Origin of the sequence: Marinobacter alexandrii (assembly GCA_039984955.1) — a bacterium.
GTDB lineage: Bacteria > Bacteroidota > Bacteroidia > Cytophagales > Cyclobacteriaceae > Ekhidna.
In genome coordinates, this window is sequence record JBDWTN010000007.1 from 2,734,974 (window position 1) to 2,792,644 (window position 57,671).

Genomic DNA, 57,671 nt, shown 5'->3' on the forward strand with positions numbered 1-57,671 from the left:
CTTGTAGGAAGTCAATGGAGGAAATTTGATAAAGCTCTCAATGAGCCTGGTTTGGATGAAATCCCTAATATTGAGACCTCTGATTTTGATGTTTCAGTTGTGAATATTGAAGAAAATAGCACAAGGTCGGATGGTAGTGTTGGATATGTTCTTCCACCTGGTTTTGATAGAGATGTGGATAATACAACAGCCCAAAACCCTAGAATCAATGAACAATCGCTTCAAATCTGTATTGAAGATTTGAATGATAAAGACGCTCGAGCAGTGTTTAAAACTAATCTAAACTATGACTTAATCAATTACGGACGTGCGAAGATGTTCTTTCACGCAGAAGCTTTTAATGATGACATGGTTTTAGATGATGAAATAACTGCTTTTCTGAGATTTGGAACCGACAGTGAAGGACAATATTATGAAGTAGAAGTTCCTCTAAAAATAACTCCAGAAACCTTAAATGGCACTGTGGAAGATATAAGACGCCAGGTTTGGCCATTAGAAAACGAACTTGATTTCAGTATAAAAGAATTGATTGGAATAAAGGCAGAAAGAAATAGAGCAAGTCTTCCGGATAATATACCATATTCAGTACCATCAAATGATGGAAAATACACGTTCACTGTTTTAGGGAACCCTGACTTAAGTAGGATCATACAATTGATGATCGGAGTTAGAAATCCTGGCGACCAGTCAAGCTCTCCAAAATCGGTCTGTGTATGGGCAAACGAACTTAGAGTGACAGATTTTGACAGCAACGCCGGTTGGGCTGCTAATGCTAGGATTAGTACAAAACTTGCTGACCTGGGTACTGTTTCAGCATCTACTCGATATACCTCTATTGGTTTTGGAAATATTCAGCAGCGAATTTCTGAAAGGACAAGAGCTGAAACTAGACAGTTTGATGTTTCTGCTAATTTGAATCTGGAGAAATTTATGAGACCAGATAAGACAGGTTTAGTGATTCCAATGTTTGTTAGCTACGAAAAGACCACAGTTACTCCCCAGTTTGATCCCTTAGACCCTGATGTTCCACTTGAAGCTTCATTGGAAACTTTTGATACCAACGAAGAGAGAGAAAGGTATAGGAGGATAGTGGAAGATCGAACGACCAGGAGAAGTATAAATTTCACAAACGTACGAAAGGAAAAGGTAAATCCAGATGCTAAAAATAGAGTCTATGGTATTGAAAACTTCTCTTTCAGCTATGCCTATAGCGACCGAATTTCGAGTAATGTATCTACTGAGACGTTACTAAATAAGTCAGTCAGTGGAGGCATCAACTATAATTACACACCCGTGACGTGGAATATTGCGCCATTTAGTGAATCTGAAAAATTGAGTTCGCCATATTTGGCTCTTCTTAAGGATATAAATTTTTCGCCAGTTCCTTCCAATTTTTCATTTTCTACCACACTTAGAAGAGATTTTAGATTGACTCAATACTATAACAATGATCTGACAACAGTAGGTGTAGATCCTTTATTTGAGAAGACATTCACTTTCGTTAGAAATTATGGTTTTAGGTGGGACTTCACTAAGAGCTTGGGACTTACCTACAGTGCTACGGCTAATGCTATTATTGATGAGCCAGAAGGGATTGTGGAAGGAGATATTGATACACCTTTTGAAAGGCAATATGTCTGGGATGAAATACTGAATCTAGGTAGAATGAAAAACTTTAATCAAAGCATTGCATTGAATTATGCCTTGCCTCTAGATAAAATTCCATTTGTTGATTGGCTTTCTTCCGATGCACGATACTCAGTAGGCTATGGATGGATAGCAGGAGCTATTGACCAAGGTGTTGATACACCTGATTCCCTTTTCTTCGGAAACTTTATAAATAATCAACGAACCATTGGCCTGACAGCAAGGGTTGACATGAATAAACTTTACGATAAAGTTACGTTCCTGAAAAATGCAAATACGCCACCTGCTCAAGGAGAGTCTATAAGTCCAGGCAACAAAGCTCTTCGCTTTTTAATGATGCTCAAATCGATCAATGGTACTTACTCAATCAATGAAAGCACTTCTTTGTCGGGATTTACGCCATCAGCATTCTTGTTTGGTCTGGATAGCAGTTTTAATGCTCCAGGATTAGGGTTTATTTTGGGTAGTCAAGATCAGGGAATTAAGCAAAAAGCAGCTAATAACGGATGGATCGTAAGAAATGAAAATTTAAATTCACCGTTTCAGCAGACATTTGGAACTGATATTGATGTTCAAGCCGATTTAGAGCCCGCTAAAGACTTAAGAGTTCAACTCAGTTGGAGTAGAGGCTTAAATAATCAATATCAAGAATTTTTTAGGTTTGATGGAGAAGATAGTTTTGAGACTCTTACACCTACAAGATCAGGTAGTTATTCTACATCTTTTCTAACAATTCAAACAGCTTTTGAAGGAAGTGGTACGGATAACTCTTCCGATGCATTTACACAGTTTGAAAGAAATCTGAATATCATTCAAGGACGCTTAAATCGAGAAAATCCTAATGATACTGTAGGCTATGAAAATATTTCTCAAGATGTCCTCATTCCGTCATTTATAGCAGCATATTCAGGTAAAGATGCAAACAGTGTTGAGCTTACGCCTTTCCCTAAAACACCTTTGCCTAATTGGAGACTGGATTATGCTGGTTTAATTAATATTCCAGCTCTTTCTGAGATATTTTCTTCATTTACCATTTCACATGGATATAATTCGTCTTACAGTGTGTCTAGCTTCACTAACTCATTAAATTTTGGAGAAGATATTGTTGGATTGCAAAATGATATTTTAGATTATCCTCTCGCGGTTGAAGATACTGACAGTACGGGAACTGGAACAGGTCGTTTAGTTCCTGTTTATATCATAAATCAGGTAATGATATCTGAGCAATTTGTCCCTTTGATCGGGTTTAATATCAGGACAAAAAACAATATTTCTACAAGGCTAGAATTCAGGAAAAGTAGAAACCTTTCGCTGAATATGTCCAACGCGCAAGTCACAGAAACCACGAATAATGATGTGACATTAGATTTTGGATACTCGAAAATAGGATTCAAGCTACCATGGAGATGGCAGGGTAGAACTATGACTCTCCAAAATGATTTAACTATGCGAGTAGCTGCCTCGGTGAGAGATAGCAAAACGGTACAAAGGAAAATCAATGACAAAAGCACCATTACCAATGGTAATTTCAGTTGGCAGATAAGACCGACAATTACGTACAAAATTAATAGTCAACTTGACTTTACATTTTACATGGAACGAAACGTGACAGAGCCTAAAGTTGGCGTTTCATTTAAGCGAGCAACAACTGCATTTGGAGTTCAATTAAGATTTGGGCTTGCACAGTAGTTCAGTTCAATTCTAAGTCTTATTTTTGACGCCTGTTAAAACCTATTAAGAAATGAATATTCCTTCAGAACTACATTATACAAAAGATCACGAGTGGGTGAAAATAGATGGTGACATTGCAACTGTTGGTGTGACTGACTTTGCCCAGGGTGAGCTAGGTGATATTGTCTATGTTGAAATTGAAACCGAAGGCGAGTCACTCTCTACAGGAGAGGTCTTTGGTACTGTTGAAGCTGTGAAAACAGTTTCAGACTTGTTTATGCCCGTTTCAGGAGAAGTAATTGAAATCAATGAATCACTAGAGTCTAATCCGGAGGTAGTTAATTCTGATCCTTACGGAGATGGATGGATGATCAAGATTAAGATTTCAGACAAAGGAGATCAATTGATTTCTTCCGAAGAATATACCGCCGAAGTTGGAGGTTAGAAAATTTTGGAATGTTTTTTGCTTTAATTGACTAAATACCTTGGCCCTTTTGGTATATAAAAAATGAAGGGCATATATTTGATGTTCAACTTCATAAAAGAAGGAATATGGAACCTAAAAAAAATCCGAAAATAGACCTTTCCAGACAGTCAGGAATGTTCCTGAATGTTGGAATGGCAGCTAGTTTATTACTGATAATCTTGGCTTTCGAGTGGAGAACCTATGATGATTCAGGTCTGATGGATCTTGGTAATGTCGATGATGACTTTGAAGATATCATTGATATACCACCAACGGAGCAACCACCTCCCCCACCTCCAAAAGTACAAATCCCAGAAATTGTCGAAATTCCTGATGAGGAAGAGATAGAAGAAGAAATTGAGGTTGAACTTGATGTTGAGGTGACAGAAGAGACGGTCGTTGAAGAGATTGTATTTGAAGAAGCACCAGAAGAAGAGAATGTTGATGAGATTTTCACGATTGTTGAAGAATCAGCATCATTCCCAGGTGGTATCACAGCATTTTATGGATATCTAAAGAAAGAACTTAAGTATCCAAGACAAGCTCAGAGAATGGGAATCGAAGGACGTGTATTTGTGCAATTCGTTGTGGAAAGAGACGGAACACTTACTGATATTCATGTGGTGAAAGGTATTGGAGCAGGATGTGATGAAGAAGCCGTTAGAGTATTAAAAGAATCTCCGAAGTGGAAGCCGGGTAAGCAAAGAGGCAAACCAGTTCGTCAAAAAATGATTCAAAATATTCTTTTCAAGTTTGCTAACTAAGAAAAGTCGATAGATTTTAACAAGCTCCTTGATTATCAAGGAGCTTTTTTTATGTCATTTTATTCCCAGTCAGACTGCTCAATCTCTTCTTTTAATTGAACGTATTGTTGTTCAAAATTTGAGTATTCATTTTCAGAAAGCAGTTCTTTAAGCCTTCCCAAAGCCTGATCAGCATAAGATATTAAATTCCAATCAAGTGCTTTTAAGATGTATTTTTTAAGTATTTTAATTCCATATGGATTTATCTCCAATGCATCTACCAGTAGTTCGTAACCTCCCGAGGATTCTCTTTTCTTCAATTCATTCACTACTAGAATCACTTGATCCTCATGAAAGGCGTTTAACCTTCCTACTTCAATAAGTTGCTCATCTGATAAGCTATCCAATGAAAGAGAAATTCTTTTTTTTGATGATGGATTGAAAGTTTGAAGATTAGTTAAGAAACCATTTGATTTCTGAGTGAACTCAGGATTTTTTTTCAAAATTCTGAGAAGCTCGTTAGGAATTTCATCTTTGCGACCAAGTCGCGCCAAAACTTCGAGTCGACTAAAAATTGATTCTGTATTACGTAACTCAATCGCTTTATTGAAAAATTCCAATGCCAGCCGATAAGATTGTTGATCCATCGCTAGTTTTCCGAGTGCATCGAGGTACTGACCTTTATAGTACTGATGAGCATTGGCTTGCAAGTAATCTAGCATCATGAATGATTCATTGACTTCACCTTTATCATAAAGGTGTATTGCTAAGGCTTTTCTAAGTCTATTATTAAATGTTCCGTCAGAAGATTTTTCAACTTCTCCTCTTGTTAAGCTTTCAACTGAATCATGAGAAAATAGATATAGGCTGTTGAGAAGATATGCGTGTCTATGCAATTGACGTGCTTCATCAACTCCCTCAAACTGAAATTCCAAATTATGATTACGAGTTTGAGTGGTCAAAGTATTTGCTTTGACTCCAAAGTTCCCTAGTTGAAAATCAATCTCAATAGAAGAAGAATCAACTACTTCCAATTTCTTGAGCACGTTCCACTTATTTATTAGTGGTGCATCATTCCATGAATCTGATGGAGTGGCACCTTCCAAATAGCTCAACGACTTATCGAGTTCACCTTTATGGAGATGAAGGACACCTAAGTTGTTTTCCATTTCACCACTAGACCTACTTCGAAGCGCTTCTTCATAGATAGCTTGTACTTTGTTAGGATTAATTTCAGCGTCTAGGTTTCCATAGTTTACCCAAGCATAAGTGGAAGGGAACCTTTGTGCGGCACTATGGAAGTAAGTTTTAGAGGGATAATCGGCTTGTTTCTTCTTCTCATCCCAGCCAAGATTATAGTTAGCCATGTGTGTATTATATCCCAAATAGCTTGCTTGCAATGTGTATTCCTTGGCAAGTAGCAAATTGCCTTCTGTTTTAGCCTCTTGAGCTAAGTAATTGTAATACCCAGACTTCAATAGATTATAAGGCTCCTGGCCAGCTAGAAAATAAAAGGCAAGAACTGCAAAGAAACCTCCTAGACGTGCGCTTACGTATGGGAAATTTCGTTCCTTAAAGGCAATCTTATGAACCTCAAAACCTTTGATAAGTGGATCAATGAAATTCCCGATGATATATAAGAAAAACAAAGCACCAAAACCGAGATGAAAATACAGGATGAAATAATGAAATGCCTGATATACAGCGTCATTTCCACGAATCAGATTATGAGTCAAGAAGCAAAAAGTGATTATCCCGAGACTGTATATCAGCAACTGAGCGGTGTATGAATGTACGTATTTGGAAAGAAAGCTTATTTTAAATTTTAAGCTCCACAGACTCACAATGCACGAAATGAAAAACAGAATGAATGGATCGAAAAAGAAGAAGCTGTTTTCATAAAGCCCCGATTTGTTAAGGTAGTATAATGCTAGATTTCCTAAGTAAATCAAGGATAGAATAAGAAAATGTATGTGATTGCTTTTTCCTCCTTTCCCCGCCGTAATGACATAGAGAATTCCAAAAACGAGTTCTTCGGAAATAATGAATAAGAAGATTAACCCACAAATGGTGAACCCAAAAAGAGAGTGTGCAATAAAATGATCAGTAAATAATGTTACGTTTCCTATTCCCAGAAAAAGAATAACACTTAAAAAGACAAGTGATACAAAACGGATGAAAAAGCTTGTAGTCTTCTTATACTCATGAAAAATAACAAGTGGAGAAATCAATAAGATAAAAGGAAGTAAGATGACTAGCTTCGATTCAATTCCGAAGATCCCAATTTCATAGAGGTTTAGCCTATTTAGAAATAGAGCAAATAGCGCTACAACAACGAAAAACGCATACCTCTTGAGATAAGTAGAAGCAGCAAGGGTTACACACAAGCCTACCCACATGAGAATCAATAAGGCTTTATCTACTTGAATAGATCTTTTTATTTCACTTCCGGAATAGCGCTCACTTAGTAAATACTTTTCTCCTTTTATTTCATGAGTCATTAGATCTGTGGGAAGAGACCATGCCGGAAATTCAATAACCTCTCCTGTTGTCGTTACCTCCCAATCAATGGCATTATCATATCCAGTATGATATGACCACAACATGAGTATGAGACACGAAATAAATAATCCAATTAGAAATTTTCTTAATGATTCACTCACGTTACTTAATCACTTTGGGAACACGAAAATATTCAGAATCATGTTTTGGAGCATTTTTTAGTGCTTTTTCTCTTGTTAGGTGCTCTTCCTTCTTGTCTACTCTGAAGGAATTTATCTCTAGAGACATATTAGTAAGAGGCTCTACATTATCAGTATCTATTTCTTTTAGTTGATCAACCCAGTTTACCATTTTCTGTAGATCGCTAATCATCTGCTCTTCTTGAGATTCATTGAAGTCTAATCTTGCCAGATGAGCTGTTTTTCTTACTATTTCTTTTGTGATTTTCATTGAATGAAAGTTAATGCTAGGAGGATTGAACCTCAATTAGTTCTGCTTGAATGACACGAAAAACATCATCTTTAAGTTTTCTCGCCGCGTCATCACAATCTCTATCTGGCCAAATGGGTGTATGATAAATAATACGACATTTTTTTCTTCGAATGTTCAGAAGGTCATCGTCATTTAAAATGAAGAAGTTATCTGGTAATGTAACAGGAATGATTGGAACGTTATTTTCAGCAGACAGTTTGAAAGCGCCATCTTTGAAATCGGCCATCTCTGGATATTCCTTTAATCTAATTCCTCCTTCTGGAAAAAAGCCAAGATTAAATCCATGGTTTAGTTCTTCCCGTGCTTTTTGCAAACTAAGCGCTCTACTTCTATAACTTGACCTGTTTACTGTTATGTGAAGTCTGTTATACATGAAACCAAACAGAGGAATCTTTCCTAGACTACTTTTTCCCACAAATTTGAATGGTACAGGGGTAAGACCCATTGCGGGAATGTCTAGATAGGAAAAGTGATTAGCACAAAAAATATACTGTTGTTTCTTGTCTATCTTAAACTTCCACTCTTTTTTGATAGGTAGAAAAATCAGCGTAGTTGAACAAATAGCCCATAAATAGTTCATCTTCAATGCAATTCTATGCATTGATCTGAAAGGAACACAGATGATCAAAGGAATGATGAAAACACAGAAAAAAATGGCGATAGATACTATTGCCCAGCAAGAATACAAACGTCTTAAAATCATGTTGCCGGTTAGGTATACAATTAAGCCACTAAATTAGTCGCAAAATCCAGTCAGGAGAAAAAAATGATTGACTGTGTAATATTTTAATAGTTTCGTGAACCAATGTAATAAAAAACAGAATCACTGTGAGCCTTTTAAAAGTAGAAAACATAAGTAAATCCTATAGCGAACACAAGGCATTGTCCAATGTGAGTATGGAGATTCCTGAGAAGACAATTTTTGGACTTCTCGGACCAAATGGAGCTGGTAAAACAACTCTCATTCGAATAATTAATCAAATCATTGAAGGAGATGAGGGATCCATTCTTTTTGATGGGGTACCACTAAACCTGGAACATATCCGGAATATAGGTTACTTGCCAGAAGAGCGGGGACTTTATAAAAAGATGAAAGTTGGTGAGCAACTTGTTTATCTAGGGCAACTCAGAGGTCTTTCTATGAAAGAATCCTCTCAAAGAGGAAAAGCCTGGTGTCAAAAGCTGAATATCATCGATTGGTGGAGTAAGAAAGTTGAGGATCTATCAAAAGGGATGGCTCAAAAAATCCAATTTATAGCTACAGTAATGCACGAACCCAAGTTGATTATTTTAGATGAACCATTTTCTGGATTTGATCCGGTAAATGCGAACCTCATCAAAGATGAAATTCTGGAGTTACGTGAAAAGGGCTCAACAATTATTTTTTCTACCCACAGGATGGAATCTGTAGAGCAGTTGTGTGACCATGTAGCTATGATTCATAATTCGGAAAAAATTCTAGATGGATCAAAGGTTGATATAAAAGAAAAATTCAGAGATGGTACTTACTATGTTGAGTACAGAGAAGGTGAAGTGAAGTCCGGAACTGGTTTTGAGCTGGTAAGTACTGAAGAGCTGGGTAGAGGCTTGAAAAAATCACTGGTTCAATATTCGTCTGGTAGCAATCCAAATGATTTACTGAAGCAGCTAATAGGGCAGGTAGAAATACATTCATTCGTCGAGCGAATTCCAAGCATGAATGACATCTTTATTTCTCTTGTCAAAGGAGAAGATCCAGAACTAGTACAAGCCTAATTCACCAAAAAAGATAATAAGATGAATAAGATATTTTTAGTAATACAGCGAGAATTTATGAGTCGAGTAAAGAAGAAATCTTTCTTGCTTGTAACCATTCTCGTGCCATTGATATTCCCTGCGATCATTATAGGCATGGTTTATCTCAAGGAAGAAAGTGAGAAGAATAAAGAACAAGAAGTCATTCAGCTTTTGAATGAAAGTGACATTGTAAAATTCGAAGATTCTGAACGATATAAATATGTCGCGGTAGATGGGCCTATTGATTCTGCCAAACAGCGATTTACTAAATCGAATGATTTTGCGTTGATCTATGTCCCTGATGTAACAATAGAAGACCCAAGTGGGGTAGTTTTTTATGCGAAGACCACCCCGGGAGTGACTTTGGTAAGAGGATTTGAAAGGCAGATTGAATCTCAAATCAGGGAATTGAAACTAACTAAGGCGGGACTAACAAATGATCAATTGGATCAGCTCAAGACGGATGTCACAATTGCTTCATTTAATTTAACAGAGACAGGTGACGAGTCAAAGAGTAGTGCGAAATCTACTTTTTGGATCAGCTATGTCATGGGATTTTTGATCTACATCTTCTTGTTTGCCTATGGTTCACAAGTAATGCAAGGTGTAATTGAAGAAAAGAGTAGTAAGATCGTTGAAGTTATTATTTCAACTGTGAGGCCTTTTCACATGATGATTGGAAAAGTTGTAGGCGTTGCTTCTGTCGGAATTGTGCAATTCGTGATTTGGATGGTCTTGATGGGAGTTGTCTGGACTGCAGCTAGCTCGTTTTTAGGGCTTGATCCGGCGCAGGCACAAGCTCAGACATCAGGTATTTCTGCTGAGGCGCAAGCAGCTCAGTCCAATGAAATTCTTGAGATGTTGACTGAAGTAAATTGGACAAAGATTGTATTACTTTTTCTTTTCTATTTTCTAGGAGGATATTTATTGTACGGAGCACTTTTCGCAGCAGTAGGTTCTGCGGTTGATACTCCTGCAGATGCACAGCAGTTTATGATGCCAATAATGCTACCTATAATCATAAGCTTGATGGGGCTATTCATGTTTGTATTTGAAGAACCAGATGGAGCTGTGAGTTTTTGGCTTTCCATTATTCCATTTACATCACCCATTGTTATGATGGGACGGATAGGATTCGGAGTACCGGCTTGGGAGATAGCATTAAGCATGGTTCTACTTATCGGTGGATTTATTTTCACGCTATGGTTAGCAGGAAGAATCTATCGAATTGGTATCCTTATGCACGGTACTAAGGTTAATTATAAAGTACTAGCTAAGTGGTTAATGCAGAAGAATTAAAGTGATCGTGGTTATTTTTAACCCTGACGAATATTCACATTGTCAGGATAAACCAAACGATCACTTTTGAAAAAGAATTTTAGAAAAGCTACTGGCAATACGTTAGCCCCACTACGTCCCCATTTAAAATGGGTAGTAGTGGGGTTTGCTATTTTAATAAGTGCAGGATCAATTTTTTACACGAATAATCTTGTAGAACAACTCCGTGATCGCGAACAACGACAAATTGAGATCTATGCTAGTTCATTGGAATTTTTAGCGAATGAAAGCGAGAATGTAAATTTCTTTTTGATACTTGATGAAATTGTAGCTGCTAACTATTCAATACCGGTGGTTCTAACAGATGAAGAAGAGAATCCTGAAGATTTTAGAAACTTAGATCTTGCTACAAATATTTCTGATGGAAAGAAGAGATCAGAATTTTTGCGATCCGAGATTGAAATTATGAAGGAAGCTCATCCGCCAATTAAGGTTACACTGAAAGATGATGAGGATAATATCTACGGATATAAGTTTATCTTTTATAAAAATTCTTTCCTTCTAAGTCAACTTCGATTCTATCCTTATGTACAGCTTTCAGTAATTGGGCTGTTTGGAGTTATAACGTTCCTGATTTTGAGTTATATCAAAAGAGTAGAACAAGATCGAGTTTGGGTTGGACTAGCGAAGGAAACAGCTCACCAGTTAGGAACTCCTCTTTCATCTTTAATGGCTTGGTCAGAGTACTTTAAAGACTTATATCCTGACCAGATGGATACACTCCTAGAATTTGATAAAGATGTTGATAGGCTGAAGGTAATTACAGATCGCTTTTCAAGTATAGGGAGCGAGCCCCAGCTATCTAATCAGAACATTGCTGATACAGTGGATGAAATTGTAACTTATCTCCAGAAGAGGTTATCTACAAAAATTAGTATGACGGTCTCTACCTTCCCTAACAGAAATATTGAAGCAAAAATCAACCAATCCTTATTCGCATGGGTCATTGAAAATTTGTGTAAGAATGCGGCCGATGCAATGGAAGGAAAGGGCTCTATAACCATCAATATACTTCGTGCCAATGAAGGCCGAGTGGCAATTGATATTCAGGATACAGGAAAGGGAATTCCGAAATCTAAGGTTAAAAACGTGTTTCGCCCTGGATACACTACTAAAAAGCGAGGTTGGGGACTAGGGTTAACATTAGCTAAACGAATTATAGAGCAATATCATCAAGGCAAGATTTTTGTAAAAGAATCTGAGATTAATAGGGGAACTACCTTTCGAGTTTATCTATCTAACTAGGCACGAATAAGATTGTGCAGCACTTCCCAAAAAACTTAATCAACTGATTTGCTTGATGAATAGATACTTTGCATGGATTTACATATTTCTTTTTATTAGTCCCTTGCTCTTAATTGGACAGAGAGGATATATACCAAGCTATATACAAATTATTGATAGTATGAAAATAGAGCTCCCAAAGGCTCAAACAGATTCAGCAAGAATTCGAATTTTGTTGGACCTTGTCAATAAGTGCTACACGCTAAACAGACAAACAGAAAGTACTGATTATTTGAATAAGGTTGAGAAACTGCTAAAAAGTACTGATTACTCAGATGGTATGGTTAGATTCTGTTCAAGTAAATTCAGATACGAGTTTACCATTGCGAATCAATGGGACTCTGCCTTATTTTTTGCTCATAAAGGGCTTGCTACTTTAGAAAAGTATCCAGAAAAATCGCATCCTTCATGGTATCCTACTTTTTGGGTAGGAATAGGATTAATACACAAAAACTTGCAAGAACATGATTCCGCTTTCAAGTATTACAATAAGGTAGTAGAATGGCCCAATAAGGATATCTATAGCATGTATCGTATTAATAATGCTCTTGTTAATCTCAAAAACTTGCATATTAAACTAGGTAACAAAAGAGCTGCTCTTAAATATGCGAATAAATGCTTGGAGAGCGCAAAAAATATTGATGATCCCACAACTATTTTAGGAGCTTATGATGGCTTGGCCAAAGCATATTATTCTGCAGGTATGTATGAAAAATCGATGAACCTCATTGATCAAGTCATGAATGAATATAGACTGGATAGCCTAGCTTATGCTTCTAAAATTCATTCATTATATGGCGATAGAGGAAATTGTTTGGTGATGATGCAAGATTATGCGAATGCTATTGAGAATTTTAAAGTAGAACTGCGGTACATTAAAAATGTATTTGGAGAATTACACCCTCAATCCTACCGTCCCTTAAACTCATTGGCTGGAGCATATAGAAGGGCTAATGTTCTGGATAGCGCATCAAACTATTTCAAGAAAATATTAAGCATTCGTTTTGATCCGAATGATAAAAGGAAATTAAGTGCAATTGTAAATTTGGGACGAATTGCTGTAGCAAAAAAAGATTATAAGACGGCAGAAAAATATTTCAAAAAAGCTAAAGAATTTGAATCCAAAGACCCTTCAGCCCTATCGTCTATCCAATCTGCATTGGCACAGATGTATACTCAAACGGGTGCCATTGACAAGGCAATCCATCATGGAAAGTTATCAATCATTCAAAATAGGGAAGATTCAGTTCGCATGGGTTTCAATAAATTGGCTAAGGCATGGTCCAATATTTCACAATTAGATAAACTAGCGTCTCTTTATGAGATTAAGTATGAAAGAGATAGTCAGACAGAAAGCCTAAGTGATGCAATGAACTACTATTCATTGGCGGATAGCTTATTGACTGATCTAAGATCTACAATAACATCTCAGGATGATGAAATTGATTTCAACACCCTTTTCGAAAGTACCTACACAGGAGGAATAAGAGTAGCTCATAGACTATATCAAAAAACAAGAGAACCCTATTACATTGAACAAGCCTTCTTCTTTGCTGAAAAATCAAAATCTTCAGTGCTTTTCAACTCATTGTTGAGAAGAGAAAAAATGAGTTTTTCTGGAATTCCAGATAGCTTAATTGCTCTAGAACAAAGCTTAAAGAGCAGTATACTATTTTATAAGAATAAACTAATAAATAAGGCCATTCTCACTTCAGAAAAAATTCAAAAGTATGAGTCCAAGTTATTGAATCATCAGACTAAACTAGAGGAGCTAATATTGAATTTCAGAGAAAAATATCCGGAATATTATAATACTTTTCATCATGATGAATTTTTGTCGATTACAGGTGTTCAAGGAAAGTTAGGAAAGAATGAGACTGCTTTAGAGTTTAGTATAGATGGTGATTCACTTTTTACTTTTATTGTTTCGAGCAAAGATTTTAAGGTATTAAAGACTGGAATTCCATCAGAACTGGACTCCATAGTTTCACTTCATAAAAATTCACTTTCTTCTTTGAAAGAAACCTTTAATCACTCAATCTATGGAGGTAAGCTCTATGAAATACTTATAGCACCACTAAAGGGACATTTGAATACTGAAGAGTTAGTAATAATCCCGGACGGTATTTTATGGCATGTCAACTTCGAACTACTCCAATCCAATTTTGGTGAAGGTAGTCAAGCTAAGTATATGCTATATGATCATGCAATTAGTTATGCTAATTCTTTGAATCAGTTATTTCTGCATAATGATAAAGATGATTATTATGTAAAAGAAGGTGTGCTAGCTTTTTCATATTCAAACGGAGACTTGACAAGAGGTCAAGCAATAGATTTAGAAAGACTTAGGGATGCTGATTCTGAGTTGCCAGGTACTTCCAAGGAGATACGAGAAATTGCCAATTTGATGCCTGGTTCTTACTATTATGGAGAAGCTGCAGATGAAAAGAATTTCAAGGAACAAAGTGCTGACTATGCTATTCTACATCTTGCATTGCATGGCGAAATCGATAATGAAGATCCTAATAAGTCCAGGCTTAGGTTTTTTGAATCAAAAACAGACACATTAGAAGATAATTATTTGCATGTATATGAGCTATACGAAATGGATTTGGATGCAAAACTTGCAGTATTAAGTGCTTGCAATACCGGAATAGGACAGTTAGAAAAAGGAGAGGGGATCATGAGTCTTGGGAGAGCCTTTCAATATGCTGGTGCAGAAAGCTTGCTAATTAGCAATTGGCCGTTAGTTGATGAGATGGCTCCTGGACTTGTGAAGGAATTTTACAAAAACCTGAAGGAAGGCATGTCAAAAAGTGAAGCTTTAAGACAGGCAAAGATCACCTACCTTGAGTTCAGCAACTCTAGCTTTTCTCATCCATACTTTTGGGGTGCTTTTGTTGTGATTGGGGATAACTCTCCTATGTTTAAGGGAAGGTCATACAGTGGGATTTTTGTTTTGGTCTTGGTCACTTTTTCCCTGTTTGTATTTCTCTTCTTGATATATAAACTTAAAAAAACAAGGAAGTTAAATTAAGAAGGAACATTTAAGGTACTTGTGCAATAAAGGGTAGTTAAATACAACTCTTTAGACTTATGCATTATTCATTTTGCTTTGGAATTTCATCACGTATTATTCTTCGTTTTTCCCTTCTGTTTAGTTCGTTCCTTACATTTGGTCAAGGCCCAGAAGATCAACAAGGAATAGAAAGCATTGATAATACGGTAAATATTGTTCCTCCCTCTCCGACTGCAGCATCACTGGGTAAATACGGAGAATACAAGGTTGGAGGAAGCACCGGAGTCCCTTCCATTTCAATTCCACTATTTGATGTCAAGGGAACCTCAATGTCAATCCCCATTTCGTTGAGCTACCATGGTTCCGGCGTGCGTGTCGATGATATCGCATCATGGGTTGGCATGGGCTGGTCGTTGAATGCGGGAGGAGTGATTACCCGTAACATTGTCGGATATCCGGATGAGAGTAGTAAGGGACTGTTCACTCTTTACAAGAGCTTTGAGTTTAACCCACCAATCTATGATGACACACACTATAACCTAGGTTGGGACATGTTGTATCGACTGTCTTCTGGTCTGTTCAAAGGAGAACCCGATACGTACTCATATAATTTCCTTGGTTATTCGGGCCAGTTCTATATAGATCACAATGAGGTAATCCACCATTTCAGTGATACAGATTTAGCTTTTTCAAGAGTCATTAATTCAAACGGTGAAATACCTCAGTTTAAAGTAGTGGTCGGTGATGGAACTACCTTGGTTTTCTCCGCCGTAGAGTATGCTAGTTACGACACAGGAGAGCAATCATCATACTCTGATGAATCTGCATGGTATGTTACTAGTATCACAAAAGGTGATGATACGTTCAGTTTTAACTACAGAGATGAAGGAATTAATGAAGGCTATAGCTGTAGTGAGGTTGGAGTGGCAAGAACACTACCTGCGGTTTGTATTCAAGGTTTTGAGAGAAAGATTGTAGAAGGAGGTATTGCATCAAAACAATCAAAGAAACTCACCTCTATTGAAGGTCCGTTCGGTACAGCAGTTTTCCATGCGACAGAAGCAAGGCTTGATTTACCAGGAGGTAAGAGATTAGAAACAATCACTTATCAGGACCAAGAGATCAACCTTCGGGCTCACTATACAGAAGGCTCATATGCAAGATCTATTAACTGTATTAATCTTGTCCCCGGGGCAGCAGGCTTAGGAATACGAGAGCGACTTTTCTTGGATGAAGTAGAGATTTCAGCAGGAACTAATAAGAAAAAATATTTTCTAGAATATGATAATCCTGATGGATTACCTCCCACAAAAGCATTTGATAAAGATCATTGGGGATATTTCAATGAGGCAAAGAATTATACATTGCTGCCCAAATCAGAATACTTTGAAAGTGGAGGAAATAGAGATGCCAATCCAGAAACAATGGGCTATGGCATGCTCAATAAAATTACCTACCCAACAGGCGGATTTACTAAATTTGATTGGGAGCCAAATAGAAAAACAGAAAGCATCACAGGGGAAGTGGAAACTTGCTCAAACCTCGTATCTGAAATTTTCAGTCATGACGATCCTAATCCATTTAGAGCCTACGAAGTAAGATCTTGGGAAATAGATATAGAAAATATTACCAAGCTAAAGTTTTGGTTAAATGTGGGGTTTGCATACGAAGTTGAAAGTGAACCGGGAGATATACTGTTGGAAATCAGGCAAGGTGATAACCCTTCGATTTATAAAAGGAATTTTGAACCAGATGACACAGAACCTGATTCGGTTATGAATGTCGCTCCTGGAGTCTACACTATTAGTCTAAAGAACAGATCTCCGCTTTTGGATCAGGTAAGGTTTGTTCTGGATAAATGTCATTCGGAAGTCAGAACTTATCCAGAGCATACATACTATGGAGGTCTGAGAGTTGATAAAGTAACAAACTATTCTTCCGAAACAGATGAATTTAACTCTATATCCTATGATTATGGTCGAGTCACATCATCTAGATCAATTAATGATGCCAGTTATCTAAGAACGATTAGGAAAATATGCGAGTCTGCGCCAGGAGTGCCGCCAGTGGAAGCCATTTCAAGAAAACGGCACTCAAATACTGTTAATCAATTTTCAACTAGTGTGACCTACGATTTAATACATGAAATTTTCCTAGATGGAAGCCAAAACCTATATAGATATGATCAGACACAAGATGTTTTTGCAGGAAACGGGTACACTAGGACGCTTATTCAAGATCAATCATGGAAAAGAAATCTCCTACTTGAATTTAGGAGTATTAACAGTGATGGAGTGACGGTATCTAGTAAGCAAAGTCAATACAGTTTCATTAGAAAAAATATTTATCACGGAATCAAAGTGGATATTATTTCTTGGTACCCCTTAAATCTCGGAAATTCTGATCATGAATATGGTATTGGTCTTATTGATATTTATTCGGATTGGGCTCGACTAGATTACACGATAGAGACAACTAACTACCCATCAGGCAGTGTGTCATCTAGGACAGATTATGAATATTTTCATCCAGATTTTCATTTAAAGCCAAATAAGATCTCATTAAAGAGAAGTGATGGCGGTAGCGCATCAACTGTTATTCTATATCCTAGAAATTATTCAAATGACGATGATGAGTGGAATTCTTTGAAGCAATTTTATTTTGAAAAACCTATCGAATCTGTCTCATACTTGTCCAATGAAAATGACATCATTGGAGGTGTACTTCTTGACTACAACCCAAATGGAACGCTAAAAAGCCAATCAAAAATTGATTTAAATGAGTCCATTGAAAAATCATCTTTCCTGTTTTCGAATGGCAATACTGATCCTAGCGAAATAGGCCTCTTTTCTAAAAAAACTCACTATGTAGGAACTGAAGCTAACATAGCATACGATGGGTATAGACTGAAAAACGTTTTGGATCGCTCTGGCGTACCCATTACTTATCTATGGGGGTATGGAAACAGGTATCCAATAGCAAAAATTGAAAATATTACTTCTGACGATTTAAATACACTTGTTGGAAACTGGAGAGTAGAGCAACTAAAAAACTCCTCAGATAACAATTTTATCCGATCACAGCTTTCCACAGTAAGAAACCTTTTACCTCTAAAATCGCAAATGACTTCATACATATACAAGTATGGCATTGGAGTAGCTGAGATATCAGACCCAAATGGGAGAACGGCAACATTTAGTTATGATGATTTTGGGAGGCTTACTGCTGTAACAGATCATGAAGGCAATCTCATCACTGAGTACGAGTATTTGTACGCATTAGAAACAGAATAATCACCACTTTCTAAAGAAATTAATTATGAAAATGTTCAAACTCGTATTGAAAGTATTGACTATTGGTCTGCTTTTTTTGATAAGCTCGTATTCCCATGCCCAGCAATGTCAGGGTGTAAGTTCCTGTCCTCCAGGAGATGATTGTGGCCTAATTACTTCCTATAGAGATGCTGATGGTGACGGAAAAGGCGATCCAAATGTGTCATTAACATGCATTAATATTCCTGGCGGTTATGTATCCAATGATGATGATTGCGATGATTCTAACGCATCTGTATGGAATACTTGTTGTACTAAAAAGAAGTGGTATCGGGATGCAGATAATGACAACTATGGACATGCGAGTATACATGTTTGGAATTGCACAAGACCCAGTGGCTATGTTGCCAATAATCTAGATTGCAATGATGGAAACTCGTCTATAACATTGGCTAGGAATTGGTATATAGATTCTGATGGTGATGGTAAAGGGGCAGATGCTTCGTCATCCTTTCATCAAAATCTGCCTCCGGGTGAATTAGGGACAATCAGAATAGTGGATTGTTCACAACCTTCTGGTTATGTTGCTAATAATAGTGATTGCAATGATCTTGATGGGAATGTTCAAGGATATGAATGGGCATATGATAGTGATGGTGATGGATTCGGAGATCCTAACAATACCTATTTTGGATGCGACGGTGGATCTAGTTATGTATTGAATAAAACAGATTGTAACGATAATTCGGCAGTAATTAATCCAAATACGAAATGGTATAAAGATGCTGATGGCGATGGCTATTCAGATGGAACTGTAGTCACTCAATGCAATAGACCAACTAACTATTTTCTGGCCAGTGAATTAACACAAACGTCTGGCGATTGCAATGATGATCCTCAAAATAGTGGATCCGACATTAACTTGGCGGTGAAATGGTATAAAGATCAAGATGGTGATGGTTATTCGGATGGAACTACAGTTACTCAATGCAATAGACCTAATCATTACTTTAAAGAAAGCGAGCTGACTCAAATATCCGGAGATTGTGCAGATAACGATGAAACTCGGAACCCTGAAACTATTTGGTATGAGGATGATGATAAGGATAGCTTTGGAAATCCGAATAGAACTCGAGTACAATGCGCTAACCCTACCACTCTTGAAGATCATTGGGTAAGGAATGCAAATGACTGTAATGATACAGATGGGCATGGACCCCCCACATGGTATTTGGATAATGATGGAGATGGCTATGCGGGATATAGTACAATAACTCAATGCAATCGACCTTCCAATGGATTTACTTCTCCTTCAGATTGTGACGATGAAAATACCTCTATCACTACAGAGAGAATCTGGTTCATTGACAATGATGGTGACGGACAAGGTGCAGACTTAAGTTCCCCTTTCCATCAGGGACTACCTTCAAGTGAGTTGGGGACGGTCACGAAGACTGATTGTGACCAACCTAATGGATATGTAGCAAATAATACAGATTGCAACGATTTCGATCAAAACGTTCAACAAACACTTTGGGCATATGATGGCGATGGCGATACATTTGGAGACCCTAACAATACGTATGTAGGTTGCGGTTCTGATGGGTATGTAGCTAATACAGATGATTGTGATGATTCTTCTACGGCTATTAATCCCAATACTCGCTGGTACAAAGATGGTGATGGTGATGGGTATTCAAACGGGACTTCAATTACTCAATGTGGTCGACCGAATAACTATTATCTAGCAAGTGAGCTTACTGCAACCTCTGGAGATTGTAACGATAATAATTCCAATATAATATCATCGACTACTTGGTATAGGGATGGAGATGGAGATGGATTGGGAAATTCTAACAATACAACAACAAGCTGTACTCAACCATCCGGATTTGTGCTGACAGGAGGTGATTGTGATGATCATGATGCTTCTATTAGAGGAAGAGTAAGATGGTATGAAGATGCGGATGAAGATGGATTTGGAAACCCAAATGGTCAAACGTTAGTGCGATGTACAGCACCACAATCTCCAGAAGGGGATACGCAATGGGTAAGAAACAATCAAGACTGTGATGATACAGATGGACAAGGGCCTCCAGAGTGGTATGTGGATATAGATGGAGATGGAGCAGCGGGAAATTCCTCTATGAGAGCATGTACTCAACCGCCAAATACTTACTCATCATCAACAGATTGTGATGACAGAGACCCAAATGTGATTGGACCAAGAACATGGTATGTAGATAATGACGGAGATGGATTAGGAGCTAATATGAACTCAGAAAGAAATCTGAATCTACCTCCAAGCGAAATTGGTGAACCAACGAAGATTAGTTGTGATAAACCCCTCGGCTATGTAGATAATAATCTGGATTGTTATGATATCGACCCAAATATTCAAGCTTCGCTAGCAGGGACTTATTACCATGATGCGGATGGTGATGGATTTGGTGATGCTTCAACTGCCATGAATTCTTGCGAACCACTCGAAGGCTATGTGACGAATGGAGATGATTGTGATGACAATGAGATTTCAGGTTTTGAGATCAATCCAAGGACGAAATGGTATAAGGATAGAGATGGGGATGGGTTCTCAGATGGGATTTATGACATGGGCTGTAATCGCTCCGCTAATTTTTTCTACCTGCCATCAGAACTGGAAGCAACGCAAGGAGATTGCGATGATGACAATCCGAATATCAATCGCATCATTTGGTATAAAGATCAAGACAATGATAACCTTGGAGACCCCAGCACATTCACATATAATTGTAATCAACCTGAAGGATATGTATCCAATAAACATGATGAATGCCCAAACTATGCAGGGGAAGGGAATGGCTGTCCAGATTTTGGAATCAATTACATCAAAACACGTACAGCAAGAGTAGCTGGAGTAGCTATTAATGATATTAAAAGCAGACCTATTGATGAGGTGACTTTATCAACGATATACTTTGATGGCTTGGGCAATAACCTTCAGCAGGTGACCAGGGCAGCCTCACCACTTGCTCATGATATCGTGATTCCTTTTGCATACGACGATCTAGGGAGAATGGAAAAAGAGTATTTGCCATATGTAGCCTCGTCTGCTACAGGAGCCTATCAAATCAATGCCTTAAATGAGTCCTATCTAGAGAGCGACCAGTATCAATTTTATCAAACCACTCCAGGTATAGCGCATGATCCTATGCCTTATGCTCAAAAACGATTCGAAAACTCGCCTCTAAGTAGGGTGCAAGAACAAGCCGCCCCTGGGCAGGCATGGCAGGTGGGAGGAAAATCAGTAAAGATGGGGTATGATACCAATACCGGTTTAGAAGTCATTCTTTGGAATAATGATGATTTCGAAAATCTCACTGGGTCTTTTTACAAACCAGGTGAGCTAATGAAGATCAGTATTACAGATGAAGATGGCAATGAAACGATCACTTTTACTGATAAAAAAGGACAGGTAATCCTTAATAGATCTGCAGTAGAAGAAGGAGTATGGGCAGATACCTATTATATATATGACAACTATGGTCGTCTGCGAGTGGTACTTCAGCCAGAGGCAATAAAAATGATCAATGAAAATCTGAATGATTTTCAGACGGAAGGCTATGAAGTGATTACTGATGATTATTACATCACTTCGGATGATGTAAATAAGAAGTTTCTCTATGTTGACGGTGTTACGGTAAAAATTACACCTAGAATTCGTATTACTCCAGAATTTAGATTAAAAGAAATTGATGTAACTCTTTCTCAAGATGCACTGGAATTATGGGCCTTCCAATATCACTATGATGGTCGTCATCGCATGATTGAGAAAAAAGTGCCAGGTGCAGATTGGGTCTATATGGTTTATGACCGTTGGGATCGTTTGGTTTTGACGCAAGATGGAAATCAGCGCGAAAATAGTGAGTGGCTTTTTACTAAGTACGATGAGTTGAATAGGCCAGTTATCGCAGGAATAGCTAGTATGGGTGGCTCTTTAGACCAAATCAGAAATGATGTGAAAAATGGAGAGAACAGGTATGAGGAGAAAGGGATCGCACTTCATGGATATACGAATAACGCACTTCCCACTAACTCTGCTATCCAGCAGGTTCATACGGTAACATATTATGATGAATATCCGGAAGGAATGCCTGTTGAGCTCAATGCGAGCTACCCTGCGGATTTCGATGGTGCCATCACGAGTCAATCCTTAAAAGGCCAGTTGACATCATCTAAAACCAACGTACTCGGAGGTGAAGAATTTCTATGGTCATCAACGTACTATGATGAAAAATATCGCCCGCTAAAAGAAGTTACGCAAAACCAATGGGGAGATCCTGAAGTGATCTATTCGGAGTATGATTTTATCGGACAAGTCAAGAAAACAAGGCAGGTACATGACAGTGAAGAATATGCGGAGATCAACGAACGATATGAACACGATCATACAGGTAGACTGCTGAGTCATTTTCATAAACTAAACGAGGAATCAGAAATCCTTTTGGTAGCAAACGAATACAATGAACTAGGGCAGGTATTAGAGAAAAACATTCACAAGAAAGGTGAAGACTTCCAGCAATCTCAAGATTATGCTTACAACATTCGAGGCTGGCTTAAGTCCATCAATGATCCTGGATTAACAGATTTCACTGAGAGTCATAAAGACCTTTTTGGGATGGAGTTGCTATACAATGTTGAAGATGGACCGCTCGGTAATAAATCTCTATTCAATGGAAATATCAGTGCGATGCGTTGGAGCGACTGGTCAGCATTCGGAAGTAATCAATCACGTGCATACAGGTATAAATATGATCAACTCAACCGACTGAAATCGGCAGATCATTTCATAAACAACAATGATGTAAATAAGTATGACGTCTCAGGTTTAAGCTACGATTTGAATGGAAATATTGAAATGCTGAAACGAAGGAATGAATCTACAACAACCTACATGGATGACTTAAGCTACACTTATTCGGGCAATAGGTTGATGATGGTTTCTGATGAAGCAGGAGAGGCTGGTTTCGAAGATGGTAATACTTCTGGAGAGGATTATCAATACGACGCAAATGGAAATATGATTACGGATTTAAATAAAGAAATTTCTTCCATTTCATATAATCATTTGAATCTAGCCGAGCGCATAGATTTTCAAAATGGTGACTATGTTCTCTATAGCTACGATGCAGCTGGGATAAAGATGAGTAAAGAAGCTGTGATCAATGGAGAAAGCTCATTAACAGATTATATAGGCAATTTTATTTATGAAAACGACACCTTGCAATTCATTCAACATGTAGAAGGACGCATTATGCCCTTGAGCGCGGGTCATCCCGGACTTGATTCAGGATCTTCAGAGGGCTGGGACTACCAATACCACCTCACCGATCACTTAGGCAACACGAGACTTACATTCTCCACCACACCAGAGAACTATACCATGGTGGAGACTTTCGAGAGTGGAGAAGAAAATGGGTTTCAAGCTCTTAATCGACTGGTGAATAGCAATGCCAATACTACATCCGGAGGGAATGAGGTGCAGGTTCTTTCGCATTACGGTGAAATTGGGGGAATGATTTTGTTAAATCTTAATAAGGGTGATACGATTCATTTAAAAGTTAATGCTAATTATGAAAATTCAGCATCTGGCAACACCTATTGGGGCATAGATCCATTGGATTTATTTGACTTGGTCGAAGGGACGTATATGGGATTAGAAGGAGCGGTTGATCATTTGGTTGATGAAGATGAGTTTATGTCGGCAATCGGAGGAATGGCAGATAAAAGTGAATCTAGTGATGCTCCAAGAGCATATCTTAACTATATCCTATGGGATGAGGGAATGAACTATGTTTCCTCAGGGTTTCAGCAAATCAATACAGTTGCACAAGGAATCGGCACGACTGAAACGATTGGAATAAGTGATATCATAGCGGATCGGGAAGGGTACATTCTGGCCTACTTGAGTAACGAGAATCAACAACCAATAAATATCCATTTCGACGACTTCACGGTCTATCATGGAAAAACGAACGTCGTGCAAAGTGATGATTACTATCCATTTGGTTTGACGTACAATTCTACAAGTCGAATGGCAAGTGAGCCGCAACATTTTTTGTATAATGGCAAAGAACTTCAGCCAGAAACTGGGTGGGTCGACTATGGTGCCAGGATGCACGATCCAGCTCTGGGGAGATGGTTTAATGTGGATCCATTGGCTGAGGCAATGAGGAGACATTCTCCATACAACTATGCATTCGATAACCCCATCCGGTACATTGATCCCGATGGGATGATGGGAACAGATCCCAATGATGAAAAAGAGCAAGATCCTAATTCTAGGAAAGCTAAGGGTGCTATAGAGATAAGTCTATTTAAGTACTTGGTTGATTATTTAAAAAAACCAGAAGGAGTTCCAGATGAAGTGCCTCTTTTTATTAAAATAACTTTTGATATAACTGAAGAAACAGATGAATCTGGTAATAAGAAAACTGACACCGAAGTGACAGATACAAATGTGGTAGAGACGAAAAATTACAAAATAGGGAGTGTTGTTGTAGAACCAAACAACGATGGCTCTGGAACAGGTAAGATTACTGTTACCGTATTGAATGGCGGAGGCTCAAATGAAGATGGGTCTGGAATTGATTTTAAAGGAGGTTCTTCGGGGCGAAAAGAAATTGAGACCCTGACTCCAGCAAAAGCAGAATTTGTATTGTTCTATCGATTAGGCATTAACAAAGAAGGGAAGGCTCAAGGAGCAGTTTCACAAGATAATCAGCTAAACTTTAGGTTTGAGCAGAGCAAAAATACAGATCATCAATTTACCCCTGGGGATAAGGTGTTGAGACTCGTTTTAGATAAAAGGAAAACATCACATTTTATAATGACTAGATTTAAAAGTGATATTAATAACTATCCAGCACCATTTGAAAATTAGACCCCTATACCCAAATAGCGCTCGTTCAATGTCGTTAAGTTAAGGATTAAAACAGTTATTTATTATTTTTAAGTCATAATAAGAAGCAAGAATTGGGAGCCTGTTTTTTGGATGGGCTTTTTAAAAACACCTAACTAGCGCGGAAGTTACTTCCGTACTTTTCTGTAAAATCTGAAGTACTTGAGAATCAAGAAGCCCCTGCCTTGGTTCGTGTCTTCACGAAACAATATAGGCAGGTTTTTAGTCAGGTTTGTGGAGACACCATAGTCGTTAACTTAGTGAGTATAAACACCTGATTATCAGTTAATTTAGTAAACAACGCATACCCTTCACGGGTAGATTTCAGTTAGTTTTCTCCCAATTTTAGTTGTTTTTAAGAGCGGTTTGTTTGTCCTGCTTCGATTATCAATATCGTCAAAATAGAGGAGAAACAGACTTCCTTAGCCTTGGTTCGTGTCCTCACGAAATTCTAGCTAGCGCTCGTTTGTAACGAGTGCTTATTTATGATTTCTTATTTTGTTTTACTTTGAGTGAGCTATGTCAGAGAAGTATAAATTTCATGAACCATCAGGTATCTATTTTACGACGACCACAGTAGCTTTTTGGGTTGATCTATTTACAAAGCCAGCGTACAAGCATTTGATAGTAGAATCTTTAAGGTATTGTCAAAAAGAGAAAGGGCTGAAAATTCATGCTTGGTGCTTAATGTCATCACATCTACACATGATTATCAGTTCAGAAGACAATGAATTGAGTTCAATTATGGCAGACTTTAAGAAGCATACATCTAAGCAAGTCATAAAAATACTTGATCAAATAAATGAAAGCCGAAAAGAGTGGTTGCTTAGATCATTTTCAAGTGCAGCTCAGAAACTGACTAAAGTGAAAAATTATAAGGTATGGCACGAAGGGAATCATCCTATTTTACTTGATAGCACTCAATTATTAACAGAAAAGCTTGATTATATTCATATGAATCCTGTGGAAGATGAAAGTCTAGATGAGCCTAGCTACTATTGGTACAGTTCTGCAAGGAATTATGAAGGAAAGGTTGGACTAATAAAAGTGGATTTGTTATAATAATGATCAAGCACTCGTTACAAACGAGCGCTATGCCATGCTCCTGAATTGCAAATTCGTCAGGAAATCTTTTTCCTTAGATGTTATGAAGTCTACAAATAGAAATACAATGTAAAGTTTCATATTAATTCATTTCGCATTTTCGAAAATAGGTTAATTAAGATACTCAAACTTTTCAGGAACATTTATCCCCTCTCTGCAATAGATATAGAGTGGTTGGAATGGATGTCTTTCTCATCACTAATACTTATATAATCAACTTACAAAAAGCTTCATAATGAAAAAATCATTGTTTACTCTCATTTTGATTACAATTGTCTTTACAGAATGCTTTTCTCAAACCATCCACCCTGGGAACACAGAAATCCAAGGAGATCTAACCGTAAAGGGGAGATTTTCGACTATCGGTAGTCTGTCAGTACCTATTGATGATTCAGGTTTTGGAACCAGCCCATTATTTGGGTTATTCTATTTCAAATCGTTAGATAATAATCCGCTAAGAACTCGTATGGGTATTAATTACTCCATTAACACATCTAATGGGACTACACAATATGCAGTTAAAGGATCTCTAAAAGCTCCTTTAATTGAGTTAGATGCTCAAGCAGGTTCAATTAGTTTATATGGAGAAAATGGAGCGGGAGCTGATTTTAGAAACCCAGACAACACGTTAAACCTAGGTTTGCATGTAGCGAGTAATGGAAATATAGGAATAGGAACTGCTGATGTAAAATCAAACATACATGTAAGTGGAGGGAATGGTGGTGCCGAATTATTGATTGAAGCGGACAAAGACAATTCTAATGAAATGGATAATCCTTTTATTACACTTTCTCAGGATGGTGGATTTGTGAATGGATATATTGGTATGGTTGGGCTTAAGAATACGGCTCCTCAAATGGAGAAATATGGTAGAGCTATCCGAGATGATCAAGGAGAATGGCACGATAGATCAGACTATGTAGGAACTGAAGATAATTATTTATTGGTAGGTACGAATCAAAAATTTGGGGTTCAACTGGGTACTTACGGGGAAGTGAGAATGACCGTTCATGAAAATGGTAACGTTGGAATTGGAACAAATGAGCCCAACGAAAAACTGGAAGTAAATGGCAGCATTAGAACGAAGGAAATTACCGTAGAGGCATCACCATGGCCAGATTATGTTTTTGAAGATGATTATGACTTGACATCACTGGATGAACTTGCTCAGTTTATTCGAGAAAAAAGCCACTTACCCAATATACCATCAGCAAAAGAAGTAGAAGAGAAAGGAGTTAAGCTTGGCAAAATGAACGCCTTGTTTTTAGAAAAGATTGAAGAACTAACGCTTCATCTTATCTCACAGAACGAAGAAATTAAAAAGCTTAAATCGAGGCTTGAGCAAATCGAAGAAAGGTAGCTTCGTGCCCTTAATTTTTTGGAACAAATACCCATTCTCCGTCTTGGTTCGTTTCCCCTCCGCCTTGGTTCGTGTCCTCACGAAACAAGATAATTGACATTGTTTGAAGGCTTGTGGAGACACAAATCTTGGATTAAGAGAGGCCTGCGATAATGTTGGGTCAAGCATTGGACATCTTTATTCACAAGATAGAGTTCAAGATTATTCCATATTGCAAGTTGAGCAATCTTTAAAAGGGGCAAGCTCATGGCGTGAATGGCGCGATAAATTAAAGAGTGAACATTTCAACCCTTCTGAAGGATATGTTGATGAATTATTTGCGAACTGGCACTAGAATTTTAAGTTCAAACACCTTATTACTCAAGCCTCAATTAGGGAGTTTTTTTCTATCCTTCGGAACACATCTTTCTCTTCTGCAATAAATAAATGTTACGTCGCTTTTGACAGATTTCAACATCAATGTTATGAACAAAAAAACACTTATTATTTTATTATGCTCTATTTCGTTATCCCAAGTTTATGGTCAGCAATGGTCAGGCTCAAATAACACAAGTGATCTTATAAGTAGAACGGGTGAAGTTGAGACCGGTATTTTCACAGCTAAAAGATCAAGTTCACCTAATTTTAATTTTGTCAGGGATGACAATAGTATTACCAATGGGTCAGTTATTGGTCAGATTAATTTTAGAGGACCAAATCAATTTGGTGGTTTTATTGTGGCAAGGTCTGTTGGATCCTGGGGAAGCAATGTCAATCAAGCAGGAACTCAGCTAGAGTTTTGGACACAGGATAAAACTACCAATGCTAATCTCGAAAGTAGAATGCTAATTGATCATAATGGGAATGTAGGGATTGGTACAACCGATCCATTTGAAGGAACTACTAATTCAGGATTACAAATAAATAGCGGCAATCACAGTTCATTACTATTAGGAAATCCTGTTGATGGTAATTATGGAGGAATCGTACAGACTTCTGACTCTCGCCATCGGATATTTATTGGAGCTAATTTATATGACGATGAATCCAATAGTTGGAAAAGTTTTAAAGCAGGTAAGGGTAGTGCAGGGATTAGCATTATGGCAGATGAAGACAATTGGGGTACCTCAATCTCATTTTATGCCTCCGAAAGTGATAATGACCTTGAAAATAGATTAATAATAAAAGGAGATGGAAGTATAGGTATTGGTACAATAACCCCAACCGAAAAATTAGAAGTAAATGGAAATATTCGCACGCGAGAAATTACTGTCGAAGCATCTCCATGGCCGGATTATGTTTTTGAAGCTGGTTATGAGCTGAAATCGTTAAAAGAAGTTGCTTCTTTTATTAAAGAAAATGGCCACCTTCCTAATATACCCTCATCGAAAGAAGTAGAAGAAAATGGAGTAAAACTTGGTAAGATGAATGCTCTTTTGTTAGAAAAAATAGAAGAACTGATGCTGCATACAATCAAGCAACAGGAGCAAATAGATCAGCAAAATTCCATAATAAAGGAGCTTATTAAAAAAGATGAGCTGTAGGATGGTAAACTGATTTTTGTGCACTACGAGAAAGCAGAAAATTGGATGATGAATGTAGATGACTGAATCGAAAGACTGCCTATTTTAATAAAATTAATTTTTCATAAAACTGTTTTAGTTAGGAACAATAACTCCTTTACTGTAATCAACTAAAAAACAAACAGATACTATATGAAAAAGACACAAGTTTTTAAATCTCTAACCATCGTACTTTTAATAAGTTTTGCGGTGGCATGTAATCAGGATAGTGAGATAGTTCAAGTTGATTTTGAGGAATCAGAATCTAGCCTGAAACCCAAAGAACCTGAAATCCAGTTCTCGATAGATATTCCATATTTTCCCTGGGAGGTGCTACATGTCTTACAGCGTGAGTATTACCATAAAGGAAATAAGAATGTAAAAGAGGTCGAATACCTGGAAAACAGATTAATTCAACTATACCCAGAAAAGGCCTATAAAGGCATGTACACCTCTTTTCAAGATGAACTAGCAGCATATAAGGAAGAATATGCCCAATATCAGATACAGCTCTGCAAGTATCAGGAAAAAATGGGGATTAATTCTCATATAGAAGAATACCCTCCTGCTTCATTTGAATCAGTAGAGCAGTTCCGATCCATTGTAGAATTAAGTGATCATGAATTTGAAAAGCTTAAATCTTTGGAAGAACTAGCCACTGCCGAAACCTTGATGGAAAGAAAAGCGCTACCGTCTATAAAGCAACGAGTAGAGTCATCCGTTGTTTTTGCCGGTTTATCGGGAATAGGTACTGCTCTTGGATATGCGGGACACTTTGCTGGCCTTTCTCAAGATAGAGCGAATCAAAAAGCAGAAGAGTTTTATCGCAATTGGAACCAAGGTGAGAGAGGAGATGCCTTTAGACATGTTTTTGTAAGTATGCATCTGAGGAGATATTTAACTAAACTAGGCGCAAAGTTGATAATGGAGGAATATGAACGTCAAAATCCAAATTTGTATCCAGGAGATACAGAGATGGATCTACATAATAACATCGTTGGAAGAGATACACAATACAATACATTTAGAGGTTCCTACTTTAGCAGTTGGGAAACATGGGCGAGTAATGTGAGAAATTATATTAATGGAATACCTGAGAATGGATTACCTATGGATCAACTTGAAAATTGGAATGGGAGTACCACTCCCTCGAGTAAGGCAATCGCTGAGTCAGATATAACTGCGCAATTCCAAAGCGCATATCGATATGTATATTATGAAAAAACACGAAGCGTCAGTCTTTGTTATGGAGTTAATTGTATCCAAGGCTATAATTGCAATAACATAACTGGTCAGTGTGAATATGATCCGGGTTATAATAATTGCGTCAACTGTGGGCCTACAGAAGAGTGTATAAACAATATTTGTCGACCGTTTTAGATATTGTTCATCAATTGTGCTATGAATATTAGCACTTTGTGAAAAGTGAATTTTGCATTCATTGAGGTGTGATGGGACTTTACGTCGCATCACATTGTATATAACAGGGCAATTGCGCGCTAATGTTTAAACACCTTTTTTGAGCTTAATTTTTGACTTTCAAAAAATTAGTTAAATTATTAGACCTACCTCTACCCCTTCCAAAAGACGAATAAAGGCATTTTTTGAAAGTCAAAAATTTACATGCAATTGCCCTGTTGTTTATACTTGAAAGTTGTTTGGTAAAAATGTAGTTGTATTTTAACTAAATCTCCTATAAACAATAATGGAGATAAATAGTAGCATTAGGAAGCCAGTTGTAAATAACCATAATCTTTTCTTATTTGAAGTTAATGGATCAGGGTCTCCTACCAATACAAATCCACCCCAATAGTAGGGATGTGCTAGTGCTTCGTTTGCTTCTTTCAAGTAGTCTAGTTTTGCTTTTCTTAACGCTTCACTTTTGCTGAAGTCACTGCTTAGGTATTTGTAAAAAGCCTCCATCAATTTTGAAGTACTTAAGTCATTGACAGGCCATTGACTCATCAATACTGATTTCGCTCCTGCATAAAAAAAACTTAAAGCTAGACTGAGTGCTCCTTCACCTTTATTGATTTTTCCAACTCCGGTATTACAAGCACTTAAAACAACTACTTCTGAGTTCAAATCAAGCTGAATAACTTCATACGCATGTAGCAACCCATCGGATACAGGGTTTGCTTCACTTTTCGTAAGAAGAATTTTTGAGTTAAGAGGTTCTTTCGTGTTCACTAGACTGTGCGAAGCAATATGAATGATTCCGTATTCATCAGCATCTGATACCACCGACTCTTCAGTTGCCAGGGCACCAATAAATAGTTTTGTTGGAAAATATTTCTCAATGCTTCTCACTTCTTCCTGAGCATAGGGAAGCACGCTTAGCTCAGATCTTTCAGTTGCATTGAGACCAGCAATTTCTTCTTGATTGTTTGTGAATGTTGGGGCTAAAGCAAAAACTTTTTGATTGGTATTTACTGTTCTGCTTTTTAAGAAGTCAAGAAGTGTAAAAGAGTGAGCATATGTTACTTCATAGCTTTTGATTACATAAGAAAGGGATTTAAACGAATTTCCCTGCTTGTTGCTTACTAATGCTTCAAATGGGATTTTTGATAATTCGCCACTCGGAATAATAATCAGCTTTTCATAAGCTTTTTTTCTGAGGACGGGTTCAAGCAACTGATCGAATAGCGTATAAGCATCACTTTTATAGTCCAGAATAGCAGAATCAGTGTCAAGGCTTGCCGGGCTCATTTTTTGTAGGAAAGAATTTATCGAGGTGTATATTTCTTTTTTAGATACAAGTTTCTTAAAGGAATACTCGTTCCGATCCATTATGAGCGCATATATATATTCACTTCCTACTGAATAAGAAATGATAAGCTCTTTTTCATCAAGACCTTTTTGGATTTTGCTCGGATCCGATGGTCGCATATATCGATGTATTCCTAGAGATCCATCTTTTTTTAGTTGTTGCCTAAGCACATCTATTTTTGATTGAATTGCTAAAGCTTTTTTTCTTGAATTATCGGATTTTCCACTTTTGCTGGAATAAACCTTGCTGACATGATACCCTAAGTCATTTTCTAAATCATGGAGCTTTGAGATTTCCTGCAACTCATTCTTAACATTCCTTTTATTTTGTAAATGCTGATAAAGCGTAATGGCTTTATTTCTTTCTAGAAAATGATAGATATGACGAGCTTCAATAGAGTCATTTTTAGAATTTTTCTCACAATAAGTAATAGCGAAATTGTAAAAATTGCTAACCGAGTCGTTTAAACTCATTCTGTCATGATAGTTATTGTATGTGTAGCGTAAGTGATCTACTAGCGAGTCTCCCTCGAAAAGCAGTTTAAGCCCTTTCTCGATATTCAACCTTCCCCCTTTAAGAGCGTGAATTTCAGCAAGTTTCTTTAGGGATAGCATTTGATACCAGGGGTCTGATAATATTTGAAATCCCTGAACCCCAGCATGTCTGTTTAGATCAATAATGCCTTGTAAAGTTGATTCAGCAGAGTCCAGATTACCATTTTCTATCAATAAGTCGGCTCGTATCATCTCCAGCCCAAACCAATTACTACTACTTTTTCCGTGAGTGCTTTCTACAAATTCTTTTGATTCTTTCAGCAAAGACAAGGCTTTCGAATCATTTCCGTTTTTAAAGAGTATCTCAACCATTCTCTTAAATGACAATGGTATCATCACAGAATTAGGAACCTTTTCAGTTAAAAGATTCCTTGTTTTATCAAAATATTTAAGACTCTTGTCTAATTGGTTATTTCGATAAAGTACCTCAGCCTTGATGTAAGTGCCAGTAGCATTGAGGAATGGATTGAAAATGTCAGAGGAGTAATTGATAAATTGATCTATTGCCACTTCTGCTCCTATAAGCTGTCCGTCTTTCATGAGAACTTCGGCAAGCAATGCCAGTGACATAATATTATTCGGATGGGTAAGTGTTTTTGAACTTGCCATTTTTTTCACTTCTCCCTGAATAATATCTAACCCCTCTTGGACAGCCCCTATATATGCGAGTGAACTACCATACAATGCTCTCGGGTATCCAGATAGATGGTTTAGTTCATGGTCTTCACACAAATCAATCGCTTGCTTGAAACAGTTTTTTGCTTCATAATAATTGCCTCGTTCAATGTGGAGGTTTCCAATACTTACTCTCATTTCTAAGAGAGTAGCTGCTGTTACGTCTTTCTTCTGTTTGAATAATCTTTTTTCCTGTAAATCATAAAATATTTCAGCAGATTCAATGGCTGAATCCAGATGACCTTCGTCATATAAACTTATGGTCAGCAATTGCCTGATTCTAGCTTCCCATTCTTCAGGCTCAAGACTATTTCGTTTCAATAAGGATATAGCTTCCTGGAAATTAGCAATGGCAATCGCATAGTTTTTTCGTAAGTGTTCGATAGCTCCATCGTTGTAAAGAACCTGGTATTCAAACTGGTCTTTGAATTCAACTCCCGTTTCTATTAGTTCCCTGACTACCTTATTAGCCTTGATTGCTTGCTCAAGATCGTAAATCATCCAGTAACACTCAGATTCTCGAATTTTTGCCTCTAACGCAGGGATATGTTTGTTTTCATCTAGCGAAACTTGATAGATACTGCGATACATTAATGCAGCATCACGAAAATTTTTAGTTTGTTTCAGTTTTAGAGCTTGATCAAATTTCGTGTCAATTGGGGATTGAGAATAGACACCATTAATAATTGAAAAGGTGATTAATAGGAGGATTGTGATACGATATCGATTAATGATAGATGTGTTCAAAATATTTTGTGTGTTGAAAGAACAAGTCTAAATCTTAAATCCTTTACCTCAGTGCTCTACGATATAGATATTTCTATACTTTTTCGTAAGAAATGATTATAAATGCAGGAACATTATGCTGCTAAACTCAATAAATAGGAAAAGTCTATTTAGTTACGAAAAAAAATTAGGAAAGTGGCACGGGTATTGGTTTATTTGAACGGTTATAATCTCGAACCAAGCTATATAAAACCATTGACTGACTTAGTAAGAATTAGGAAGGGGGACCGTGGAATCATTGAGTCTATTTATGATGAGTGTTTTCCATCCATAGCTAACTGGATCAGGAAAAACTCGGGCACTGAAAAAGAGGCTGAGGATACTTTTCAAGACGCATTAGTTGTGCTTTTTCAGAAATCAAAAGACCCTGAGTTTGAAATTCATTGCAAACTTTCTACCTATGTCTTTGGAGTCGCTAAGAAGATGTGGTTACATAAGTTGAGAACCAGAAATCGCCATGTTTTTACAGATTTTACAGCAGAAGAAGAAATATCTCCTAAAGATGATGTTGAAGTAGATAAACTGGTTATAGACGCAGAAATTGACCAAGTTTACAAAAGAAACTTTGCAAAGCTGACAGAGGAGTGTCGAAAAATTCTAACTCATTTTTTTAATGGCCTCTCGATGAAAGAGATCGTCAACTTGATGGAGTTTAAATCTGATGGATTGGCCAGGAAAAGGAAATTTAATTGCAAGAATGAATTGATTAAATTAGTGAAGGCTGATCCTCTCTATGATGAACTGATAGAAAAGGAAATATGAAGGAAGAAGAAAACATATTGAGATTTCTTGAGGGTAAGATGGATGCAGCTGAGCAGGAAGCATTTGCACAGAGAATAACTCTTGAGGAAGAACTTAGAGAGTCAGTAGAGCATAGTCGAAAAATCAAAAATATATTGGATGAAGACACAATTGAGTTTTCAAACAACGTTCGATCAGTAATTGAGTCAAAAAGAAAGCCACAGTCTTTCAAGCCTTTATTAATAGCGGCTTCTATATCTGCGATTTTAGCTGTTTCAATCTATCTTCTATTTTTTGATACACTTTCAGTGGAAGAGAGAGCAGTGTCATATCTGGAGCCATACCCTGATGTAATTACAAGTCGAGCGGAAACGAATCCTCTTGACCTATCCTCATACAATTCAGGAAACTATGAGGTTGCTATAGAATCATTGGAAAATATATTTAATAAGGAAAAAGAGCCTGTTATTGCACTTTACCTGGGGGTTTCATATCTCATGATCAATGATGCAGAAAAGGCACTATCTATACTTCAATCAATGTCTTATCAAAATACGATATACAAATCTGATTTTGTTTGGTACCAATCACTTGCACTGATTAATCTTGGTCGCTATTCTGATGCAGAAAAGGCACTCAAAAATCTTCGAGGAGAATCTCAGTTTTATTCTGGGCGGGCAAGTAAGTTATTGGACGATTTAGAATAAGAAATCTCATTACTTTTCTAATTTTTCCTTTAATTTCGCACCAAATTTCAAACAACCCCATTTATATAACCACAAGAAATAATGGCAAATAAAGGTAAGGTAACCCAGATTATTGGCCCGGTAGTAGACGTGAGCTTTAGTGCTGAGGGATCAAAACTTCCAAACATCATGGACGCACTAAAAGTGACTCGTCCAGACGGGATAGAAGTTGTATTGGAAGTACAGCAGCATTTGGGTGAGGAATCAGTGAGAACCATCGCGATGGAAAGTACCGATGGTGTAAGCAGAGGAACAGAAGTGACTGACTTAGGATCTCCAATCAAGATGCCAATAGGTGAAGCAATCAAAGGTCGCCTTTTCAACGTAGTTGGAGAAGCTATCGATGGTATGGAGCAGCTAGACAATTCGAATGGCCTGCCAATCCACAGAGATGCACCTAAATTTGAAGATTTATCTACTGCAACTGAAGTACTTTTTACAGGTATCAAAGTGATTGATTTGATCGAGCCTTATGCTAAAGGAGGTAAGATTGGATTGTTCGGTGGTGCGGGTGTGGGTAAAACCGTATTAATTCAGGAATTGATTAACAACATCGCCAAAGGTCACGGAGGTCTATCTGTATTTGCAGGTGTTGGAGAAAGAACAAGAGAAGGAAATGATCTTCTTCGTGAGATGATTGAAGCTGGAATTGTTGATTACGGGGATGAATTCAAAGAATCAATGGAAGCAGGTGGATGGGACCTGTCCAAAGTAGATAGAGAAAAACTTAAGGGTTCTAAAGCAACATTTGTGTTCGGTCAGATGAACGAACCTCCAGGGGCCAGAGCTCGAGTAGCACTCTCTGGTTTGACTGTGGCAGAACACTATAGAGATGGAGATGGAGATGGAAAAGGTAAGGATATCCTTTTCTTCGTTGATAACATCTTCCGTTTTACTCAGGCGGGTTCTGAGGTGTCTGCACTCCTTGGTCGTATGCCATCAGCGGTAGGATATCAGCCAACATTAGCAACTGAGATGGGGTTAATGCAAGAACGTATTACCTCAACTAAACGAGGATCAATTACTTCCGTACAGGCGGTGTATGTACCTGCGGATGATTTAACAGATCCGGCTCCAGCAACAACGTTTTCCCACCTAGATGCAACAACCGTACTTTCAAGGAAAATTGCTGAGTTAGGAATTTATCCTGCAGTAGATCCATTGGATTCAACTTCTCGAATCTTGAGTGCAGATATTCTTGGTGATGAACACTATGATACAGCTCAAAGAGTAAAAGAAATCCTCCAACGATATAAGGAGCTTCAAGATATCATTGCAATCCTTGGAATGGATGAACTTTCTGATGAGGATAAAGAAGTAGTACACAGAGCAAGAAGAGTACAAAGATTCCTTTCTCAGCCTTTCCATGTGGCAGAGCAGTTCACAGGACTTCAAGGAGTTTTGGTAGACATCAAAGACACGATCAAAGGGTTTAATATGATTATGGATGGGGAATTAGATCACCTACCAGAAGCAGCGTTTAACCTTGTTGGTACGATCGAACAAGCAATTGAAAAAGGAGAGAAATTAATGGCTGAAGCTAACGCCTAAGTCAAACCATAAAATAGTATGTTTCTAGAAATAGTAACGCCAGACGAGAAGGTATTCGAAGGAGAAGTGACAAGCGCTTCTTTTCCTGGAAGTGATGGATCTTTTCAGATTCTAAACAATCATGCTCCAATGGTTTCAACGTTAGGCAAAGGCGACATTAGCTATCACCCCGAAAAGAAAGAAGAAGTTCGAATCTTAGTAGAAGGTGGAGTTGTTGAAGTAATGAATAACAAGGTGAATGTTCTCGTGGAGAAGATATTTAGCGAATAGTTATTCAATCTAAAATTTTGTAAAGCCATCCATTGAAAAGTGGATGGCTTTTTTGTTTAACAAGCTTTAACTCAAAGGACAATTCTATACTTCTTATCCTTAGTAGCTTGCTTTCTATTAAGTTGGCTCTTTTTAGAATTCAGACAACCATCTCAAGACGTTCTGCATTCTACTACCAAATGCTTCTTTTGAATACCAAAGATCTAATAGAAAAAAGTATATCCGGAGATCGGAAAGCACAGCAGCAACTCTACAAGAGATTGAGTGCCCCGATGATGGGCATTTGCCTTAGATACATGAAGGGCAAAGAAGATGCTGAAGATGTTCTGTTAGAGGGGTTTTATAAAGTGTTCAAGAATCTCAAAAAATTCACATATGAGAATGAGAAAGCATTTTTTGGATGGGTTAAAAGAATTATGGTTAATGAATCATTGATGAAGCTTCGGAAAAACAAGGATATCCAGATGCTTGCCATCAATGAAGATATAGACAAAGAAGTAGATATTTCACCATTGTCTACAATGCAAACTGCTGATTTGTTGAAAATGATACGATCCATTCCTTTGGGATATCGAACAGTATTTAATCTCTATGAAGTAGAGGGATATTCGCATCAGGAAATAAGCGAGCAATTGGGGGTATCTACTGGGACATCCAAATCCCAATTATTTAAAGCGAAGAAGCTCCTTCGCGAGATGTTGGACGGAAAAAATGAAGGTTATGGCTCTTAATCAATTATCTGAAAAATTAGATGCTATTTCTGAGGAAGACCTTGGATTTGAGTTGGGTAATGAAACATGGTTACGCATAGAAAACCGACTTGATGCCAAAAGTGGATATTCAAGATTTTGGATGGTAGCTGCATGCCTTTTATTATGTCTCACATTTATTCCAATTAAACTCCTTAAACAAACTAATGGGATAGATTATAATCAAACACTTGTTGAGGTTGTTGAAAGCCAACACATCGATATTGAGGTGCAAAATCAACATGCGTTTAGCAGCGATATTCAAGCAGAATCTCGGACAAAAGAATTTGAATCACTGGAAACGAGGAAAACTGAATTGGTCACATTGGCAGGCGTAAGTCAACCGAGACTAAATCTGAAACCAGTCGTCACGTTAAAAGAAACGAAACATAAGCCGAAGTTCTCGGTAAAAGATATTTCAATCATTCAGGCCAGTCTCGAGAGGCCATCGATTGAATCTGGTAGAACAGTATCCATACGAGCTCAATTGGAGGCCTCTACTTCTGAAGTAAAAGTCAATTATCAAGCTTTAAAAATTAAGCTCTATGAAAAAAATGAATAAAATTTCAATATCATTTATACTCCTTTTTAGCGGGCTCTATGCCACTGCACAACCTCAAGGAAATAGGTCATATCCCGATACACTTATTTTGAAAACAGATTCGCAAATAGAAATGACATTTGCTTTCTTCGAAATGAGGAATCATAAGGAGTATATGAAAAACGACCTTTGGAAATCTATTCTTGGGGCGATGGAATCGGCAGTACAGTCATCAACAAGAGATGAAGGTATTGAAGTCTCATACATGAAGGTAAAGCAGCAAGAAGAAGAGGTAGCAAAGATTGAAATAACCCCTTTGTTGAATACGGCGGATGTTTTCATCATAGAAAACAATGGAATGAAAGAATTGCTGTCAGATAGAATTCAATTCACAATTTATCAACGCGAAATATCCATCTCGTTTTCGGTCAATGATCTTAGCGAGTTGGAACAGATAAAGGAAATAAATATTGAAACAGTATGGGATCAGGTTGAACAAAAGTATAAAAATCAAGGTAGACGTAACCTGTACACTGGAAAAGGTATTATCAAATATGGCAATGCTAATATCGATCAGATAGCATCCAGATCGGAGGGCAATGATGCAATAGAATTATCCATGGGTATAGGTATGGGTTATTACAGAGATCGCTTTATTCCAGATCTAGGCTTCAAATTAGGATTTAATTTTCCAGATAGATTTGGAAATATTAAGGTTCAAACTGGGCTACTTTATACGCAACAGTACTTATTCTTTGGGAGTGAAGAAATAGCAACTTCAGAACCGGATGTCAATGGTTTTCTTACTGGTTTTTTCACATTACAATATGGTAGTGGAGGTAAGTTTGGAGGAGGCAATAAGGTAGGTGTCGGTTTAGGATATCTCATTCACTCGGAAGGTGATTTTTATGAAGGACATACATTTAAGATGTCTTTGTTTACGCAAAAAAGTGATTCAAGAATAAATTTCACACCGGAGCTAATTTTCACGAACAGTTTCAAACAAGCGTTCCCAGCTCTGAGGTTTGGCCTTAGTTTTTAGGTATATACAATTGGTAGACAGGGGATGATTTTTTGAAAGTTTTGACACAAGTTTTTCTTTCCTTTAAGGGATGAAAAGATTTATCCGAGACACCATCCTCTGTTCTCTATTCATATTTAGTATCATGGGCGTCTTCGCTTCTGTTACATTTTTCAAAGTTTTTGATCTGTTTGACCCAATAGGAGATATGTTCTCTGATTTTGAATTGACAGATATTGTATTCTCACAGCTAAGTGAAGATCCTATTGCTGACGAAAGAATAGTCATGGTCAATATTGGAACACTCAGCCGTGAAGGGATTGCGAGACAGATTGAGATCATTAAAAAATACAATCCACGTGTCATCGGCCTGGATGTAATGTTAGACCTTCAATTACCATTTGAAGAGGATAGTGCTCTTACCAGAGTATTAAGTGAAACTGAAAACATAATAGTAGGTGAAAAACTCATAGACTTCAACGATGAGCTTGATCATTTTGAACAAACGATTAAGCCAGAAAGCCACATCTCCGATCAAGCTTATTTAGGTTATGTGAATCTTATAACGAATGCTCGTACACAGGAAGACTTAAAAGTGTGTCGAGAATTTACACCATCCGAAGTAGTAGACGGTGAAACAAGGTATGCTTTTCCGGTAAGACTTGCATATGCGTACGACTCAATGAAAACTGAGCGATTTGTTACAAGAGATAATGATATAGAAGTGGTTAACTACAAGGGAAATATCATAAGCTTTTCATCAAGTAATTATGGGATGAAATACTTTGCTCTAGATGTGTACGATGTATTTGATGAGAATTTCACAGAAGACCTCTTTGCTGACAAGATTGTCATCATGTGTTTTATGGGTAAATATTTAGGAGATACTGAAACAACGGAAGATTTCTACTTTACTCCCATGAATGAAAATTATGTGGGTAAAGCCAAAAATGACATGTTTGGAGGTGTAATACATGCAAATATCATTTCGCAAATTTTGGATGATGACTACATCGATCAGATGTCACAGCATGCTGAAATTATTCTTGCAATTCTTTTCTGCTTAGTTAATGTATTCCTTTTCAAGATCATTTACGGTGCTATGCCCAAATGGTACGATGGTATAACTAAAATTTTTCAGCTTGTTGAAGTAATGGGCTTAGCTACTTTGATGATATTCCTACTGCTAAGTTTCAATTATAAAGCTGATTTTACATTAGCAATCATTGTTATAGCGTTATCTGGAGATTCGTTGGAAGTATATCATGGAGTAGTGAAAAACCTTTTTTCCAAAGAACGGAGAAAAGAGATATTCAAGGTCAATCGTCGTTTTTGGGAAAATGAATAGACGACACTGGTACCGTTAGCTCTTGAAGATCTAGCATCGCGTTGATTAAGCTAACCTTCTCAAAAGCAAAAAGATCTTCAATCCGGATAGAGACTTCCTTGATTCTTTTTTCTTGCAGAAGCTGAGTTCTTCTTACACCTTTCAAGAGCGGAGTGTTGGGGGTAAGCCAATCCGAACCATCCCAAAAAACCAAATTAAAGTAGGACCCATCAGTGATCATGTTATTGAAAGAAATAATGATGTCATCAGCCTTAGACCTTTTTTCTAACTCATTAATTTTACCTCGATCTTCATATTTCATGTTATAATCAAAAGGCCTTGACAGGACTACCTCTAATGTTTCAATTCTTTTAGGTAAATATTCTGCAAACTCAATGTCATATTCTGCATCTTCAGTATCCATATCATAGACGACACGGACTTTATATGACCCAGGCAGCTTTAGCTTAGGAAGTATTTGAGAAAGATTATGTGAATTGTTTTCAGGTGTACACACTTCAAATACCTGATTCATCCTTTTTTGATGAAAATCAAGATTGATGTATTGTCCATCTCTCAAAAGGATGCTCTCAATGAATCTCATAGTTTTCTGTCTCCTCGTAAAATTCTAACTTTATATCAAAATATTTCTAATCTCTATGAATCGATTCTTAATCGCAACCATTCTCATGACGCTATCAATAGCATCTTTTTCTCAAAACTTCTTTAAAAAACTAAAAGAAGCTGTCGAAGAGCAAGTCGAAGATGTTGATACTGAATCCTTGATCAACAAAGATGATCGAATGGCTGATTTTAGGCAAAAACAGCTCGTAAAAGATACATCAAACTATAACTATATTTTCTCGCAAGGCAATCGTGCTTCGTTCTTTGCAAATAGGGAGGGAAAGGAAAGCCTACTGCTAACATTTGCGAAAAATTATGAAGATGAGGAAGAAGGAGTAGAAGCGGTAGATCTTGAAATCTATGAGCAAGCCTTTGATTCCAACAGAGGGGGGGAGATGTCTATCTATGTGAATCAATCATTTGCGTATACAAGTTTTCTTGAGGCCTTAGGTCTTCTGACAAATGAACTAAGTTTCTCCGAGGTATTGCTGGATTCTGCATTTGTGATTACGGATTTAGTAGACATGGATACGTTGAACGTGCCAGAAAAATACGCTTTAGGCAAAACCGTGGCAAATATTTCAATACTTACCCACGCAGAAGGGAAGTACAATTTATCAGAAGAGTTAATCAAACAGACAACCAACTATTTTAGCGAAGAAATTGGGCTAAAAAGTATTGCACTTGCTTCGTTAAATAATAATCATGCAGTAATAGCCCAATCTCAAGGAAGGTACACAGAAGCAGAGAAGTATTTTGAAGAAGCAGAGAAGATCATTGGTAATAATGATCGAATAGGTTCTCTATCTCATGCAATTATCACAAGTAACAAAGCCCTGTTATATAACGAAATAGGACAATTTGAGGAAGCTAAATCTGCCATACAAAAAGCGATAGATATGGCTTCTGGGGAAATCAGGTCGAAAGGGAGAGATAATGTAAGCTTTCAAATCAATCAAGGATTGATTCATTATAGTGCTGGAGAATACGCAGTAGCTGAGAATATTTTCAGAAAAATCATTGAGTTGAAGGAAAAGAGGTTTGCTAAGAATCAAACAGATGTAGGAAATACAAAAAATTACTTAGCGGCTACATTGATGGAATCAGGAAATACAGATGAGGTAGAGCAACTTTTAAAAGACGCTCTTAGCATCTTCGAAAAAAAATATAATAGAGATCATCCGGCATACGTAAAGACAGAGCATAACCTTGCGAGATATCAATTGTTTGTGGGTAATCTAAGTGAAGCTGCGAGATTACTAGAAAGCGTAAATGCCAAATATGAAGACTTTTTTGGTGTCAAACATCCAGACTATCTGAGCTCGTTAGAAGACATGGCTGTAGTCTCATGGAAATCAGGAGACATCAGTCAAGCAACAAATAGATTCAACAGAGTAATATCTTCCAACCTACAACTAGTAGAGGACTACTTCGGGGCGATGAGTGAGTATGAGAAAGGACAGTACTGGGCGAAGGTGAGACCTTCTATCTTGAAGTACTATGCTTTTGCTGTAGAGAATGGAAAAAGCAACCCAGAATTACTTACCGAGATGTACAATATTCACCTAAAGACAAAAGGGATTTTATTGAGTGCATCTACCAAGGTTAGGGAGCAAATCTTAAATAGCAATGATGAAAAGTTAAAGTTGACTTACAATCAATGGGTTGAGTCAAAAGAGAATTTGATTCATTACTATTCCTTTTCTAAGGCACAGCTTACAGAGCTAGAAATTGATTTGCCAGCTCTTGAAGCCGAAGCAAATAGCTTAGAGAAAAAACTCAACCAACTTTCATCTTCGTTTGCTCAGTCAAATAAACTTCCATCTATTTCACTTACCGAGGTTAAGTCTAAACTTGGGTCTGCAGATGCGGCCATAGAGATAGTAGGATATCCTGTTTTTGATAGAAGCTTTACTGGTGGAAGGAAATACGCTTTTCTTATAGCGACTCTTGATTCAGTAAATCCAGAGGTAGTCGTAATTGATAATGGCCAGGATCTTGAAACTAAGTATGCCAAAGCATATTTAAACATGGTCAAGCTAAAGGCCCAGGATCGAATCACTTATGATAAGTTCTGGAGACCAGTTGATGAACAATTAAAGGGAAAAAAGAATATTCATCTTTCTCTAGATGGAGTCTATTTTCAGGTAAACATTGGAGCACTTCAGAGGCCAGACGGTTCTTTTGTGTCAGATGCATTGAATCTGAATTTGTATTCTAGCACGAGAGACCTAGTGAAATCTAAGAATACTGAATTTGCATCAAAAAAAGCTGACTTTTTTGGGTATCCTGATTTTGGTACCAAAGGATTGCTTGCTGCCTTACCGGGAACAAAGACTGAAATTGAAGCGGTAAGTCAAATCACTCGAACAAAAGGCTTTGCAACAAACACATATATGCAGAATCAAGCTACGGAAGAGAATTTTAAAAGAATTAGCTCTCCTTCTTTACTCCATATTGCAACTCATGGGTTCTTTTTGCCAGAGAGCAAAGCTTCAGGTGACAAGGTGTTTGGCGTAGAAGTAAATCAAGCCAAGGACAATCCGCTCTTACGTTCTGGTTTAATGCTTGCAAATGCTGAACAAACGATGGGAGAAGCAACGCAAGGAACAGAGGTTAACACATCTGATAATGGTGTACTTACGGCTTATGAGGTTATTACACTAGATTTAAAAGATACAGACTTAGTGGTATTAAGTGCATGTGAAACGGGACTCGGAGAAATCAAATCAGGGGAAGGCGTATACGGATTACAGCGTGCTTTTCAGGTAGCAGGGGCAGAATCTGTTATCATGAGTTTATGGAAAGTAAGTGACGAGGCTACCATGCAATTGATGACAAGCTTCTATAAAGAATGGATGGGAGGAAAGAGAAGGGAAGAAGCCTTCTTTGCTGCGCAGAAAACGTTGCGCGAATCATTTCCTGAACCGTACTATTGGGGAGCTTTTGTGATGTTGAATTGAAGATCTAGGCTACCTGTACTTGTAAATCTTTTGCACTACCCATTTCTTTCATGTGCTTGAAATGACTAGTTACAGCAGCTCCAAATGATGGGAAAGCATAATAAGGCAGATCGAACTCTTTCACAGTTTGTTGCACAAATTTGGAAATCTCTGGATAGTGTACATGACAAACATCAGGAAATAAATGGTGCTCTATTTGATAATTTAGGCCACCCAAAAACCATGAAAGGACTTTATTATCCATTCCATAGTTGCACGTAGTTCTGAGTTGATGCACAACCCAGCTATGCTTCATATGTTCAGATTCAGCTTCAAAAAACTCTGCAGGCTCAACCACATGTGCAGTTTGAAAAATCATGGCTAGCATGATCCCGGTAATGCAGTGGGATCCAAAGATCATTAAGATGGTTATCCATGCAGGAATAGGAATTAGCATCACAGGAAGTACCAAAAAGACTGCCCAATAGAAAGCTTTTCTTAAAACAATCTTTGCAAACTCTTTAGGAAAATCTACTTTCTTAATCAGACCTTCTCGTCTGTAATCAAAAGCCTTAATAAAGTCTTTTGTTGTGATCCACTCAAGTAACGGTACACAGTAGAAGATAGGAGCGTATATGTGTTGAAATCTGTGAAACCATTTGTGAGGTTGATTTTTGGAATATCTAAAAACAAACCTTGGTAAGATGTCCTCGTCTGTTTCTTCTATGTTCGTATAGGTGTGGTGAAGCACATTATGCTGGATGTGCCAAATCAGTCGGTCCACTCCGACAATTGCTGCAGAGAATTCCATAACGGAATTCATTGATTTCTTTTTAAAATATGATCCATGGATTGAGTCATGCATGATGGTGGTTCCAATGAAAGCTTTGCCTATTCCCATGATCATCCAAAGACCCATCAGCAATGGTAAGTTTGTAAATCCTAATGAAATCATTAAGAAATAGGGGATTAAGTACATGGATAAGATCAAAAAGGTCTTAACGATCATTCTGTTGTTTGCATCACGTTGGATTTTATTATCCTGAAAATAGGCGTTTACCCGTGTACGCATTACAGCAGCAAACTCTTTGTCAAGTTTGTTTTCAAATTTGTATCTGATCATGCTCCTATTGTTTCATTTTCAACTTAACACCCCCAAAGCGGCAATGTTTTATTGCGGCCGCAAAGTTACTAACAAAAGACTTGAGCCCAAATTAAGTACATCGTAGAATGGGTATGCTCGGACGAGTTTTAGCTTGATAAGCCACTCTTGTTACAAAGAAACCTTTCATGGATAGGTTAATTTCTTTCGGTCAATCTTCATTAAATTAGAAGAAACCTAAACCTTAAAAATATGAATCGTTCTATTCTCACCCTTTTGTCTTTAGTAATGTTGGTAATAGGCTTTCGCGTAGATGCACAACGAAGAAAATCAACTAGCACAAACCCAGACCCGATAGATTCAAAGCTATTCTCCAATTTCAAATTCCGAAATATAGGACCAGCCTTCATGTCCGGGAGAATAGCTGATTTAGCAATTGATCCCACAAATGAAAATGTGTGGTACGTGGCTGTGGGGTCAGGAGGGGTTTGGAAGACGACTAATGCAGGAACCACCTTCAAGCCGGTTTTTGATGATCAATCAGTCTATTCAATTGGTTGTGTCACGTTAGATCCCAGTAATCCTTATACTGTATGGGTTGGGACGGGCGAGAATGTAGGAGGCAGGCATATGAGCTTCGGTGATGGCATTTATCGAAGTACAAATGGGGGTGCTAGCTGGACAAATATGGGATTGAAAGATTCTGAGCATATCTCAAAGATTATTGTTCATCCAGATAATTCTGATGTGATTATGGTGGCATCACAAGGGCCACTATGGAGTAAAGGAGGAGATCGCGGATTTTTTAAATCCATAGATGGAGGAAAATCTTGGAAAAAAACTTTAGGAGATGATGAGTTTACGGGAGTGACAGATATGGTTCATGACCCTCGTGATCCTAATCGTATATATGCTGTGACTTGGGAGCATCATAGAACCATTGCAGCCTGGATGGGCGGTGGCGAAAAGTCTAGACTTTATGTTAGTGATGATGCTGGAGATTCCTGGACTCAATTAAAGACAGGCCTACCTGAAGGTAAATGGGGTAAAACAGGTTTAGCTATTTCTCCAATTAATCCTGATGTATTGTATGCAGCAATTGAGCTGAATAGAACGACTGGTGGTGTTTGGAGGTCTGACAATCGTGGAGGAAGTTGGACGAAAATGTCAGATGCTGTAGCTGGAGCTACAGGGCCTCATTACTATCAAGAAATTTATGCTTCTCCTCACAAATTCGACCGATTATATATGATGAATAATCGATTGATGAAATCGGAAGACGGAGGTAAGACATTTGAAAATATGGATGAAACGGCTAAGCATGGCGATAATCATGCAATTGCGTTTAAAGCCTCAGACCCCAATTATATATTGGTTGGTACAGATGGAGGTGTTTATGAAACGTTTGATCTGGGTGTAAGCTGGAGATACATGGAAAACCTGCCAATCACGCAGTTTTACAAAGTAGCTGTAGATGATGCCGAACCTTTCTATAATGTCTATGGAGGGACGCAGGATAATAGCACCCAGGGAGGACCATCCAGAACAGATAATCATCACGGAATACGAAATGCAGACTGGAAAGTAGTATTGAACTGGGATGGCCATCAGCCTGCTACAGAACCAGGGAATCCGAATATCATGTATGGTCAACGCCAACAAGGGACACTTTCAAGAATGGATTTGGCCACAGGTGAAGTAACAGATGTAATGCCCCAACCCGCAGCTGACGAAGACTATGAGCGATACAATTGGGATGCACCTATTCTTGTTTCGCCGCATGATCCTGCTACAATCTATCACGGATCACAGAGGCTGTGGAAGTCGACTAATCGCGGAGATAGCTGGACTTCTTTGTCTGGAGATTTAACTCGTGATCAAGAACGAGTGACATTGCCAATTATGGGACGCACGCAGAGCTGGGATTCTCCTTGGGATGTTGGGGCTATGTCTAATTTTAATACCATCACCTCTATTGCAGTTTCACCTCAGAATGAACAAGTTATTTTCATCGGGACAGACGATGGATTGATTCAAGTAACGGAGAATGAAGGGCAATCGTGGAAACAAATAGAAGTGAGTGCAATGGGTGTTCCTTCCAGATGTTATGTGAATGATGTTAAGGCAGATCTTTTTGATGAAAACACATTGTATGCTGCTTTAGACAATCATAAAGAGGGAGACTATCGGCCATACTTGATAAAGAGTACGAATAAAGGGGCTAGTTGGACAAGGATTGAGAATGGTCTGGGGAGCAAGAATTTGGTTTGGAGAATTGTACAAGATCATGTGAATAAGGACTTGATGTTTGCGGGAACGGAGTTTGGTGTTTACGTAACTGTAGATGGAGGTGAGAGTTGGACAGAAATGTCTGCAGGAATACCAACCATTTCGTTTAGAGATCTTGCTATTCAGCGGAGGGAAAATGATTTAGTTGCGGCCTCATTTGGAAGAGGGTTTTATGTCTTGGATGATTACAGCGCATTGAGAAATGTGAATAAAAATCAAATTAGCGAGACCGCCACTTTGTTTGAACCTCGAAAAGCATGGTGGTATATTGAACGATCAACGATTGATTTTGATGATGCCAGAGGTTCTCAAGGGTCACAATTGTACGTAGCACCCAACCCGGATTTCGGAGCTGTTTTTACATACTACCTGAAAGATGAAATCAAAAGCCTAGAAAGCCAGCGTCAGGCGAGAGAGAAGGGACAAAAAGGAAACATCTCTTTCCCTGGATGGGATGCGCTTGAAGATGAAACAAGAGAATGGAAACCTTTCGTGTATCTAGAAATTAAAGATCAAGGAGGTAATCTGGTCAATCGAGTGCAAGCAGAAAATAAGAAAGGTTTTAATCGTGTGGCATGGAATCTTAGAGTAGGAGGCACTCAAGCTTTAACATTGGATGGAGGAACGGGAAACCTGACTGGATTCTTATGTGCTCCTGGAACATATACTGTGACATTAAACAAATACGAGCAAGGTAGTTTTTCACAACTTGCAGATCCGGTTAATATAGAAGTAGCTCCATTGAGAAAAGGTACTTTAGATGGTAGCCCAATGAACGAAGTGGTCGCATTCTGGAGAACATACGAAGACCTAAGTAGAGATGTAAGTATGCTTGCTGTTCAGTTGTCAAATGCACAAAAGATGGCAAGTAAACTTTTTGTAGCAGCCAATAAAGCAAATGTTGGAAATGATCTACTAAATGAAATCATGAATTTGAAAAATGAACTTGATGAACTTGACACTGAACTTAATGGTCATCCAGCCAAGAATCAGATTGGAGAGAAAAGCAAGCCTAATATCGGTGGAAGGCTTTTTGCGTTGAATAGAGGTATTTCTTTATCAGCCTATGGTCCAACGGATACACACAAAGAGACTATGAATATTATTAAAGATCAATGGAATAAGATGAACGATAAGTTGGAAGCCCAACGAGAAAAATCGTTAAGTATCAGAGATCAAATAAAAGTAGCAGGCGGGTCTTGGGTAGAAGGATATTAACAATGAGATTGAGATCAGAGATAGCATTTGCTAATATCTAGTTCTCAATTTGTTCATATATTTTTATCAAATAGATTGATTGTGTGGATGTTAATCTTGATATATTGAGGCATCTACATCGATCCGAAATTGATTTAAAACATAAGTAAGGATTGTTTTAGGTTAATACCGTTTATATGAAACTTTTGCCAAAAACTATTAAAATACTGTTATTCTCAACTGTATTTTTTAGTTATAAATGTTTTTCGCAGACAACTAATGAGGAGGATAATAATGTAATCCTTCTAAGAGAAGCTTCTTGGCTTTATTACGATAGCATAATGCCTGATAATGAACCATGGTTTAGTGACTTTAACGAGGAGCTCAACTGGAAAACAGGCTATGCAGAATTCGGATATGGAGATGGAGATGAGACTACAGTCATTGGCTATGGTGGAGATGAGGAGAATAAATACCTTACTTCTTACTTCTACAAAGTTTTCGAAGTGGAAGAACCAGAAGCTTACATAGGCTACCTCTTAAATGTTGTGGTTGATGATGGAGCTGCTATTTACCTCAATGGAAATGAAATTTGGCGCATTAATCTTCCTGAAGGTAGAGTCACTGATGGCACAACAGCGGAGGTCAGAGTATCAAAAGAAGGTGAAGAGAAGATTCACGTTTTTGTTTTGGAAACAGAACTATTGAAAAAAGGAAAAAATGTACTTGCAGTTTCAGTTCATCAGAAAGACAGTGATACATCTGATTGTAGTTTTTCCTTAGAATTAGTGGGAGCAAAAGATGCCAAACAAGTACATCAAATATTGAAAAATGAAGGTGCTAAGCTGGATGAAAAACTTGATGACCTGATAGCGGAATTATCTCTAAGAGATAAAGAAATAGAATTGCAAGTTAAGGATCAGGAACTTGAATTAAACAGGTTATATGTAAATAGCATAATAGGAGTAATATCAGTTATTCTCGTTATTGGACTAATTTTTTGGTACAGTCAAACGAAAAGAAATAAAAATATTGCAGAAAATAACGAGGCTTTAAAACATGAGTTAATAAATAAGAATAGAGAACTTATTAACCTGAGTATGGAGCAGTTAAACAAAAATCGTTTTATCCATGATCTTGAAAGTGACCTTAGCAATTTAGAAGAAGGGGAAGGCTCAGGCCATCTTGTTACTCAACTGAAGCACAAACTTTCAAGCTATTCTATTAGGGATAAAGAATGGGAAAATTTGCAGTTGCATTTTGAAAATGTTCATTCTGATTACTTCAAGAAACTTAGACATGACTTTCCAATGTTGACTTCTTCAGAACTGCGTTTGTGTGGATACATTAAACTCCAATTAACCACTAAGGAAATAGCAAGCATGCTCTATGTTGAGCCCAAGTCTGTTCAGACAAGTCGGTATCGACTTAAAAAGAAACTAAATCTTCCAAAAGGAGAAGACTTAGTTCAGTTCCTTTCAAGCTATTACTAACAATAGAGACTCTAATGAAACAAATGTATCGATCTATATTTTAATCTAAATAATACTATTTAAATAAAAAACATGGCTATTTAATGCTGGTGGTAGATTTGTAGTATGCAATTGCTCCTTTTGAGGAACTTATGTAGTATGTACATTTTCTTCATTTTCCTTATTTAAATTCAATTTTTGTTCGCATCAATTAGCACTTAGCTATTAACCACAAATAATGCGAGCATATGAAAAAACTTTATCGATGGTGGATTCAAACAGTTTTGTTACTCTCCATTTCTACGGCTTTTGCACAAAGTAAAATTATAGAAGGAGCTGTTACAGCTACCGATGGTGAACCACTCTTAGGTGTTACTATTCTAGTAAAAGGGACAGCAATAGGTACTACATCTGACATAGACGGAAATTACCGTGTTAGTGTTCCAGACAGCATGGATATTCTGGTGTATTCATATACCGGATTCGAAACACAAGAATTTAATATCTCTAATCAAACATTTATCAATGTTGAATTAAGAGAAGACATAGCTGCCCTATCTGAGGTAGTAGTTGTAGGATATTCAGAAAGAGACTCTAGAAAACTTACATCTTCAATTGCCACAGTGAAAGGCTCCAAGATCGAGCAGGTTCCAATGGCTACTTTCGATAATATTCTTCAAGGTGCAGCACCTGGATTACTAGTTCAGTCAGGAACTGGCCAGCCTGGAAGAGCAGCAGAAGTTACTATTCGAGGAATAAAGTCCATTAATTCTTCATCGGCTCCACTCTATATTATTGACGGATTACCTATTACATCTGGTGACTTTGCCGCCATTAACCCCAATGATATTGAGTCGGTAAGTATCTTAAAAGATGCAGCAGCTACTGCCATTTATGGTTCAAGAGGTGCATCAGGAGTAATAGTCATTACGACTAAATCAGGTGAAAAGGGAAGAGCAAAAATTCAATACAGTGCACAGTTTGGGATTTCCCCCAAACCTGAATATAACGCTGGATTGAGACCTTTGACGTCTGCTCAGCTTATTGATTTACAACACGAGATTGGCATAGGAGCAACTGTTGGATTACCTCAGGAGCAGCTTGATTCGCTGAAAAACATAAATACAGATTGGCTTGATGTCACCACACAAGATGCAATCACTCAATCTCATGAAATTAGCGTTTCAGGAGGCAATGATCAAACAAGATTTTATATCTCAGGAGCTTATTTTTCACAGGAAGGAACGAGCATTCGATCTAAGCTTGATCGATATTCTCTTCGAACAAAAGTTGATCATTCAGTCGGTAATTTTAGCATTGGATCTAACCTTTACTTAGGCTACACAGACACTCAAGACAGTGAGAGTGAGGGAACTTTCGGAAGATCTAATCCATTTTACACAAGCATAAGAGGTAATCCTTACGACTATGCGTTTAACCCAATCACAGGTGATTTTGCATTACCTCTGGATATTGGAGCGTCTAGTACATATAACATTCTGGAGAGGATTCGTACCAATGATGAGGATCGTACAATAGAAAAGATTAACGCAAGTCTGAAATTAAAATATGACATGCCTTTCTTGGAAGGTTTAAGCGTATCAACATTTTGGGGTGCAGATTATAGCCGCCGGGATAACATTGATTTCATCGATCCGAATTCTTTTTCGGCGACATTAAGAGACCCTGGTGACCAACTAGCTCAGGGAAGACTTTCACAAAGCTTTGCAAAAAGAGCTCGTTTTACCGGGACCAGTTCTATTCAATATGATTTTGACATCACTGAAGATCATACATTCAATGTTGCACTTTATCACGAATATGTCTACTTCAATGGTCAGTCTACCAATTTAGAGGTATTTGGTTTTGATCAAATCGAAACTATAGCAGGAGCTACAGAAGGTACAGATAGTAATAGCTTCATTCCAGAATTTGGAGGAGGTAAAAGTGAGACAGCTTTACTGTCTTACTTTGGAACTCTTGATTATTCATACTTAGGTAGATACAACTTTACTGCTGGCATCAGGCGTGATGGATCATCGGACTTTGGTGCTAATAATAGATATGGTAATTTTTATTCTACGGGCATTGGATGGATCATTTCTGAAGAAAGATTTATGTCATCCGCTCGCTTTATCAATTTTGCGAAGCTTCGATCAAGCTTTGGAACGGTAGGGAAGCGGATAACTGGAAATTCTGCCAGAGCTATCTATTTCGGAACGCAGTATAATGGACAAAATGGCCTAGCGTCTAATTTTGCAAACCCTGATTTGAAATGGGAGGAAACTGAGAAATTTAACATTGGGTTTGACCTGATTGTCTTTGATAATTTTCTCACATTAAATGTAGACTGGTATAATGAGGAAACCAGAAATCTCTTAATCAATGCTCCGCTTTCAAGAACAACTGGATTTAGTTCCCAAAGTAGAAATAATGGAAGTATACGCAACAGAGGTATTGAGGTAAGCTTATCTACCAATAACATAAGAAGCAAAAACTTTCAATGGACTACCAACTTCAACATAGCAAGAAATAGAGGGGTGGTTTTAGAACTACCTGGTGGAGAGAGTTTCAAGTTAGGGGACTTTCTTTATGAAGAAGGGAAGGAGATACGAGTTTTCAATCTGGTAAGACGTGCAGGCATAAATCCAGCCAATGGGACGACACTTTGGTATGATAGGAACGGTAACCTGACGGATGTATATGATGAGGCAGACGCAGTAAACATTGCTAGAAACTCTCCTGATTTTTTTGGAGGACTTACCAATACCTTTTCTTATAAAGGATTGGAGTTGAGAGTGTTTCTTACTTACGCTCAAGGTCAACACATATTTAACACTGCCAGGACGTCTCTGGATAATCCTACCAAGATATCGAGAGGTAGCGTCTCGACCAATGCCTTAAGATTTTGGCGAGAACCAGGGGACATTACAGATCTGCCTGATCCTTCAAAAGAAACCACTTATAGGTTTGATTCTGGGTGGCTCGAAGACGCCTCATTTGTGAGATTAAGGAATGTGGTACTTTCTTATAACCTGCCATCGTCTATCACTGAAAAATTGAATATTACCAATTTCAGAATGTTCATCCAGGGGCAGAACTTATATACACTCACAACATTCTCAGGTCTGGATCCTGAAAATTCCAGTTCAGACTATAGAGCTGATTATCCAGCTTTAACGACTTATACCGTAGGTTTTGATGTGAAATTTTGATTTTAAAAACAGATGAAAATTTATAAATACATATACGTAGTACTTCTATCATTCTTGGTATTGTCATGTGATAAGAATTTGGATATTGTTCCGCAAGATGTACTGGATGCGGAAATTGCAATAACGAGTATAGAAGACGTTGAAAAAGTTCTGCTAGGCGCATACGCGACTTTGCGAAGAGATGGCCTGTATCAAGAATCTATGTTCTTTTTGCCAGACCTATTAGCCGATAATTTGCGAATTGGTCAAACGAATGGAGGTTCATTCAGAACAGAAGCCAATTGGCAATATTCATCTGGCGATGATATTGATGTTTGGGATGAGGCTTATACACTTATTTTCAGGAGCAATTCAGTCATTGAGAATGCAAATAGGTTTGAGGATAGTCAAATCAAAAACAGAATTAAAGGGCAAGCTTATGCTTTAAGAGCACTCGCACATTTTGATCTTCTAAGGTATTACGGAGAAGAGTATGGAAGAAATTCCGAAAGAAGAGGAGTTCCGGTTGTTACATCTTTTAGTGCTACACCTCCAGCCAGAGAAACTATTTCAGAAGTATATGATCAGATATTCGATGATTTGTTTGAAGCACTTGTGCTACTGGGAGACATTGACAAAGAAATACAAGAAGATGGACCTCATCTTATGGATTTAAGGGCTGTTAATGCCCTCCTTGCAAGAGTTTCTCTATATGCTGAACAATGGCAAGATGCAGCAGATTATGCATCAGAAGTGATAAGCTCAGGAACTCTTTCTAATCCAACTGAATATGCTTCTATGTGGTCTGATGATGCTGACGGTGAAGTCATTTTTAGCGTAAGGTTTGCTACTGCTGATGAAGGAAGGCTCGGGAATAGCTTATTAGATAATGGAAGGGTCTCTTCTTTTACACTGACCGTTGATGCAGCTGAGCTTTATGATCAAGTCAATGATGTACGGTACAACTCATTTGTTCTACTTAATCCCGGCTCAAATCCTGGAGATGATGTGTATCTGCCAAACAAATACCCTGGAAGAGGAGGGCAAAGTGGATTAAACAATGCAAAGATTTTGAGACTAAGCGAAATGTACCTCATTCGAGCAGAAGCAAATGCAAATATTGTAGGGCAAGATGCTGCTGCTGTGGCAGACTTAAATGAACTACGAAGAAGTAGAATTACCGGATATGTAGATGAAGATTTAACAGGAGAAGCGCTTGATGAAGCTATCCAGCTAGAAAGAAGAAAGGAGCTCATGGTGGAAGGTCATCGATGGTTTGATCTAAGAAGGATCAATGGTTCTGTGGAGAGAGGGGCGGATTGCAGAGGCCTAACAGTGAACTGTGTATTACTGAGTGGAGATCATCGATTTGTCTTTCCGATACCTCAGGATGAAATCCTTGCAAATCCGAATATGAGACAAAGCGACGGTTATTAATTCCCCTCAAAACTTTAAGAAAATGAAAAAATACATATACATACTTTTTGCAGCATTTGCATCTATTTCATGTGAGGTTGACAATATTGGGCCTCTTTTAAATGATCTGGATATCATCTTTTTTGTGGAAGATGAAGTAAGTGTAAAAGAGGATCAATCAACTGACGTAATTGTTGAGTTAAACTCCATAAAAGGAGGAAACTCAGCGACTCTTACACTTGGAGGAACAGCCGTTGAAGGAGTAGATTATACAATCGTCGGAGGGCTTGATATCACTTTTCCTGAAGGAATATTTACTGCAAGCATAGCTATTACCCTGATTGATAATCTAAATCCGGATGATGATCATGCTATTATTCTATCACTTCCTGAAGGGCAAGGATATTCAGATAGCACTAAGAGAGAATTTATTGTCAATATCATTAATAACGAAGTAAGTTCTGGAACGGTCGTGTCAGCGATCTCAACTACAAATGATGACGTAGAAGAAGGAGCGACAGGCCCTTTGGACTTTGATAGTAGCGACTTGGAATTAGGAGAGTTTGATACTGGTGGAACACCCGATCGTGGACTTCAAACGATAGGCTTGAGATTTAACAACATCGACATCCCAGCCAATGCCACCATCACATCGGCAAGCATTCAGTTTACTACAGATACACCTGGATCAGGGGATGCGGAGTTAACAATATATGGAGAAAATGTGGGCAATTCGACAGAGTTTGTAGATGAAGACTTTAATGTTTCAACACGAGATAGAACGACAGCCAATACGGTATGGTCTATTCCTGTGTGGGTAGCAGAAGGCGATAAGTCAGACGCTCAGCGAACAGCGGACCTTTCAGCTATCGTGCAAGAAATTGTAAACAGAGATGACTGGTCTGCACAAAATAATATGAGCTTCATCATGATCCATACGGGTATAAGCGCAGGTGTAACTTCTAATGATGCCGGCCGAGAAGCCGAAACTGTAGACGGCACTGATGATGGAGTTGATGCTCCAGTTCTCACCATAGAGTGGGAGATATAAAAGAACCTCTTTGTACTTGCTGAATCAGTGTCACAGAGAGTGTGACACTGATTCCAATCTTGACTAATTATTAATCTAAACTTAATGCAATGAAAAATTCACCTATGAAATTCAAAGGAATATTCCTTTATGCAAGCTTTATGATTTTTGGTATGGCCTTACTTTCCTGTGGAGGAGATGATGGGGTTACAGTGACGCCACCAGACCCACCAACTGTCACTGCGATAGATCCTAGCTCAGGTTTGGTAGGAACTGAAGTAAGTATCACAGGGACAAATTTTGGAACGACTACCTCTGATGTTTCAGTGAGTTTCAATGGAACAGATGCTGTGGTAACCGCGTCTACAGAAACTTCTATTACGACAACCGTTCCAGATGGTGCGACTACAGGTGCCGTTAGTGTCACCATAGGAACAACCGTTGTTCAAGGCGGGCCTACTTTTACAGTTACAGTTCCTCCAGTACCAACTGTAGTATCTCTCGACCCAGTATCTGGAGATGAAGGAGCTACAGTTACCATAACAGGTACTAATTTTAGTACGACTGCAAGTGAGAATGAAGTTAGCTTTAATGGTACAGCAGCTACCGTTACGGCAGCAACGGTGACAACAATTACAACGACAGTTCCTGTAGGTGCAACCACTGGTCCTGTAACAGTGACTGTTTTAGGCCAGGTTGTAACAGGCCCGGAATTTACGGTTATAGCAGTACCTAAATTCACTTCTCTTATTACATCAAACGTAACTACCAAGTTAGGTAAGGTGCATTTTGCTGATGCTACAACTGCTTATGTAGCAGGTGACGATGGTACCGTATTGAAAAGTACGGATAGTGGTACAACATGGACTGATTTGACAAGTAGCACAGGAATAACAGATGATTTTGAAGCTGTATTCTTTGTGGATGCCAATACAGGCTGGGCAGTTGGTGACGATGGCATAGTGATTAATACTACAGATGGCGGAGCAAATTGGACAGACCAAACGGCAAATACGGGAACAACAGAAACTCTTCGTAGTATTTTCTTTTTGGATGCTAATAATGGATTTGTCGGCGGTAGCGATGGAGTAATGATCACCACGACGGATGGTGGAGCATCATGGAGTACCCAAGCAACGGGGCTGGAAGAGGTTACAACAGTGGGAATGGAAAGAGACGGAGAAAGGGTGTATGATATCTACTTTTGGAATTCAACCAATGGTATAGCAGTAGCTGGAGGAGGAGATATCATCACCACAACTGATGGTGGGACTACATGGGCTTTGCAGGAAGATGTGAATGGTGCAGACGAATCATGGAAAGCAATTCAGTTTACGGATGCCAATACAGGATGGGTAGTAGGTAGTGCTGGTTTTATTTACAAAACGGAAGATGGTGGCGCCAGTTGGACGGCCCAAACAAGCCCTACTACAGAGGCAGATTTCAATGACTTAATACTACTAAGTGACAATACATTGATAGCTGTTGGGGATCATAATGAAGCCAGAGACATTACTTC

At 38.0% G+C, this 57,671-nt stretch carries 34 protein-coding genes (2 of these 34 cut by a window edge); 28 read left to right on the top strand and 6 right to left on the bottom strand.

The window, feature by feature from the left end:
- The 3 genes from sprA to ABJQ32_18585 all read left to right on the top strand — a co-directional run.
- Positions 1 to 3,336, top strand: the 3' end of a protein-coding gene (gene sprA / locus ABJQ32_18575; protein ID MEP5291668.1) for a cell surface protein SprA. 3,765 nt of this gene lie to the left of the window's left edge; 3,336 of the gene's 7,101 nt are visible here — the last part of the coding sequence; its start codon lies off the left edge, out of view; it ends in the stop codon at positions 3,334 to 3,336.
- Positions 3,337 to 3,388: 52 nt separating this feature from the next.
- Positions 3,389 to 3,763 carry a glycine cleavage system protein GcvH gene (gene gcvH / locus ABJQ32_18580; protein ID MEP5291669.1) on the top strand — a complete coding sequence of 125 codons (375 nt, stop codon included), beginning with the start codon at positions 3,389 to 3,391 and terminating at the stop codon, positions 3,761 to 3,763.
- Between the two features lie 107 nt (positions 3,764 to 3,870).
- A complete protein-coding gene (locus tag ABJQ32_18585; GenBank protein MEP5291670.1) occupies positions 3,871 to 4,548 on the top strand; it encodes an energy transducer TonB in 678 nt (225 codons plus the stop codon).
- Between the two features lie 59 nt (positions 4,549 to 4,607).
- Here the strand turns inward: ABJQ32_18585 and ABJQ32_18590 are convergent, their stop codons facing one another.
- Genes ABJQ32_18590 through ABJQ32_18600 form a run of 3 tightly spaced genes read right to left on the bottom strand, consistent with a single transcriptional unit; the run spans position 4,608 to position 8,101 of the window.
- Positions 4,608 to 7,190, bottom strand: coding sequence for a hypothetical protein (locus tag ABJQ32_18590; protein ID MEP5291671.1), 2,583 nt, complete (start codon positions 7,188 to 7,190; stop codon positions 4,608 to 4,610).
- A 1-nt stretch (position 7,191) separates the two neighbouring features.
- The gene (gene gatC, locus ABJQ32_18595) at positions 7,192 to 7,479 is read right to left on the bottom strand and encodes an Asp-tRNA(Asn)/Glu-tRNA(Gln) amidotransferase subunit GatC (GenBank protein MEP5291672.1); all 288 of its coding nucleotides are present in this window, start codon (positions 7,477 to 7,479) and stop codon (positions 7,192 to 7,194) included.
- A gap of 16 nt (positions 7,480 to 7,495) precedes the next feature.
- Positions 7,496 to 8,101, bottom strand: a complete 606-nt coding sequence (locus ABJQ32_18600) for a lysophospholipid acyltransferase family protein (GenBank protein ID MEP5291673.1) — start codon at positions 8,099 to 8,101, stop codon at positions 7,496 to 7,498.
- A 248-nt stretch (positions 8,102 to 8,349) separates the two neighbouring features.
- Here ABJQ32_18600 and ABJQ32_18605 point away from each other — a divergent pair, with 248 nt between their 5' ends.
- The 10 genes from ABJQ32_18605 to ABJQ32_18650 all read left to right on the top strand — a co-directional run bounded on the left by ABJQ32_18605 (position 8,350) and on the right by ABJQ32_18650 (position 30,535).
- Positions 8,350 to 9,276, top strand: coding sequence for an ATP-binding cassette domain-containing protein (locus tag ABJQ32_18605; GenBank protein MEP5291674.1), 927 nt, complete (start codon positions 8,350 to 8,352; stop codon positions 9,274 to 9,276).
- Positions 9,277 to 9,297: 21 nt separating this feature from the next.
- Positions 9,298 to 10,596, top strand: a complete 1,299-nt coding sequence (locus tag ABJQ32_18610; GenBank protein ID MEP5291675.1) for an ABC transporter permease — start codon at positions 9,298 to 9,300, stop codon at positions 10,594 to 10,596.
- 66 nt (positions 10,597 to 10,662) lie between these two features.
- Entirely contained in the window at positions 10,663 to 11,880 is a 1,218-nt protein-coding gene (locus tag ABJQ32_18615) for an ATP-binding protein (GenBank protein MEP5291676.1), read from the top strand.
- A gap of 160 nt (positions 11,881 to 12,040) precedes the next feature.
- A complete protein-coding gene (locus tag ABJQ32_18620) occupies positions 12,041 to 14,956 on the top strand; it encodes a CHAT domain-containing protein (GenBank protein ID MEP5291677.1) in 2,916 nt (971 codons plus the stop codon).
- Positions 14,957 to 15,015: 59 nt separating this feature from the next.
- A complete protein-coding gene (locus tag ABJQ32_18625; GenBank protein ID MEP5291678.1) occupies positions 15,016 to 18,231 on the top strand; it encodes an RHS repeat domain-containing protein in 3,216 nt (1,071 codons plus the stop codon).
- A 25-nt stretch (positions 18,232 to 18,256) separates the two neighbouring features.
- Positions 18,257 to 25,132 (top strand): DUF6443 domain-containing protein, encoded by a 6,876-nt coding sequence (locus ABJQ32_18630; protein MEP5291679.1) that lies wholly within the window; start codon positions 18,257 to 18,259, stop codon positions 25,130 to 25,132.
- Positions 25,133 to 25,669: 537 nt separating this feature from the next.
- Positions 25,670 to 26,212, top strand: coding sequence for a transposase (locus ABJQ32_18635; protein MEP5291680.1), 543 nt, complete (start codon positions 25,670 to 25,672; stop codon positions 26,210 to 26,212).
- 277 nt (positions 26,213 to 26,489) lie between these two features.
- Positions 26,490 to 27,614 carry a hypothetical protein gene (locus ABJQ32_18640; protein MEP5291681.1) on the top strand — a complete coding sequence of 375 codons (1,125 nt, stop codon included), beginning with the start codon at positions 26,490 to 26,492 and terminating at the stop codon, positions 27,612 to 27,614.
- A 464-nt stretch (positions 27,615 to 28,078) separates the two neighbouring features.
- Entirely contained in the window at positions 28,079 to 29,137 is a 1,059-nt protein-coding gene (locus ABJQ32_18645; GenBank protein MEP5291682.1) for a hypothetical protein, read from the top strand.
- A gap of 171 nt (positions 29,138 to 29,308) precedes the next feature.
- Positions 29,309 to 30,535: a hypothetical protein gene (locus tag ABJQ32_18650; protein ID MEP5291683.1), complete on the top strand. Its 1,227-nt coding sequence runs from the start codon at positions 29,309 to 29,311 to the stop codon at positions 30,533 to 30,535.
- Between the two features lie 300 nt (positions 30,536 to 30,835).
- Here the strand turns inward: ABJQ32_18650 and ABJQ32_18655 are convergent, their stop codons facing one another.
- Positions 30,836 to 33,901: a CHAT domain-containing protein gene (locus ABJQ32_18655; protein ID MEP5291684.1), complete on the bottom strand. Its 3,066-nt coding sequence runs from the start codon at positions 33,899 to 33,901 to the stop codon at positions 30,836 to 30,838.
- A gap of 174 nt (positions 33,902 to 34,075) precedes the next feature.
- Between ABJQ32_18655 and ABJQ32_18660 the strand changes: the two genes are divergently transcribed.
- From ABJQ32_18660 to ABJQ32_18695, 8 genes are all read left to right on the top strand, one after another.
- A complete protein-coding gene (locus ABJQ32_18660; protein ID MEP5291685.1) occupies positions 34,076 to 34,702 on the top strand; it encodes a sigma-70 family RNA polymerase sigma factor in 627 nt (208 codons plus the stop codon).
- Positions 34,699 to 35,388 carry a hypothetical protein gene (locus ABJQ32_18665; GenBank protein ID MEP5291686.1) on the top strand — a complete coding sequence of 230 codons (690 nt, stop codon included), beginning with the start codon at positions 34,699 to 34,701 and terminating at the stop codon, positions 35,386 to 35,388. The genes ABJQ32_18660 and ABJQ32_18665 overlap by 4 nt, the downstream gene beginning before the upstream one ends.
- Before the next feature lie 81 nt (positions 35,389 to 35,469).
- The gene (gene atpD, locus ABJQ32_18670; GenBank protein MEP5291687.1) at positions 35,470 to 36,978 is read left to right on the top strand and encodes a F0F1 ATP synthase subunit beta; all 1,509 of its coding nucleotides are present in this window, start codon (positions 35,470 to 35,472) and stop codon (positions 36,976 to 36,978) included.
- An 18-nt stretch (positions 36,979 to 36,996) separates the two neighbouring features.
- Complete coding sequence (gene atpC, locus ABJQ32_18675; protein ID MEP5291688.1) at positions 36,997 to 37,248, top strand: ATP synthase F1 subunit epsilon; 252 nt, start codon at positions 36,997 to 36,999, stop codon at positions 37,246 to 37,248.
- 107 nt (positions 37,249 to 37,355) lie between these two features.
- On the top strand, positions 37,356 to 37,979 hold the full coding sequence (locus ABJQ32_18680; GenBank protein ID MEP5291689.1) for a sigma-70 family RNA polymerase sigma factor: 624 nt from the start codon (positions 37,356 to 37,358) through the stop codon (positions 37,977 to 37,979).
- Positions 37,969 to 38,559 carry a hypothetical protein gene (locus tag ABJQ32_18685; protein MEP5291690.1) on the top strand — a complete coding sequence of 197 codons (591 nt, stop codon included), beginning with the start codon at positions 37,969 to 37,971 and terminating at the stop codon, positions 38,557 to 38,559. The genes ABJQ32_18680 and ABJQ32_18685 overlap by 11 nt, the downstream gene beginning before the upstream one ends.
- Complete coding sequence (locus ABJQ32_18690; protein ID MEP5291691.1) at positions 38,543 to 39,580, top strand: hypothetical protein; 1,038 nt, start codon at positions 38,543 to 38,545, stop codon at positions 39,578 to 39,580. Before ABJQ32_18685 ends, ABJQ32_18690 begins: the two co-directional genes overlap by 17 nt.
- A gap of 70 nt (positions 39,581 to 39,650) precedes the next feature.
- Positions 39,651 to 40,907 (top strand): CHASE2 domain-containing protein, encoded by a 1,257-nt coding sequence (locus tag ABJQ32_18695; GenBank protein ID MEP5291692.1) that lies wholly within the window; start codon positions 39,651 to 39,653, stop codon positions 40,905 to 40,907.
- On the opposite strand, the gene ABJQ32_18700 is transcribed toward ABJQ32_18695, so the two are convergent.
- Positions 40,879 to 41,490 (bottom strand): aminotransferase class IV, encoded by a 612-nt coding sequence (locus tag ABJQ32_18700; GenBank protein ID MEP5291693.1) that lies wholly within the window; start codon positions 41,488 to 41,490, stop codon positions 40,879 to 40,881. The genes ABJQ32_18695 and ABJQ32_18700 overlap by 29 nt on opposite strands.
- Before the next feature lie 55 nt (positions 41,491 to 41,545).
- On the opposite strand from ABJQ32_18700, the gene ABJQ32_18705 reads away from it, so the two are divergent.
- Positions 41,546 to 44,473 carry a CHAT domain-containing tetratricopeptide repeat protein gene (locus ABJQ32_18705; GenBank protein ID MEP5291694.1) on the top strand — a complete coding sequence of 976 codons (2,928 nt, stop codon included), beginning with the start codon at positions 41,546 to 41,548 and terminating at the stop codon, positions 44,471 to 44,473.
- Positions 44,474 to 44,477: 4 nt separating this feature from the next.
- On the opposite strand, the gene ABJQ32_18710 is transcribed toward ABJQ32_18705, so the two are convergent.
- Positions 44,478 to 45,575, bottom strand: coding sequence for an acyl-CoA desaturase (locus tag ABJQ32_18710; protein MEP5291695.1), 1,098 nt, complete (start codon positions 45,573 to 45,575; stop codon positions 44,478 to 44,480).
- A gap of 231 nt (positions 45,576 to 45,806) precedes the next feature.
- On the opposite strand from ABJQ32_18710, the gene ABJQ32_18715 reads away from it, so the two are divergent.
- From ABJQ32_18715 to ABJQ32_18740, 6 genes are all read left to right on the top strand, one after another.
- Positions 45,807 to 49,061, top strand: a complete 3,255-nt coding sequence (locus ABJQ32_18715) for a hypothetical protein (GenBank protein ID MEP5291696.1) — start codon at positions 45,807 to 45,809, stop codon at positions 49,059 to 49,061.
- A gap of 176 nt (positions 49,062 to 49,237) precedes the next feature.
- On the top strand, positions 49,238 to 50,533 hold the full coding sequence (locus tag ABJQ32_18720) for a hypothetical protein (GenBank protein MEP5291697.1): 1,296 nt from the start codon (positions 49,238 to 49,240) through the stop codon (positions 50,531 to 50,533).
- Positions 50,534 to 50,760: 227 nt separating this feature from the next.
- A complete protein-coding gene (locus tag ABJQ32_18725; protein MEP5291698.1) occupies positions 50,761 to 53,727 on the top strand; it encodes a TonB-dependent receptor in 2,967 nt (988 codons plus the stop codon).
- A 12-nt stretch (positions 53,728 to 53,739) separates the two neighbouring features.
- A complete protein-coding gene (locus ABJQ32_18730) occupies positions 53,740 to 55,143 on the top strand; it encodes a RagB/SusD family nutrient uptake outer membrane protein (protein MEP5291699.1) in 1,404 nt (467 codons plus the stop codon).
- Positions 55,144 to 55,165: 22 nt separating this feature from the next.
- Positions 55,166 to 56,173 carry a hypothetical protein gene (locus ABJQ32_18735; GenBank protein ID MEP5291700.1) on the top strand — a complete coding sequence of 336 codons (1,008 nt, stop codon included), beginning with the start codon at positions 55,166 to 55,168 and terminating at the stop codon, positions 56,171 to 56,173.
- 89 nt (positions 56,174 to 56,262) lie between these two features.
- Positions 56,263 to 57,671, top strand: partial view of a YCF48-related protein gene (locus tag ABJQ32_18740; GenBank protein MEP5291701.1) — the 5' portion only. 154 nt of this gene lie beyond the right edge of the window; only the first 1,409 of its 1,563 coding nucleotides appear in the window; the start codon lies at positions 56,263 to 56,265; its stop codon lies beyond the right edge, outside the window.

Coding starts and splice junctions, on each gene's coding strand:
- gcvH (MEP5291669.1), top strand. CDS start 3,389: ATGAATATTCCTTCAGAACTACATTATACAAAAGATCACGAGTGGGTG.
- ABJQ32_18585 (MEP5291670.1), top strand. CDS start 3,871: ATGGAACCTAAAAAAAATCCGAAAATAGACCTTTCCAGACAGTCAGGA.
- gatC (MEP5291672.1), bottom strand. CDS start 7,479: ATGAAAATCACAAAAGAAATAGTAAGAAAAACAGCTCATCTGGCAAGA.
- ABJQ32_18600 (MEP5291673.1), bottom strand. CDS start 8,101: ATGAACTATTTATGGGCTATTTGTTCAACTACGCTGATTTTTCTACCT.
- ABJQ32_18610 (MEP5291675.1), top strand. CDS start 9,298: ATGAATAAGATATTTTTAGTAATACAGCGAGAATTTATGAGTCGAGTA.
- ABJQ32_18620 (MEP5291677.1), top strand. CDS start 12,041: ATGAAAATAGAGCTCCCAAAGGCTCAAACAGATTCAGCAAGAATTCGA.
- ABJQ32_18625 (MEP5291678.1), top strand. CDS start 15,016: ATGCATTATTCATTTTGCTTTGGAATTTCATCACGTATTATTCTTCGT.
- ABJQ32_18630 (MEP5291679.1), top strand. CDS start 18,257: ATGAAAATGTTCAAACTCGTATTGAAAGTATTGACTATTGGTCTGCTT.
- ABJQ32_18635 (MEP5291680.1), top strand. CDS start 25,670: ATGTCAGAGAAGTATAAATTTCATGAACCATCAGGTATCTATTTTACG.
- ABJQ32_18640 (MEP5291681.1), top strand. CDS start 26,490: ATGAAAAAATCATTGTTTACTCTCATTTTGATTACAATTGTCTTTACA.
- ABJQ32_18645 (MEP5291682.1), top strand. CDS start 28,079: ATGAACAAAAAAACACTTATTATTTTATTATGCTCTATTTCGTTATCC.
- ABJQ32_18650 (MEP5291683.1), top strand. CDS start 29,309: ATGAAAAAGACACAAGTTTTTAAATCTCTAACCATCGTACTTTTAATA.
- ABJQ32_18665 (MEP5291686.1), top strand. CDS start 34,699: ATGAAGGAAGAAGAAAACATATTGAGATTTCTTGAGGGTAAGATGGAT.
- atpD (MEP5291687.1), top strand. CDS start 35,470: ATGGCAAATAAAGGTAAGGTAACCCAGATTATTGGCCCGGTAGTAGAC.
- atpC (MEP5291688.1), top strand. CDS start 36,997: ATGTTTCTAGAAATAGTAACGCCAGACGAGAAGGTATTCGAAGGAGAA.
- ABJQ32_18685 (MEP5291690.1), top strand. CDS start 37,969: ATGGCTCTTAATCAATTATCTGAAAAATTAGATGCTATTTCTGAGGAA.
- ABJQ32_18690 (MEP5291691.1), top strand. CDS start 38,543: ATGAAAAAAATGAATAAAATTTCAATATCATTTATACTCCTTTTTAGC.
- ABJQ32_18695 (MEP5291692.1), top strand. CDS start 39,651: ATGAAAAGATTTATCCGAGACACCATCCTCTGTTCTCTATTCATATTT.
- ABJQ32_18700 (MEP5291693.1), bottom strand. CDS start 41,490: ATGAGATTCATTGAGAGCATCCTTTTGAGAGATGGACAATACATCAAT.
- ABJQ32_18705 (MEP5291694.1), top strand. CDS start 41,546: ATGAATCGATTCTTAATCGCAACCATTCTCATGACGCTATCAATAGCA.
- ABJQ32_18710 (MEP5291695.1), bottom strand. CDS start 45,575: ATGATCAGATACAAATTTGAAAACAAACTTGACAAAGAGTTTGCTGCT.
- ABJQ32_18715 (MEP5291696.1), top strand. CDS start 45,807: ATGAATCGTTCTATTCTCACCCTTTTGTCTTTAGTAATGTTGGTAATA.
- ABJQ32_18720 (MEP5291697.1), top strand. CDS start 49,238: ATGAAACTTTTGCCAAAAACTATTAAAATACTGTTATTCTCAACTGTA.
- ABJQ32_18725 (MEP5291698.1), top strand. CDS start 50,761: ATGAAAAAACTTTATCGATGGTGGATTCAAACAGTTTTGTTACTCTCC.
- ABJQ32_18730 (MEP5291699.1), top strand. CDS start 53,740: ATGAAAATTTATAAATACATATACGTAGTACTTCTATCATTCTTGGTA.
- ABJQ32_18735 (MEP5291700.1), top strand. CDS start 55,166: ATGAAAAAATACATATACATACTTTTTGCAGCATTTGCATCTATTTCA.